The sequence below is a fragment of the Pantoea sp. USMM079 genome, from assembly GCF_037153115.1.
GTDB lineage: Bacteria > Pseudomonadota > Gammaproteobacteria > Enterobacterales > Enterobacteriaceae > Pantoea > Pantoea communis.
Window position 1 is genome coordinate 1 of sequence record NZ_JBBCKX010000017.1, and the last position, 57,671, is coordinate 57,671.

Annotated in this window: 39 protein-coding genes and 2 pseudogenes (1 of these 41 running past the window's edge); 23 read left to right on the forward strand and 18 right to left on the reverse strand. The window is 54.3% G+C overall.

The window, feature by feature from the left end; genetic code table 11:
• The first annotated feature begins 361 nt into the window (after positions 1-361).
• The 4 genes and pseudogenes from WFP70_RS18760 to WFP70_RS18770 all read left to right on the forward strand — a co-directional run bounded on the left by WFP70_RS18760 (position 362) and on the right by WFP70_RS18770 (position 3,264).
• Complete coding sequence (locus tag WFP70_RS18760; RefSeq protein WP_337024036.1) at positions 362-787, forward strand: WapI family immunity protein; 426 nt, start codon at positions 362-364, stop codon at positions 785-787.
• A 503-nt stretch (positions 788-1,290) separates the two neighbouring features.
• Entirely contained in the window at positions 1,291-2,538 is a 1,248-nt protein-coding gene (locus tag WFP70_RS18765) for an OprD family outer membrane porin (protein ID WP_337024037.1), read from the forward strand.
• 234 nt (positions 2,539-2,772) lie between these two features.
• Positions 2,773-2,901: pseudogene (locus WFP70_RS26810) on the forward strand (RNase A-like domain-containing protein); the annotation flags it as partial.
• Between the two features lie 45 nt (positions 2,902-2,946).
• Complete coding sequence (locus WFP70_RS18770; protein ID WP_337024038.1) at positions 2,947-3,264, forward strand: contact-dependent growth inhibition system immunity protein; 318 nt, start codon at positions 2,947-2,949, stop codon at positions 3,262-3,264.
• Positions 3,265-3,399: 135 nt separating this feature from the next.
• Here WFP70_RS18770 and WFP70_RS18775 read toward each other — a convergent pair whose 3' ends face one another.
• Positions 3,400-4,287 (reverse strand): LysR family transcriptional regulator, encoded by an 888-nt coding sequence (locus tag WFP70_RS18775; protein ID WP_337024039.1) that lies wholly within the window; start codon positions 4,285-4,287, stop codon positions 3,400-3,402.
• Between the two features lie 102 nt (positions 4,288-4,389).
• Between WFP70_RS18775 and WFP70_RS18780 the strand changes: the two genes are divergently transcribed.
• Entirely contained in the window at positions 4,390-5,808 is a 1,419-nt protein-coding gene (locus WFP70_RS18780) for an aldehyde dehydrogenase family protein (RefSeq protein ID WP_337024040.1), read from the forward strand.
• Positions 5,809-5,889: 81 nt separating this feature from the next.
• Here the strand turns inward: WFP70_RS18780 and WFP70_RS18785 are convergent, their stop codons facing one another.
• The 6 genes from WFP70_RS18785 to WFP70_RS18810 form a co-directional block, all read right to left on the reverse strand.
• On the reverse strand, positions 5,890-7,080 hold the full coding sequence (locus WFP70_RS18785; RefSeq protein WP_337024041.1) for a cytochrome c biogenesis protein/redoxin: 1,191 nt from the start codon (positions 7,078-7,080) through the stop codon (positions 5,890-5,892).
• Between the two features lie 9 nt (positions 7,081-7,089).
• Positions 7,090-7,842, reverse strand: a complete 753-nt coding sequence (locus WFP70_RS18790) for an alpha/beta fold hydrolase (RefSeq protein WP_337024042.1) — start codon at positions 7,840-7,842, stop codon at positions 7,090-7,092.
• A 137-nt stretch (positions 7,843-7,979) separates the two neighbouring features.
• Positions 7,980-9,290, reverse strand: coding sequence for an ATP-binding protein (locus WFP70_RS18795; protein ID WP_337024043.1), 1,311 nt, complete (start codon positions 9,288-9,290; stop codon positions 7,980-7,982).
• A complete protein-coding gene (locus WFP70_RS18800; protein WP_337024044.1) occupies positions 9,287-10,027 on the reverse strand; it encodes a response regulator in 741 nt (246 codons plus the stop codon). The genes WFP70_RS18795 and WFP70_RS18800 overlap by 4 nt, the downstream gene beginning before the upstream one ends.
• Before the next feature lie 69 nt (positions 10,028-10,096).
• A complete protein-coding gene (locus tag WFP70_RS18805) occupies positions 10,097-11,092 on the reverse strand; it encodes an alpha/beta fold hydrolase (protein WP_337024045.1) in 996 nt (331 codons plus the stop codon).
• 18 nt (positions 11,093-11,110) lie between these two features.
• Entirely contained in the window at positions 11,111-11,572 is a 462-nt protein-coding gene (locus WFP70_RS18810) for a DUF6130 family protein (RefSeq protein WP_058962503.1), read from the reverse strand.
• A gap of 185 nt (positions 11,573-11,757) precedes the next feature.
• On the opposite strand from WFP70_RS18810, the gene WFP70_RS18815 reads away from it, so the two are divergent.
• Positions 11,758-12,135 carry a hypothetical protein gene (locus WFP70_RS18815; protein WP_337024046.1) on the forward strand — a complete coding sequence of 126 codons (378 nt, stop codon included), beginning with the start codon at positions 11,758-11,760 and terminating at the stop codon, positions 12,133-12,135.
• A 93-nt stretch (positions 12,136-12,228) separates the two neighbouring features.
• Here the strand turns inward: WFP70_RS18815 and WFP70_RS18820 are convergent, their stop codons facing one another.
• Together WFP70_RS18820 and WFP70_RS18825 are read right to left on the reverse strand one after the other, a co-directional pair.
• The gene (locus tag WFP70_RS18820) at positions 12,229-12,927 is read right to left on the reverse strand and encodes a hypothetical protein (protein WP_337024047.1); all 699 of its coding nucleotides are present in this window, start codon (positions 12,925-12,927) and stop codon (positions 12,229-12,231) included.
• Positions 12,928-12,991: 64 nt separating this feature from the next.
• Positions 12,992-14,725 carry an ABC transporter ATP-binding protein gene (locus WFP70_RS18825; RefSeq protein WP_337024048.1) on the reverse strand — a complete coding sequence of 578 codons (1,734 nt, stop codon included), beginning with the start codon at positions 14,723-14,725 and terminating at the stop codon, positions 12,992-12,994.
• 268 nt (positions 14,726-14,993) lie between these two features.
• Between WFP70_RS18825 and yncE the strand changes: the two genes are divergently transcribed.
• Together yncE and WFP70_RS18835 are read left to right on the forward strand one after the other, a co-directional pair.
• A complete protein-coding gene (gene yncE / locus WFP70_RS18830) occupies positions 14,994-16,052 on the forward strand; it encodes a 7-bladed beta-propeller protein YncE (RefSeq protein ID WP_337024049.1) in 1,059 nt (352 codons plus the stop codon).
• A gap of 13 nt (positions 16,053-16,065) precedes the next feature.
• Positions 16,066-18,066 (forward strand): TonB-dependent receptor domain-containing protein, encoded by a 2,001-nt coding sequence (locus WFP70_RS18835; RefSeq protein ID WP_337024050.1) that lies wholly within the window; start codon positions 16,066-16,068, stop codon positions 18,064-18,066.
• 51 nt (positions 18,067-18,117) lie between these two features.
• Here the strand turns inward: WFP70_RS18835 and WFP70_RS18840 are convergent, their stop codons facing one another.
• Entirely contained in the window at positions 18,118-19,599 is a 1,482-nt protein-coding gene (locus WFP70_RS18840) for an aminotransferase-like domain-containing protein (RefSeq protein ID WP_337024051.1), read from the reverse strand.
• Between the two features lie 36 nt (positions 19,600-19,635).
• Between WFP70_RS18840 and WFP70_RS18845 the strand changes: the two genes are divergently transcribed.
• Positions 19,636-20,406: an arylamine N-acetyltransferase family protein gene (locus tag WFP70_RS18845; protein WP_337024052.1), complete on the forward strand. Its 771-nt coding sequence runs from the start codon at positions 19,636-19,638 to the stop codon at positions 20,404-20,406.
• 240 nt (positions 20,407-20,646) lie between these two features.
• Here the strand turns inward: WFP70_RS18845 and WFP70_RS18850 are convergent, their stop codons facing one another.
• Positions 20,647-21,762, reverse strand: a complete 1,116-nt coding sequence (locus tag WFP70_RS18850; protein ID WP_337024053.1) for a metallophosphoesterase — start codon at positions 21,760-21,762, stop codon at positions 20,647-20,649.
• 256 nt (positions 21,763-22,018) lie between these two features.
• On the opposite strand from WFP70_RS18850, the gene WFP70_RS18855 reads away from it, so the two are divergent.
• The 3 genes from WFP70_RS18855 to WFP70_RS18865 are packed head-to-tail and all read left to right on the forward strand — an operon-like array spanning position 22,019 to position 25,167.
• A complete protein-coding gene (locus tag WFP70_RS18855) occupies positions 22,019-23,548 on the forward strand; it encodes a Fic family protein (protein ID WP_337024054.1) in 1,530 nt (509 codons plus the stop codon).
• A 54-nt stretch (positions 23,549-23,602) separates the two neighbouring features.
• The gene (locus WFP70_RS18860; protein ID WP_337024055.1) at positions 23,603-24,598 is read left to right on the forward strand and encodes an XdhC family protein; all 996 of its coding nucleotides are present in this window, start codon (positions 23,603-23,605) and stop codon (positions 24,596-24,598) included.
• Entirely contained in the window at positions 24,595-25,167 is a 573-nt protein-coding gene (locus WFP70_RS18865; RefSeq protein ID WP_337024056.1) for a nucleotidyltransferase family protein, read from the forward strand. The genes WFP70_RS18860 and WFP70_RS18865 overlap by 4 nt, the downstream gene beginning before the upstream one ends.
• 77 nt (positions 25,168-25,244) lie before the next feature.
• On the opposite strand, the gene paoC is transcribed toward WFP70_RS18865, so the two are convergent.
• From paoC to paoA, 3 genes are read right to left on the reverse strand one after another with little or no spacing between them, the layout of a single operon-like run.
• Entirely contained in the window at positions 25,245-27,434 is a 2,190-nt protein-coding gene (gene paoC, locus WFP70_RS18870; RefSeq protein WP_337024057.1) for an aldehyde oxidoreductase molybdenum-binding subunit PaoC, read from the reverse strand.
• Positions 27,431-28,387 carry an FAD binding domain-containing protein gene (locus WFP70_RS18875; protein ID WP_337024058.1) on the reverse strand — a complete coding sequence of 319 codons (957 nt, stop codon included), beginning with the start codon at positions 28,385-28,387 and terminating at the stop codon, positions 27,431-27,433. The genes paoC and WFP70_RS18875 overlap by 4 nt, the downstream gene beginning before the upstream one ends.
• Positions 28,384-29,022: an aldehyde dehydrogenase iron-sulfur subunit PaoA gene (gene paoA / locus WFP70_RS18880; RefSeq protein WP_337024059.1), complete on the reverse strand. Its 639-nt coding sequence runs from the start codon at positions 29,020-29,022 to the stop codon at positions 28,384-28,386. Before paoA ends, WFP70_RS18875 begins: the two co-directional genes overlap by 4 nt.
• A gap of 265 nt (positions 29,023-29,287) precedes the next feature.
• Between paoA and WFP70_RS18885 the strand changes: the two genes are divergently transcribed.
• Entirely contained in the window at positions 29,288-29,707 is a 420-nt protein-coding gene (locus WFP70_RS18885) for a thiol-disulfide oxidoreductase DCC family protein (protein WP_337024083.1), read from the forward strand.
• Positions 29,708-30,030: 323 nt separating this feature from the next.
• Here the strand turns inward: WFP70_RS18885 and WFP70_RS18890 are convergent, their stop codons facing one another.
• From WFP70_RS18890 to WFP70_RS18900, 3 genes and pseudogenes are all read right to left on the reverse strand, one after another.
• Positions 30,031-31,344, reverse strand: a complete 1,314-nt coding sequence (locus WFP70_RS18890; RefSeq protein WP_337024084.1) for a salicylate synthase — start codon at positions 31,342-31,344, stop codon at positions 30,031-30,033.
• A 36-nt stretch (positions 31,345-31,380) separates the two neighbouring features.
• Positions 31,381-32,889 (reverse strand): annotated as a pseudogene (locus WFP70_RS18895) ((2,3-dihydroxybenzoyl)adenylate synthase); the annotation flags it as partial.
• 134 nt (positions 32,890-33,023) lie between these two features.
• Positions 33,024-35,204, reverse strand: coding sequence for a TonB-dependent siderophore receptor (locus WFP70_RS18900; RefSeq protein WP_337024060.1), 2,181 nt, complete (start codon positions 35,202-35,204; stop codon positions 33,024-33,026).
• 323 nt (positions 35,205-35,527) lie between these two features.
• On the opposite strand from WFP70_RS18900, the gene WFP70_RS18905 reads away from it, so the two are divergent.
• Genes WFP70_RS18905 through WFP70_RS18920 form a run of 4 tightly spaced genes read left to right on the forward strand, consistent with a single transcriptional unit; the run spans position 35,528 to position 41,017 of the window.
• Positions 35,528-36,904: an ABC transporter substrate-binding protein gene (locus tag WFP70_RS18905; protein ID WP_337024061.1), complete on the forward strand. Its 1,377-nt coding sequence runs from the start codon at positions 35,528-35,530 to the stop codon at positions 36,902-36,904.
• A complete protein-coding gene (locus tag WFP70_RS18910; RefSeq protein ID WP_337024062.1) occupies positions 36,901-37,866 on the forward strand; it encodes an ABC transporter permease in 966 nt (321 codons plus the stop codon). The genes WFP70_RS18905 and WFP70_RS18910 overlap by 4 nt, the downstream gene beginning before the upstream one ends.
• Positions 37,866-40,271, forward strand: a complete 2,406-nt coding sequence (locus WFP70_RS18915) for an ABC transporter ATP-binding protein/permease (protein WP_337024063.1) — start codon at positions 37,866-37,868, stop codon at positions 40,269-40,271. Before WFP70_RS18910 ends, WFP70_RS18915 begins: the two co-directional genes overlap by 1 nt.
• A complete protein-coding gene (locus tag WFP70_RS18920; protein ID WP_337024064.1) occupies positions 40,268-41,017 on the forward strand; it encodes a thioesterase II family protein in 750 nt (249 codons plus the stop codon). The genes WFP70_RS18915 and WFP70_RS18920 overlap by 4 nt, the downstream gene beginning before the upstream one ends.
• Here the strand turns inward: WFP70_RS18920 and WFP70_RS18925 are convergent.
• A complete protein-coding gene (locus WFP70_RS18925; protein WP_337024065.1) occupies positions 41,002-42,534 on the reverse strand; it encodes an MFS transporter in 1,533 nt (510 codons plus the stop codon). The two genes, WFP70_RS18920 and WFP70_RS18925, sit on opposite strands and share 16 nt — an antisense overlap.
• A gap of 190 nt (positions 42,535-42,724) precedes the next feature.
• On the opposite strand from WFP70_RS18925, the gene WFP70_RS18930 reads away from it, so the two are divergent.
• The 6 genes in view from WFP70_RS18930 to WFP70_RS18955 are tightly spaced (each overlapping or abutting the next) and all read left to right on the forward strand, a layout consistent with a single transcriptional unit that may run on beyond the window.
• On the forward strand, positions 42,725-50,182 hold the full coding sequence (locus tag WFP70_RS18930) for an amino acid adenylation domain-containing protein (RefSeq protein ID WP_337024066.1): 7,458 nt from the start codon (positions 42,725-42,727) through the stop codon (positions 50,180-50,182).
• On the forward strand, positions 50,179-51,219 hold the full coding sequence (locus WFP70_RS18935) for a hypothetical protein (RefSeq protein WP_337024067.1): 1,041 nt from the start codon (positions 50,179-50,181) through the stop codon (positions 51,217-51,219). The genes WFP70_RS18930 and WFP70_RS18935 overlap by 4 nt, the downstream gene beginning before the upstream one ends.
• A complete protein-coding gene (locus WFP70_RS18940; protein ID WP_337024068.1) occupies positions 51,216-53,438 on the forward strand; it encodes a bifunctional Gfo/Idh/MocA family oxidoreductase/class I SAM-dependent methyltransferase in 2,223 nt (740 codons plus the stop codon). The genes WFP70_RS18935 and WFP70_RS18940 overlap by 4 nt, the downstream gene beginning before the upstream one ends.
• A complete protein-coding gene (locus WFP70_RS18945; protein WP_337024069.1) occupies positions 53,431-54,141 on the forward strand; it encodes a VOC family protein in 711 nt (236 codons plus the stop codon). Before WFP70_RS18940 ends, WFP70_RS18945 begins: the two co-directional genes overlap by 8 nt.
• Complete coding sequence (locus WFP70_RS18950; RefSeq protein ID WP_337024070.1) at positions 54,141-55,541, forward strand: FAD-binding oxidoreductase; 1,401 nt, start codon at positions 54,141-54,143, stop codon at positions 55,539-55,541. The genes WFP70_RS18945 and WFP70_RS18950 overlap by 1 nt, the downstream gene beginning before the upstream one ends.
• Positions 55,538-57,671 carry the start of a non-ribosomal peptide synthetase gene (locus tag WFP70_RS18955; protein ID WP_337024071.1) on the forward strand. 3,281 nt of this gene lie beyond the right edge of the window, so 2,134 of the gene's 5,415 nt are visible here — the first part of the coding sequence; its start codon is at positions 55,538-55,540; the stop codon falls past the right edge of the window. Before WFP70_RS18950 ends, WFP70_RS18955 begins: the two co-directional genes overlap by 4 nt.

Consider the following 57,671-nt stretch of genomic DNA (forward strand, 5'->3'; position numbering starts at 1 on the left):
TTGAGAAGATGCAGAACGGCCTGTTTTTTAAATTCCGGTGAATGCTTACGACTGCTCATTGTAGTTCCCCCTACTCGTTGGAATGGTGTCCAACTTTCGGGGTTCACTTCACATTCGGAGCCGCTAATCGTCCTTAAGATTGTAGACCTTGGGGACATCATACCTTCCTGCAACGGCTACGAACCTCATTGGCCATCTGATAATCTCCTTGTCTACTTCGTTACAAAACCACAATGTACCGATTGTTAGAAGATAAGTCGCGTAAGGGGTATTATTCCTACAAACGCTATACGCTAGAAGTTATTGTGCGTGAAAAAGATTGGACGATAACGCATTTCCTATATAAGTGATGGGGTTTTAAATGATTGAAATTGTCAGCGGTGCCAGAATTTTGAGGCTTTCACCTTTCGAAAGGGAAAATACGCCTGATACGCCAGAGTACGACTGGATCAACACCTATATTGAATACCAACTCCCTGAGTTAAAAACACAATTTCAAGCATCGTTTACAGCAGGAGAACTGGCGGATTTAAAAAGTGATCTCAGCGTCATGTATCAATGCTTACTCGACGAAACTGACCATCAAGATATTGTGTTCGAGAGCATGGAAAACCAACTGAATATTCATTTTATTAATATTCGCCATGGTTCTGTCGCTTTGGAACTAACTTTGCGACCTGAGAACTCAGCTGAAAGCGTGATAGTTAAAGATTCGTTTGGAATTGACCAAAGTTATTTTCCCGCACTGTTATCCGGTTTGGATGAAATGATTCATTGGGGAAAATAAGGTTATTTGCAAATTGAGTACATATATATCGGTAGTGTGAATGCGCATTGGCGCTGTTAGATTGACGTGCTGCATTATTGTTCACTGAAGCCATCTTCAATCCCTTCGAAACACCCCCCATTCTTACTATCAGTTGTCGTCATTTACCTGTTATGGGAACCGAGATGAAAACCCCATCGCGGATACAGTTAGGGTGTAGACAGCAAAGTCACTAGCTGATCCCAAAATTTGGGAAAGGCGACTTGCTGGTTAAAAACCATTCAACTTAATTCACTGAAAAACAGAATAATTGGCATCATTGAGTTGTGGTTTAACAAGAATGCTAATAATTATCATTTCTATTAATTTTAAGTTACTTGTCGATGAACTCTGCTCATACTTCTCAGCATCGGGGCGCGGCTCAAGCCGTCTTCGCTCAACAGGCTTCTTCTGTATTTACCTCTTTTGTCTCAACGGCCTCAGTACCCCGGCTTAATTCTCACTGGCTAATGGCCTCTGCACTGATGGCGAGCGTTTTCGCGCCTTCACAGGCATTAGCAAACATGGTGGGTGACAGCCAACTCGATCTCACCGCACGCACGCTGTACTACAACAATGACACGCGGGGCGAAGCCAAAAATCAGCCGACCGGCGAGCAGCTGGGGCAGGGATTCATTCTCAATGGCCGCTCAGGCTATACCGATGGCCCTGTTGGGCTGGGTGCGGATGCGATCGGCATGCTCGGACTCAAGCTCTCCGGACGGGATGGATATAACACGGCAACCGGATTGTTTCCGCAGCACAGCGATAACAGTGCACCGGGTAGTTTCGCTTCAGCGCGTTTTGCATTGAAGGCCAAGGTGAGCAAGACCGAGGCAAAAGCGGGCTTTCAGTCATTGAACCTGCCGGTGATAAAAACCAATGATGGCAGGCTGCTGCCGTCGCTTTACCGTGGCTATACGCTGCATTCAACCGATGTTGAAAACCTGGTTCTGGATGCCGGATTTATCGATCGTGTTCAAGGGCGAAACCAAACTCACTACCAGCCGTTAAAGGCCACCGGCAAAGCGAGCGGATTCAGTTCTGGATTAACCTATGCTGGTGGCCGCTACACGCCAGTCAAAGCGCTGGAACTCAGCTATTACTTCGCGCAACTAAATGACTTCTACCAACAGAATTTTGTGGGTGTGACGAAGACGTTACCAATCGGCCCCGGCATGCTGAAAGCAGATCTGCGCTATTTCAGCAGCCGTGGTAATGGAAATGAGTATGGGGGAAGTGTCGATAACAATGCCTACGGAGGGATAGTCTCCTGGTCAGCGTGGGGCAATACTTTGGGGTTAGGTTATCAGCAACTGACGGGGTCGAGCGGTTTTCCTTACCTCGATCCAGGTCAGACGGTGGACGGTGTCTCAACCGATACGTCCGGAGGCTCGACGGGGTTGATCAGTGAGTCACCGCTCTCGAAGTTCAAGACCGCCCATGAGCGTGCACTGGTGGTGCGTTACAGTGCAAAACTCGATGCGCTGGGCTTACCAGGCCTTAGTTTTAACAGTAGCTATGTGTCAGGCAGTCATGCGCGTGCGTCCAGCACCAGCGGTAACCAGAATGAGTGGGTGCGTACGTTGGGTTTAAGTTACCAACTCCCGGAACGCGTGGCGAAAGGGGTCACTGTGGCGTGGAAAAATGTGACTTATCGTACCAACATTACCGGTACGCGTAGCCAGGATCAGAATATGCTGGTCGTGAATTGGAAGTTTGGCTTGCTGTAATTTTTTCGAACCCATACGCAGCCTTTACCTATGAGCGTCGAGTGAATGACAGGCAACTTTTAGGTTGCCTGAGTTTTTAGGTTTCGGTGCAACACTTTTACTCTAATCAGATCTCGCAGATTGCTTCGTCAGCTCTAAAAGAGTAATCCGTCGATTATTATCGGACGATTTATTTAATACTCCGCCTCTCACTTTGGTACTCTTCATTGCTGAAATTGAGCCATGGAGCGAATGATGAGTAACGATTCCGGAGTCATTATAGCGGTGTCACCTGTGCAGATGGCCGCAGTGATGTCTGGCAAGACCGTCAGCGAGGGCGAGACGCTCAGTAACCGGATATATGGAGGCCTTGGCTTACTTGGTGCCGGTGACTTAATAACATTCTGACCGCATTTCTGGAGCCATGACATGGACAGAATCAATATCAGTGCACTTGATGATCTTATTGCTATCTATTTCGGTCAGGATTATGACCTGTTCGACGACAGTGAAGAGATTGAGCCAAAAATCGATGCTTTCCTGGCTGCATCACATAAAGGTATGCAACATGCAGTCATCGATGACATCGATCTGTTCCTGCATGAGTGTGACGACGTCGAGGAAGATTTTCGGGCACACTATCATCGCTCGTTCGTGCCGGAAAATTGGGGCACAACGCCGGCTAAATTTCTGAGTATTGTTAAAACCCGAATTCAAATCGCCTTGCAAGAGATGGATAATCGCTGAGCTTAGCGAGTCGTACTACTATCACAAGGGAGTGTTTATATGTTTGGTAAATATCAATGCCAGACAAAAGTATGTGTAAAGTGTCCAAAGTTTTAGAGCAAAAAATTTAGTCAAAATCTCCCCTCATAAAAACCGTCACCCCCTGCGAATAAACTCTGTCAGCGCTCTCAGCGCGGGTGGCACCAGCCGATGGCCTGGATAATAGAGACAGAGCGCCCCCAGATTGACATGCCAGTCCGGCAGCAATCGCACCAGCCTTCCAGCCTGCACATCCTCCGCAATATGTCGTTCCGACAAACAGGCAATCCCTAATCCGGCTAGCGCCGCTTTGTGCATTGACGCTAAATCGCTGGCGGCAAAACGGGGTTCACCCTGCAATTTGTAGGATTGCTGCTGATGGCTCAACTCCCAGCGATAAAGACTGCCGTCGGACATGCGCATACACAAGGTTGCGTGTTCGCTGAGTTGCTCTGGCTGCGTGGGTGCCTGGACACGATCAAGATAATCCGGCGCAGCGACCACAATCATCCGCAAATCTGGCGTCAGCTTGACCGCAATCATATCGGCGGGAATGTCTTCCGCCAGACGAATTCCGGCATCAAATCCCTCGGCCACAACATCCACCCGTTCTCTCTGGCTGCAGATATCGACACGGATACGCGGATAGCGCTGCAAAAAGGGGATGAGCACCGACTCGTACCAGAGTGAACAGCTCTCCGGGGGCACATTAAGACGCAGAATACCGGCCGGATCGTGATGCTCGCTGCTGACCTCCTCCGATGCGCTACGAATAATTTCCAATGCTGGTGCGATCTTCTGCATAAAGCGGCGCCCCGCATCCGTCAGCGCCACGCTGCGCGTGGTGCGGTTGAACAGGCGCACGCTTAAACGTTTCTCTAACGCGGCTATGGCGTTGGTGACAGCAGATGGGGACATTTCCAGCTCGCTGGCAGCGGCTTTAAAGGTGCCACGCCGCGCGACAGCCAGCATGACTTCCAGTTCAGTGATACCTGTTCGGCTCATTGATTATTCCGTTTAACGTAATACCCCTTGCAGGGTTTCGCGGATTATTCTCGCGCAAAGGACATGATAATTTTCCTGCTAATTTATCTCAGGAGCAGCGTCATGCACATTATCGAACACATCTACATTAATGGCCGTTTTGTTACCCCTGTCGGCGACGAGTGGCTGGACATTATCAAGCCTGCCGATGGCAGCGTTATTGGCAAAGCGCGTCTGGCAAACGAACAGGATGCCGAACGCGCCATTGCTGCTGCGCATGCAGCGTTTCCCGCTTTTTCCCGCACTTCGGTGACGGAGCGTATCACGCTGCTGGAGCAGATGTATGACGCCGTAAAAAGTTGTGAAGCGGATCTGCACGCCGCCATCCTGGAGGAGTATGGCGCACCCTCATCACGATCGCAGTGGATGGCAAGCTATCCCGCGGATGTCATTCTCCAGGTGATGGAAGAACTGAAAACCTATCCATTTATACAGCAAGCCGGGCGCGCACGTGTTCAGATGCTGCCACTCGGTGTCGCCGGACTCATTACCCCCTGGAATAGCAACGCGGGCTTTATCTGCCATAAGCTGGCGACTGCGCTGGCAGCAGGTTGCACGACAGTGATTAAGCCCAGTGAGTTTAGCCTGTTACAAACCGAGGTGATCACTCAAGTGCTACATCGCGCCGGATTGCCTGATGGCCTGTTCAACATCGTCACCGGACGTGGCGCTCAGGTCGGTGATGCCATCAGCCGCAGTGAAAAGGTGGCAAAAATTTCCTTCACCGGTTCAACCGCCACAGGCAAAGCCATTTTGCGCACGGCCGCCGACACATTCAAACGCGTCACGCTCGAGTTGGGCGGTAAATCACCGACGCTGATCCTGCCGGATGCCGATGCCTCCACCGCAGCAAGACTTGCCGTTCAGGCCGGATTTATCAATAGCGGACAAGCCTGTATTGCCGGCACGCGAATTCTGGTGCCTGAAGCCCGCAAAGCCGAGTTCGAACGTGCATTGGCGGCAGAAGTTGAGGCACAGCATTCTGGCGATCCCGCCGATGCCAGCACCACCATCGGCCCGATGATCAATGAAAAGCAGTGGCAGCGGGTACAGCACTATATTGGGCTCGGCGAGCAGGAAGGGGCGCGCCTGTTGAGCGGGGGCGCGGGACGACCGGATGGGTTAACTCACGGTTGGTATATCAAGCCCACGCTGTTCAGCGACGTAAACCCGCAGATGCGCATTGCCCGAGAAGAGATCTTTGGGCCGGTGCTCAGCCTCATCAGCTATCGCGATGAAGCTGAAGCGATTGCGATCGCTAACGATACGGAATATGGCCTGTCCGCGCTGGTGATCGGCGCAGATGAGCAGCATGCGCGTGACGTGGGCGAGCAGATTATGGCGGGTCGGGTGATGATCAATACGCTGGCGCACGAACCCCGCGCGCCTTTTGGTGGCTTTGGCCATTCCGGAATCGGTCGGGAAATGGGGCAATGGGGTATCAGTGCCTTTCTGGAACCGCGCGCGGTGACGATTGCTTAAACCGATCAGGATGCGCAGAAATGCGCACCCTGCGATCATCGCGACGGTACAAGCAAGGTCGCCAGCAATGGCGACCTGCATTTACGTCCTTGCCTCTTTGAGCAACTGCTGAATCACGCGTTCCTGCTCCGCATAATTACCTTCACCAAAGGCGGTGTACCGCAACTGACCATGCGCATCGAAAATATAATGTGCGGGCCAGTATTGATTACCAAAGCGATTCCAGATGCTGTAGTTATTGTCCGCTACCACGGTATACGGCAGTTGCCACTGTTTGATCGCGCGGTTCACCGCTTTCTCATCCCGTTCCCACGGATATTCCGGGGTGTGAACGCCGATGACCGCTAATCCCTGAGACTGATACTCGTTGGCCCAGTCACGTACGTGCGGCAAGGTGTGTTGGCAGTTAATACAGTCGTAGGTCCAGAAATCCACCAACACCACTTTGCCTTTTAGCGTCTCAGGGGTAACAGGTGTACCGTTCAGCCATGCAGTGCCGCCTTCCAGCGAGGGCAGCGTACTGCGGGTTTGTGGCATCGCGACGGGTTCGAGGCGAGGTGTCGTTGCGGGCCGAGGTGTCCACTCACTGAGACGCTGCTCCAGATGCTGTGCAAACGCAGGGCCACTCTGTAACTGACCTTGTGTTCCGCTAGCGATCAGCGCGACCGCTGCCAGCATGAATATCCCCGCCACCTGGCGCAAACGTGTAGTGAATGCCAAACCCGGCCGCAATCGTGTGACTAATCCCCGTCCTGCCACGTAAAGCAGTGCCAGCATCAGTGCCGCACCGCTGCCATAGGCTGCCAGCAAAAGGCCAACCGAGACAGGATCCTTCCCCACCACGGCCAGGCTGAGAATCGCACCCAACACCGGCCCGGCGCAGGGTGACCACAACATACCGGTTGCCAACCCCGCTAAAAATGCTGCCGTTAAACCGCGACGGCGATGACTGGCATCATTCATGCGATTACCCAACGCCACAAAGGGTTGGGCAACATGCTGAGCAATGCGCGGTGACAGTAAGGTCAGTGCGGTTACCGCCAGAAAGGCCAGCGCGAACCAACGTCCAGCCGCCGTGACACTGGCAACCCAATCACTGGCTACTGTCACCAGCAATGCCACGGCGGTAAACATCACCACCATACCGCTCAACAGTGCCAGCAACTGCCCTTTTTGACCGCGCACGCTGGCAAACACAAACGGAATCACAGGCAAGGTACAAGGGCTGAGTAACGTCAACATGCCTGCAAAGAAAGCAATAATGAAAGACATACGGCCTCCTTAATGGGCGTTAACTGCAGCGGTGATTACACGCACCACGCTATCCGGCTGGCTCAACATCGACACATGGCTTGCCGCGACGACACTCACGTGCGCGTGAATTTTTTTCGCCATCGCTCGCTCAAGATCGGGGTTGATCATGCGATCCTGGCTGCTGACCAAATACCAGCTCGGTTTTTCCCCCCAGGCGGCTTGCGTCACTTTGTCGCCAAAGGCAGCGGCACGGATGGGGCCTTGCGTCACGGCGAGCAGCCGTTGCTGTGTGGGTTTCACATCTGGCGCGAAGTCCTGCGCTACCACATTGGCTGGGAGCGTGAGAAATCCCTGTGCCGTATTGCTGATCCCGGCGCTGCCTGGGGGAGCCGGATAGCTGTCGGCCAGTTCAGCCGTGGATTCCCCCTTATCCGGCGCAAAGGCCGCAACATATACCAGCGCTTTGACTTTATCGTTATTACCGGCTTCGGTGATCACCGTACCGCCCCAGGAGTGACCGACCAGCACCACGTCGCCATGCGCCTGCGCAATGGCGCGTTGCGTGGCGGCAACATCATCTTGCAGGGAGGTGAGCGGCAGCTGTACGGCAATCACTTCATCATGTTTGGCCTGCAGTTGTTCAATGACGCGATTCCAGCTACTTCCATCAGCGAAGGCGCCGTGGACAAGTACCACCGAGTGCAGATTATCGGCCTGCGCGAAGGGGGTAACTGAAAGTGCCAGCAGGGTAGTGGCGAAGAGTTGAGACAATGCTTTCATAGGAACCTCGTGACAGTGGTTAAAAGGCTGCGTGCTTTAGCAGTGCGCTCATTTAACCAGGCTGATGTGTTCACGAAGTGTCTGATACCGCCCGTATTGTCAGTCTGTATGTGTACGGGCGGCGCAGATACAAAAGGCTACAAATCGGTTTGTTGCAGAGTGATGTGTGCGTCGAGCCCGCCTTCAGATCGATTGGATAGATGCAGCGTGCCGGACATCTGACCCACCAACTGCGTGGCAATAGCCAAACCCAATCCAGTGCCGCCGGTGTGTCGATTGCGCGAACTCTCAACGCGATAGAAGGGTTCCAGCACCGCCTGCAGTTCCGCTTCAGGAATGCCCGGTCCGTTATCCAGTACGTGAATCTCTACCCGATCCCCTTGCGGCGCGCTCAGCAGCATGCAAGCCTCGCTACCAAACTTCAACGCGTTATCAATCAGGTTGGTCATGATGCGGCGCAGCGCCTGAGGCCTGACGGCAAAATTATCTCTGCCATGACAGGGCGCGAAACTGACCGCTTTGCCGATGTCCTGATAGTCGCAGGCGATACTGTCGAGGAAGGCGTTGAGACTGACGACCTGCCGCGCTTCCTCCAGCACTTCCGAAGAGCGCGCATAGGCAATGCCTTCCCGCACTAAGCGGCTCATGTTATCGAGATCGCCGAGTAATTTATCGCGCAATTCCGGCTGTTCCGACATCTCCACGCGCAGCTTCATGCGGGTAATTGGCGTTTGCAGATCGTGGGAGATCGCCGCCAGAATCTGGGCTCGCTCTTTTAGATGATCCTGAATGCGCGTCTGCATGGCGTTAAACGCACGCGCCGCCTGTTGCACTTCTTCCGGACCACTCTCTGGCATCAGTTGCGCGCTGTTTGACGCGGGTTTCAGCCCTTCGACGGCCTGGGTGAATCGCATGAAGGGTCGCACCACCTGACGTACCGCCAGCCAGGCACAACACAGCAACAGCAACAGTTCGCCGATTAATACCGCTGGCAGCCAGCGCGCGATGGCGGGCATGCGCGGCCAGAGATCCAGCGTCAGCGGCGCGCCATCGTGGAGTGTCAGATGCACCTGAATATGCTCTCGCGGGCCGGGAATGGCGTGAATGCTCATCTGATAACGTCCGCCGAGACTCTCCTGCAGGGAACGGACCGCATCACGCGCACGCCAGCTGCTGGGATAGGGACCTGGCAAACCCTTCGTTAACTCATAGCGATAGTTACCGCGCTCCAGTTTTGCCAGCCAGCCTGGCCGCTCTGCCGCAGGCAGACGGTCGAGAATGGCGACGCTGGTTGCCACATCATATTCAAGATTGCCGAGCATTACCGTTTTGGCACTGCTCATGCGCTCGATCATCAAGCTCACTAAGGTGGTGGCATTCGCCAGCAACAAGCCACCCAGCACGATAATCAGCAGGCGCGCCAGCAACGATCGCGGCCACAGCTTCATTCATGCGCCTCTTTGATGATCACCGGTGCAGCCAGCACATAACCTTCGCTGCGCACTGTTTTGAGGTAGGCGGGCTCACGCGCATCATCACGCAGGCGCTGACGTAAGCGGCTGACCAGCAGGTCAATGGATCGTTCGAACAGCTCCGCATCGCGGCCCTGGGTCAGATTCAGCAACTGATCGCGGTTTAATACACGCTGCGGATGATCGAGAAACACGCGCAGCAGGCGATATTCGGCCCCACTCAATGCCACGATCACACCTTCTTGATCGATGAGATGTCGCGCAGAGGTATCTAATTGCCAGTCGCCAAACGCGATAATGCGACCGACCTCGGTGATTTGCAGATTAGGCGGCAAGGCGCGGGTGCGGCGCAGAATGGCTTTGATGCGCGCCAGCAGCTCGCGGGCGACAAAGGGTTTGATCAGATAATCATCCGCACCCATCTCCAGGCCAAGAATACGGTCGGTATCCTCGCTGCGCGCGGTGAGCATCAGAATCGGCAAGTTTCGCTGGGGATCGCTGCGCAGCTGACGGCACAGTGTCAGGCCGTCATCGCCTGGCATCATGATATCGAGCACCACCAGGTCGATAGCATTCGCCGATAACATCGCGCGCATCTCCCGTCCATTGGCTGCGCCCATCGCACGATAGCCGGACTTGATGAGGTAATCGGTAATCAGTTCACGGATATCCCGGTCATCATCGACAACCAGGATATGATCAATGTGCTCCAAAACAACCTCCTGTTTTCAACCTACGCAAAAAAGACCGGCATCATGGATACCGGCCCTGAAAAATCATCGTTACAGCGCAGCGGCATCAATCACCGCTTTGACAAAGTCCTGCGGATCTTCCGCTGGTGGATTATGTCCGATGTTGCCGGTGAACGTCCGATGCTCATATTTTCCACTGAATTTGGCGCGATACGCCTGCGGTGCCGGATGTGGCGCACCGTTGTTGTCTCCTTCAATGGTAATCGTTGGCACGCTAATCACCGGCAAGGTGGCTAACTTTTTCTCATAAGCATCATACTTTTGCTCGCCTTTTTCCAGGCCAAGGCGCCAGCGGTAGTTGCTGAGGGTCACCGCTACCTGATCGGGATTATCCAGTGCTTTAGCGCTCACGTTGAAGGTGGTATCACTGAATTTCCAGCCCGGCGAGGCTTGTTGCCAAATCAGTTTGGCAAAATCATGGGTGTTCTTCGCATAGCCTTGCGCGCCGCGTTCAGTGGCGAAATAGAACTGATACCACCACTGCAGTTCCGCCTGCGGTGGTAAAGCCTTTCTGCCAACGTCCTGGCTGCTGATCAGATAACCGCTCACCGAGACCAATGCTTTCACGCGTTCAGGCCAGAGGGCCGCCACAATATCCGCCGTGCGTGCGCCCCAGTCGAAGCCGCTAAACACCGCCTGTTTGATGCCCAGCGCATCCATCAATGCCACCGTGTCGGCAGCCAGCGCCGAAGGCTGGCCATTGCGCGGGGTTTTATCGGAGAGGAAACGCGTACTGCCGTATCCGCGCAGATAAGGCACGATGACGCGATAACCCTTTGCCGCCAGTTGTGGCGCAACGCTGGCATAGCTTTGTATGTCATAAGGCCAGCCATGCAGCAGAATCACGGCCTGTCCATCGCGTGGACCGATATCGACGTAACCGACGTTCAGCACGCCTGCTTTCACCTGATGAATAGTATTGAAAGCGGCAGCGTAATCCGTTTCCGTTGAGGTGGCGGCAAAGGCAGAGGTCGTTGCGGTTAACACCAGTGCAGCCAGCAGCGATTGACGGAAGATTTTTTTCATTATGTTTTCCTCGAATAATCAATGATGTGCAGCTTGCGCAGGCACGATGAAGTGAATGGTTTTGCTATCGATAGGTTTATGTGTGGGATCGGCGAGAATAATCTTCACCTTATGTGGCCCAGCGGGCAGTCCAACCAAAATGATCGGTTCGCCGCTGGTATCCGCCCAGTGCCACGGGTTGCTATCAACGATCACGTGGATATGGCCAATGCGTGGAGTCACCTTTAGCGCTTCGGGACCGAAAACCGGCTCGATGCGCAGGTTTTCAGCGCGATATTGGATGAACACCGCGCCCTTGCGCAGCGGTCCCGCTAACGGCGCGTCCACGATCAATTTCGCCGGAGGCTGTGGATTATCGAGTGGTGCCACGGCGGCAGCGCCCAGCACATCTGCGGCGCCGAGGTCGTTGAGTTTTTCGGCCCAGGCACAGGTCGCCGAAGCGGCCATCAGGAAAGATGAAATCAGGAGTCGGGTTAACATCGGGTTATCTCTACGCAGTTGTTGAGTGCGTACAGAAGAACACGGCAATGTACGTGGGATATGTTCAGAACGGTGGGTTGTGCAACGCGGTGTATAAGTTCGGCAGACAGATACACTGCGATACAAAACGACTATAATTTTTTTGAATTTCTGCTTTTCTTAAAACTCACAAGGATTTCGTGAACATGAAGAAGTTGCTTTACCCCCTATCCATGATCTTAACCGGTGTGGTACTCACACTGGTATCACTTTTCATACTCCTGGCATTTAACAAAGCTATTCCGGCAAGTAAAGAGTATCAACAAGAATGTACAAAGCTGACTGACTCACAGATCAAAACCAGTTTCATCAAGTCATGGTTCAGAACGGCCGCTGAGGGTGAAGGAATGGATTCGATTGGATTGTCCAGCATTCGGTTTGAGACAAACCCAACGTTTTCCGACAACAGTTGGTCTGGTGAACTGAAGGTATTTGGCGAGAAAGGGCATTACTCTGCGCATGTTTATTTAGATTGTTATAACGGTTACTTCGATTATACCGGGCCGTTCGAAATTGAACCCTGATCCTTGTTCGTTTCGCCATCAGGCGAAATCCACTCGGATAACCGTGATTATCGTGAGGTGCGCATAAATGCGCACCGATTATCCTGATTAGCTTTATTGCGGGTGCCGTGCGTCCGTTAAGTGACGGAAGGGCGGTTGCGCATGGTCGCGGTAAGCATCGTCATCACTTATTTTATCCTGCACTACAGCGGGTCGCGTCGACCATATGTAGTTGGCAGATGCCAGGAAGCAAATGCTGTAACCCAATAGCTCTGTACCTTCTTCCGCCATGTTTTTTACCACGCGGTTATAGCCGTCCAGCATAAGATTTTGCCACAGCTGATGCATACCAAATAACCGGGAAAATACCAGCACGATTAATAATCCTGTAGCTGTCATCAGCCAGGTTTTGTGCCCGGTAAATCTGACCAATCCTGAAAGAATGCTTTCTGGCGCTTTCATTGCAGTTGCCAGGCTTGCCAATGCTGTCAGCAGCGCAAAAATGACCCAGCTGCCATGAAATATCATATCGAAGATAAAATCGAGTTCCCTGATTAACATACATGTATAAAAACCGCCGATGAGAATAAGCGCACCGCGTAGTTCAGGACGGCGTGACGCCGAAAAGAAAAATCCACCTGCAATTAAAGCCAGCATCACTTCCTGAGCAAGTTCAGTTATTGATGATTCATGCAAAGCGTTATGCATCCAGTTTACGTCTATATAGATCGACGACATCATCAGGGTTATAAAAATGGCAAAAAATAAAATAGCCGCACATTGGCGGCTCAAAAGTTTAATATGTTCGCGCATGGAAATCTCATCATGATAGTTAGCGCGCTTATTATATTGATTCCTGTGTTATTTCCTTCTCATTTTATGCGTTAGCCGACAGAGATTTTCCCGCCAGATGTGCCTGATAAAGCGTGGCGTAGACACCTTGCTTAGCCATTAACGCGACGTGGCTACCTTCCTCAAGGATCTGCTGATCACCCACCACTACGATGCGGTCAGCATGTTGAATGGTAGAGAGACGGTGAGCGATGATCAGTGAAGTGCGGCCTTGCGAAAGCTCATTCAGTGATTGCTGTATGGATTGCTCGGTGGCCGTGTCCAGCGCCGAGGTGGCCTCATCAAGGATCAAAATAGGGGGATTACGCAGGAACACTCGGGCAATTGATAGTCGCTGCTTTTGACCTCCTGAAAGTTTCACCCCACGTTCACCCACGACAGTATCTAATCCGTCAGGCAGGCTTTGTATCAGACTATCGAGATGGGCACGCTTCGCGGCTTGCCAGATTTCATCTTCACTGGCGTCCAGTTTGCCATACGCAATATTTTCGCGGATGGTGCCGCCAAACAGAAAGACATCCTGTTGCACTATGCCTATTTGATTCCTCAATGCGCGTTGCTGGTAATCACGCACATCAATCCCATCAATACGAATGGCGCCATCCTGTACATCGTAGAATCGTGGGATCAGTGCACAAAGTGTTGTTTTGCCTGCTCCACTTGGCCCTACGAATGCCACGGTCTCCCCGGGTTTGATCGTCAGCGTGATGTCTTTCAGTACTGGTGTGTCGCTATAACCGAAAGTGACATGATCAAAAATGATGTCTCCCTTGAGGGCCGTAACGGCCTGGGCATCGGGTCGATCAACAATATCAGGCAGGGTATCGATCAGATTGGTGAAACGGCGAAACCCCGCGATCCCTTTTGGATAGCTTTCCAGCACCGCAGAGATTTTTTCAACCGGGCGGAAGAAGACCTCGGTGAGCAAAAGAAAACCGACAAAACCGCCATAGCTCAACTCTCCTCGCAGCACATAAGCCGTTCCAGCCACCATGATGACCAACTGGGTTAAGCGCGTTGAGAGGTAGCTTAAGGTCATGCTGGTGGTCATAATCCGGTAAGCGCGCAGTTTGGTCTTTTTGTAGAGCGCGTTGTCTTTGGCGAACAGCCTGGTTTCCTGCTGCTCGTTGGCAAAAGCTTTGACGACGCGAATCCCCCCGATGCTTTCCTCAATGCGGGTATTAAAATTTCCCACCTGATGAAAAAGATTTTGCCATGTTTGCGTCATCTGCCGGCCGTAACGACTCACCAGCCAGACCATGCCGGGCACGAGAACCAGCGTGATCAATGCAAGATTAAGATGCACATTGGCCATCAGAATAAATGCGCCGATAAAGGTCATCACGGCAAGAAACAGATCTTCCGGACCGTGATGGGCTATCTCGCCGACTTCTTCAAGGTCCTTGGTCACATGCGTAATGATATGACCGGTTTTCGTATTATCGTAATAACGCAGCGAAAGGGTTTGCAGGTGTTCAAAAGCTTCCCGACGCATATCCGTTTCAATACCGACGCCTAATGCATGCCCCCAGTAATTCACGATGGCCATAAGGCCAGTGTTAATCAGATAGATGGCTAATAATGCCAATGAGGCAAGAAGGATGAGTTCCCAGTTTTGCGCAGGGAGTAATTTATCAATAAACATCCTGACTGCCATGGGAAAGGAGAGTTCCAGCAACCCGGCGACAATGGCGCAACCAAAGTCCAACAAAAATAGACGTTTGTAGGGAAGGTAGTAATTAAAAAATCGGCGCAACATAGCGTCTTCCTTGTTATTTCAAAGCCAGAAGTTTCATTAAATTTTGGTACTAAATAGTTTCCGGTATACAACCCTTGTCCATCAATTTCCCATCCCAGGTGCTTGAAACAGACCTTAACCATACGCTAGCCATGCCTTCCGTGCCGTGTTCAATTGCCAGACAACAGCAGTTAAGCAGATTCAGCGATCGGTTAATATTCTTTATTGATAACGATACTGATAGTGATTATCATTCCGTTTCGTGTAATTAACTGTAAATAAATATCTCATGCTTATCAAAAAAATTACAAAGCGTACTCTACTCTCCCTCGCAGTTTCGCAACTGCTGTTATCTTCCTCCGGGATGGCTAAGGCTATGAATAAAATGGATTTTAATACGCAGCCTTTAGGCCATGGTGTTTATGAAATGGCCTATGTGAAGGAGCGTAACGCCCTCTTCGCCGCTTCATCGCCCTCGTTTGACGAGGATAAAAGGGCAGGAGTGGTATTTGAACTGGCTGCCGATACGTTGCGGATTGATAAGAAAATCCCCACAAATCGTCGTGGCTTTTCCGTGGCACTCGATGAAGGGAGCCATATTCTGTATCTCGGTAACGCGCTGGATGGTTCCGTCACCCTGCTGGATAGTCGTACCGGAAAAGAACTCCGCACGCTGCAGTTAAGCGATGATGCCGTTGCGGAAAAAAAAGCCCATGTGCGTGAAGTCGTTTTGGATAAAAAACATCATCGCCTTTATGTCTCGGGTATCGGTGGTAAAGACAAAGGGTTGCTGTGGGTTGTCGATACGCAAAAACAACAGGTAATTAAAACGCTCGATAACATGGAGCCGGTTGGCTTTGCAGTCGATGAAGCGGGTAATAAAGTTTATGCCGTGACCGGAAAAGGTGAGATCATGACATTGGATGGCATATCCTCCAGTCTCATTTCCACGGTGAAAGTCGACCCTGCAGAAACCAATCATTACTTCCTGAACATCGCCCTCAATACACGTGAGGGGCTGGGCTATATCGCGGACACCAATACGCGTGACGTGCTGGTGGTTCAGCTTGATTCCGGTAAGCTCCTGCACCGTATACCCACACCCAACTCTATTGCGGTGGTCTACAATGCCGCCCGCAGTGAAATCTATGTCACCCATCGCAACGCGCGTCAAATCAGCATCATTGACGCCGGCACTTATCGCGTGAAGCACACCATTGATACCTCTGCCATGCCCAACAGCATGGTGCTTTCACCCGATGCCAGCACGCTTTACGTCAGTGTGAAGCAGGACGAAAAAACCAATAAAGATGATTACGTCCTTAAGATCGATTTAAACCAATTTTAAAAGGGATTTTGTTGTGAAAAATCAAACACGCCTGGCCGTGGCAATTGCGATCGCCCTGAGCCATCTCCCCGTTGTCGGCTATGCCCAGGACAACACCTCGAATAATGAGAACGATCTTGTCGTGACCGCTTCTGGCTTCAGTCAGGAACGACGGGACGCACCAGCGAGTATTTCAGTGGTCGGTGAGAAGGAGTTAAACACCCGATCTAATCAGAATGTCACCGAAGCGCTACGCGGAATCCCGGGTGTGCTGGTCGGCAATGGACACGGCAGCCTGGCAACCGGCGATATTCAGATGCGCGGGATGGACTCGACCTATACCTCTTACATGGTGAATGGCATTAAACAGGCCACCCGTGAGTCACGCCCTTACGGCCATCACATCGGAACCGAAGCTGCATTTATGCCACCGCTGGCGGCGATTGAGCGCATTGAGGTGATTCGCGGACCGATGTCCTCACTCTATGGCTCCGACTCGATTGGTGGTGTTGTCAACGTCATTACCAAGAAAGCCTATAACCTCGATAAATGGACAGGGGTACTGGAGGATAATTACTTCCTGCAGGAAAAGAGCGAGTACGGTAATACCAATCAGACCAATGCATTCGTTATGGGGCCGATTATTCCAGGCAAACTGGGTGTGAGTGTGGGTGCTGACTACCTTGATCGCCGTGATGATGACAGCCAAAGCGATGAACGCTTCGTAAAGCATCAGTCTGGGAATCTTGATGCCACGGTTTCAATGTCTCCGACCGACACCCAACTCTGGGATCTGAGTGCCTCTCGTGGGCATCAGGAAAAAACCCACAGAGCAGCCAGTCCGTGGTATTGGGGCTTTGATCGCGATGCAGCTTCGCTCTCGCAGCATGCCTGGTATGCCAACGACATGATCGAGGCGAAAAACTTCATCAGTTATGAAAAGGCCCGCACGGAGTATCGTGTTCCTGAGATGTCACCTCAGTTTATCGAACAGCGTAACTTTGAAGCGAACAGCGCGAATACCTTCTCGCTGGGCGATCACAAACTCACGCTGGGGGCTAACTTCACCCGTAATGAGCTGAATGACACCTTTGATGTCGAGGATAAGGTGGCGCCCGGCGTCACACCGGTCAGCAAAATATCCCGTAATGGCTGGGCATTATTCGCGGAAGACGCATGGATGATCGTCCCGGACTTTACGCTGACCACCTCTGCTCGTCTGGATCATGACAGTTACTTCGGTTACCACGTCACGCCAAAACTCTATGGCAACTGGACGCTGAATGAAAACTGGTCGCTTAAAGGGGGCGTTTCAGCGGGTTATAAGAAGCCGGATCTGCGTGAAAACAATGCAGGCTTTACCAGCGTTTATGGTGCTTACCCATACTCTTCCATTGGCATCGGCAATGATGAACTCAAACCCGAGAAAAGTATCAATACTGAGTTAGGGCTTTACTGGCAGCAGGATGCCCTGGCGTTGGATGCCACCGTCTTCCATACAAAATTCAAAGATAAGATCAGCGATTACACCATCTGTACCCAGTCGGCTACGCAGCAGTGTGTTTACAATGGCTATGTTGCAGAAAGCGTCTCGCAATATTTCAACGTCAGCGACGCTGAAATCTACGGGTTAGAGCTGAACGGTGACTGGCAGGCCACATCAAACCTGAAGGTTAACGCCAACTACACCTATACCCACAGCGAGCAGAAAAGCGGTGAGTACAAGGGGTATGCGTTAAGTGACTTCCCAACCAGCATGGCCAATCTCTCGGTAAACTGGATGGCAATGAGCGATCTGGAGTTGTGGACGCAGACAAGCTGGCGCAGTAACTCTCCGGACATTGGCAAGTCCAGCTCTACCGAAGCTTATGCATTGGTTGATCTGGGTGCGCGCTATCATCTGAATAAAAATATTACGCTGATGGCGGGTATTTATAACCTGTTCGATGCAAACCCGATTTATAAAACGTCCTACAACCAGTCGGCGATGCTGGAAGGTAGACGTTATAACCTAGGGGCTCGCGTCGAGTTCTGATATGAGCCGGGCCAAAAGGCCCGGCATTTTTTCTGATGCGCCATATAAAACTCAGGCCATCAATGCGTGACAAATCGCCCCAATCTGGTCCACAGCACTCAGCAGCTGTGCCGTTGGCTGATTCGCGCAATTTAAGCGCAGGAAATTCTGTAACGCTGCTCCCGGTGAAAACAGCGGCCCCGGGCTAACCCCAATACCCAGCGCCAGTGCGCGACGGTGCACTTCCAGCGCATTGATCTGTGGCGGAAGTTCAACCCACAGCAAAAAGCCGGCTTCCGGTGCAGTAACGCGTGTGCCCGGCGGGAAACTCGCTTCAACCCGTGCGATGACGGCTCGCACACCTTTCTCAACGCGAACCTTCAAACGCCGCAGGTGCCGATCGTAGTCCCCACTGGCCAGTACGTCGCTGGCGGCGGCTTCAAGCAGCGGTGCGCCCGCCCAGTCGCCCGCCATGCGCGCCTGCAAAACCTGGGTGTGATAGCGGCCGGCGGCAATCCAGCCAATGCGCCAGCCCGGTGCCAGAGTCTTGGATAACGAACTGCAGTAAATCACATTGCCACGCTGATCAAAGGCCTTGCAGGCAAGAGGTCGCTGCCCATCGCCAGCCAGATCGCCATACACATCGTCCTCAATTAACGGGATGCCTGCACGTTCAAGCAATGCGACAAGCTCCTGCTTGCGCGCGACCGGCATACTGGCACCCAGCGGGTTTTGCACGGTAGGCGAGGCCAGTACGGCAGCGGGTCGATGCTGTTTAATGGCGTCAGCGAGCGGTGCCAGCAGCAATCCTTCAATGGGATCGGTGGGGATTTGCAGTGCCTTCAGGCCCAAATCCTCCAGCAGCAGGAGCGTGCCGAAGTAGGCGGGTTGCTCAATCGCGACGGCATCGCCCGGCTGGCACACGGCGCGCAGTGCCAGACGCAGCGCCTGGGTCGCCCCAGCGGTAATAACAAGGTCGTCTGCGCTAAAGCGCGCGCCCCATTGCGCGGCACGTGTGGCTATCTTATTGCGCAGGTCGGCCCGGCCCGGTGGCAGGCTATAGCTTTGGCCATGCGCATCCAGACGGCGACCTGCCGATTGCAGCGCCCGCTGGAGTGTCTCCGTCGGCAACCAGTGGGGATCGGGCAGCGCCGCGCCGAGCGGTATCAAACGGCTTTCTGCGCTACTGAACAGTGAACGCGCAATAGCTGACAGGGTCACGGGCACAGGGCCCGACAGAGCCGGCTGTATTTGCCGTTCGGTGTTTCGCGGGCTGACGAAATAGCCCGAGCGCGGACGCGCAATAATCAATCCTTCCGCTTCCAGACAACGCAGGGCTTCCAGAGCAGTTGGCAGACTTACCTGTTCGCGTTCGGCCAGTTTGCGTGCGGAGATCATACGATCGCCGGGTCGCAGCGCACCGGAGGCGAGGGTGTGTCGCAGACTCTCAGCAATGCGGCGGTAATGTGGGGACGATAATGACGAGGCGGGCATGTCGATCTGTGCAGTCTGATTTTCAATGAATCTGACTATACAGACGATGATGAGTGCCATCTATAGTGTCGGGCATGAACCAGACAAGGAGGCACTATGCATTGCGATAACTTCGACCTTTCCCGCTATTTCCGCCGCATCAATTACACCGGCCCTGCAGCCGCCGATTCCGCCACGCTGCACGCCATTATGCGTCATCAACTTTTCTCCGTGCCGTTTGAGAATCTCGACGTTCAGGCTGGAAAAGTTGTTTCATTGGTGCCTGAAGAGATCAGCGACAAGATTTTGCATCAAGGGCGAGGGGGCTACTGTTATGAGGTCAACGGACTGTTTGCCATGGCGTTGGAAGCGTTAGGTATTCCCTACCGTTTTGTGGCAGCAAGGCCGATGTTCTACCCGGTGCGCCGTCCCAAAACCCACATGGCAATCATTGCTGAGGTCGATGGACGTCAGTGGCTGTGCGATCTCGGATTTGGCAGCTATGGCATCCGCGCACCCATAGCCTTAGATCAGCTCAATAGCGATATCAAACAGGATTTCGATACGTTCAAACTCACCTGTGACGCGCATGGCGAGTATCTGCTTCAGGCGAAGGTAGAAGGGGAGTGGTGTAACCAATACGGCTTTGACCTGTCACCGCAAGAGTGGATTGATTTTGCCCCGGCGAATTACCTCAACTCGACCCATCCTGATGCGATTTTTGTGCAGAAACGACTCATTGTGCAGCATCGTCCGGAGGGGCGGATGATCCTGCTAGGGGATATGTTGAAAACGGTGACGGCGGAGGGTGTGGAAAAGCAGCAGCTGGCGGAAGATGAAATTGATGATGTGCTGCTAAGCCGCTTTGGGTTAGTTAGCCTTACATAGGAACGTCAAAAGAACGAGGCAGGAAATTTTTGGGGATAAATATCCTTGTAAGCCAGAACCTTTGTGCGGCCTTAACTGAGCATATTTTGACGATGGTTATGGCTCCAACGAAATTTTTATTATCCATATGATTGAACGCTTTTGCGCGTGTTGGTTTGATGCAAGCCATGAGCCTCACATAATAGGCTCATGGCTATGCACATTCTTCTCAACGTTTTTTAGAAGATATGACTCAAAACTTCACTCTTTCCGCTGCAACGTAATCCGCGTCAGTTCAGAAGGGCGTCCCAGTCGTATTGCCATGCCTGGCCAGAGCGCGGTGCCGTTATTCACATAGAGTTGCATGCCATCCACATCATAAAGTCCTGAGACAAAGCCCGCGTTGGGTTTCGCAAACAAGCGGTCAAAACCGACGATCAGTCCGCCGTGGGTGTGACCAGATAGCTGCAAATCGACTTTGTGCGTTGCGTTCTGGCGCGCATTGCGCGGTTGATGATCCATCAAGATTACCGGAGCGTCAGCAGGAACACCCTCCAGCGCCAGCTCAAGGTTAGGGCCAGTGGCATCTCTGCGGGAGGCTGAAACATCGGGCAGACCGGCGATCGCTAGCTCCGCGTTGCCGCGTTTAATGAGGGTATGGCTGTTGAGCAAAGGTAGCAGGCCTAACGTCGCAAGATGATCGGTCCAGCGCTGCTGTTCAAAGAAATACTCATGATTACCGGTGATGGCATAAACGCCGTCAGGCGCATGTAAACCTCTCAACGGCTCCACGTCTTTTCTGCGATTTTCCAGGGTGCCATCAATTACATCGCCCGTTACCAGGATCAAGTCAGCATCCATCGTCATGGCCTTTTTCACCATGGCTGTGGTCCATGCTGCGTTGAACACTTTGGTGATATGCAGGTCCGTGAGCTGAAGCAGCTGGTAGCCTTCGAACTCGCGCGGCAGGTTGTGGATTTTAACCGTCACTTCTTTTACGGGTGGCACACGTATGGCCTGATTGACGCCCACCGCCGACATCACCATGGCAAAGAGTGCAGCAACATAACGTACGCCAGGCGCCATCTGCAGTGGGTGCCGTAGCAGCAGGGAAATGATTGTGACTACATCAAGCAGTATTTGGGTGAACGCGAGGAGTAACACTGCGCCAAAGGCCCAGCTGAACAGGATGGTGACGGCGCGCGGCATTTCAGGTGAGAAGATACCGCCCGGCGTAAATCGGCTAATTAACAGATATTGAGAAGCCAGCAAAACCACCAAAGATAGGATGATTTTCAATACTAATGGCATGGCTAATGGAAAAACGAATCGCGCAATAACATACCAACTCGGTATGCTGAATATCAGATGAAACATCACTCTCTTCCCTGGTTTTAAACGCTGAATCAGCGCGAAAATCAAACTTATCATCGTAAGTGATGACTATAGCAAAAGTTTTTTTAGAGACAGTCCTGTTGATGTTCTTGCGTTGGCATTATCATTTTCATCAGAAATGGCGATTATATTAGTGTTTTTGGTCTTGAATTACTGGGTCTGCATCGCTTAATTATTATTTTCGCGCTATAGTGCGAATAAATTATCGTTTTCACCTGGATGTTAAAGGATTCAGTCGATGCTGGTGGGATTTAAGGCGCTCTGCAAGCGCTATCACATTGAACTGGTTCAGCCACTTCGCGTGGAATCGGCTATTGGCACGGTTCGCGCCACCCATGAGAACCAGGGACGTATCGAAAAGCGCTACCCTCCAAGCTATCAACCTGACGATAGCTTCTCAGGTCATTTTGCGTTTGGCCTCAAATATGAAGAGATCCATCTGGAGTTTTTTGCCCGGCTCTTCGCTGCCATCGGCCCAGAACCGATCGAAAGCTGGTGCCTGCGCGAGCCCTTTGGCCAATACGCCCGCCGTACCGGTTTTCTCTATGAATGGCTAACAGGTAACACGCTCACCAACGTGCCAGATGTCGCTAACGGCGGGTATGTTGCGGCGATCTCCGCGAAGGACTATCTGACGCGAACTTTAGCAATCAAGAACAAACGCTGGCGTATCAACGATAACTTACCCGGCTCGCCTGACTTTTGTCCTGTGATTCGCCGCACGCCTGAGATTGAGAATACCATTGCCTTTGATGTCACGGCAGCACTGCATGAACTGGGTGATACCTTTGGTGCCGATGTTCTGCTGCGAACCGCCAGCTGGCTGACCTTCAAGGAATCCCGGGCCAGCTTTTTAATTGAGAAAGAGGCTGAACAGGCCGATCGTATTCAGCGTTTCGCCCATGTTATTGCGCAATATTGCGGCCAGATCGATGACCCGCTCAGTGATGAAAGCCTGCATATTCTGCAAAGAGGCATTCTCGGTCACGATGCGTTGGGACTGGGGCTGCGTCGCTCACCGGTGTTTGTCGGACAGGCCACGATGCGTGAGGACATCGTGCATTACGTGGCGCCACAATTTGAAGACCTGCCGCTGTTTATGCGTGGATTGCAAGAGTTTGAGCTAGCCACCCGTGGCGCCGAACCTCTGGCCAGAGCGGGCGTGATTGCCTTCGGCTTTGTCTATATTCATCCGATGCGCGACGGGAATGGCCGTATTCACCGCTTCCTGATTAATGACTCATTAATCCGCGACTGCGCCATTCCTGAGGGTGTTATTCTGCCGGTCTCCGCCAGCATCACCAGCTCACTGGATTTCCGTGTTGGCTATGACCGCACGCTGGAAGTATTCTCGAAACGCCTGATGCGCCGCTATCCGACCTCCTGCCATTTTGGTGAGATCGTGACGTATGACGACGGTACACCCAGCAACTTCACCTTCTCCGACTACGAAGATGCGCGTTACGCCTGGCGCTACCCGGATTTAACTTCTCACGTGCTGTATACCGCTAAAGTGATTGAGCACACCGTGCGCGTGGAAATGGCCGATGAAGCCAGAGTGCTGACGATATTCCAGAAGGCACAGGAGCGGCTGAAGGAAGTGCTGGAGATGCCGGATCAGGATGCGAATCGGATAATCCGATCATTGAAAGAGAATGGCTGGCAGGTGTCAGGAAAGCTGAGGAAGGAGTATCCGCCGCTAGAGGATACGGCAAGGGCGGAGAAGATCGTTGAGGCGGTCAAGTCGGCGTTTGACGAGGGGAGTTAAGAACAGTTGGGTTGGACGCAATTCTGAACATAAACGCCCTTACAGGAGAACTGCATGCATCATCTTGATGTGCAAGTGTTGAACGCAGCACTGGCATGGGCTGAGGAGCATCCGGTGTGGCTATGTACGGTGCTCAGTACCTTTGGCTCGTCCCCGCGCCCGCCAGGCGCAATGATGGTGATCAGAAGCGATGGTCGCTATTGCGGCTCGCTGTCGGGCGGGTGCGTGGAAGAAAGCTTTATCGCCCGAATTGGCGACGATATTTTTTCCTTGCCCAGCCAGATTGTGCGTTATGGAGACGGTGGCTTTGAGCCGGACCAGGCGCTGCCCTGCGGAGGCGCGCTGGACATCCTGGTGGAAAAGTTGATGCCGGTTAAAGCGTCGATCGGCTACCTGCGACAGATGATGTCAGCGTTGACGGGGCCGCATTCTGTGGTAAAAGCGCTGACAATACCCGAACCGTGCCGTTCGCTGCTACCTGGGGGGTATCTGAGCCGGACGCATACTCAGGTACAGGGCGCGAACATCGTGCTGACGTTGTGCGCCCCTCCCAGGGTGGTCATTGCGGGCCTCTCCAGCGTCGCACTCTACTGCGCTAACTTTGCTCAGGCTTTAGGGTTTGAAACACTGGTGTGTGAGCACCGCGAGGATGTACTGCTGAATCTGGCCGATCAACTTGATAACACTGTGAAGTTAATCAAGCAGTTTCCCGCCAGCTACCTTGAACGTGAAGGGTGTCACTCAGGCACCGCGATTCTTTCCCTTACCCATGACCCTCGCATCGACGATCTCACGATGATGGAGGCTGTAAATCTGCCTGCTTTCTATATCGGCGCCATGGGATCGCAGAACAACAGTCTGAGGCGAAAAGAGCGGTTAGTCAGGATTGGCGAACTGAATCCCGAAGAAATTAACCGGATTCATGCCCCGATTGGGATGGATATTGGCAGCAAAACACCCGCGGAGATCGCGCTATCCATTATGGCCGATGTCGTTAGCCACAAAAATGGTTTGATGGGCTCACCGCAGGACAAGGATGGCGCATCGTGAATATTGCCATTCTGGTCATGGCCGCTGGGCACAGCCGTCGCTTCAGGCAATCCGGTCAGGGAAATAAACTCGCTGCGTTAATACAGGGTAAGCCAGTGCTTCAGCATACGCTGGATAATGTGCGGGATTCCGGTCTTGACTGCTATGTAGTGGCTCGGCCTGAGGACAGGCAACTGCATGAGTTAATGTCTGAGGAGCGTATCGTCCGCTGTTCAAGTGAGGGGCTGGGGGAATCTATCGCGGCGGGCGTTAACGCCACAGCAGATTATGACGGATGGTTAATTACCCTCGGGGATATGCCTTTTATCCAGCCCTCCAGCTATCGGGCAGTCAGTGAAGCGCTGCGCAACTCCCGAACGGTACGCGCACAAGTCGATGGAATACAAGGTCATCCCGTCGGTTTTCAGCAATCTTTTTACTCTCAGCTTTGTGCATTACAGGGAGACAAAGGGGCGAGGGAATTGCTAAACGCTGATGCTGTCACGTTTGTTGACTTAACCGATCGCGGCTGCATCACGGATATTGATACTATTGAGGATATTACGCGGGCTAATCAGGCTGAATATTGATGTGGCTAAGAGACTGACCCGCTGCACGGACTTGCAGACCGCACAGCGGGTAAATTTATTTGGCGAGCGTTAAGCGGTCAGGGTAAAGCTGCTAAGAGTTTATCCAGCGTAACCGGATAATCTCTGACCCTGACACCCGTCGCGTTGTAAATCGCGTTCACAATGGCTGCACCGACACCGCATAATCCCAGTTCACCCACGCCTTTGGCTTTCATCGGTGAAGAGACCGGATCGGTATCATCAAGGAAGATGACTTCCTGCTCGGGAACATCCGCATGAACGGGCACCTCATAGCTTGCCATATCGTGATTCACAAACAATCCCAATCGGGTATCCACCGCCAGTTCTTCCATCAGCGCGCCACCTAATCCCATTGTCATCGCGCCAATGACCTGACTTCGCGCGGTTTTGGGATTGAGTATTCGACCTGCCGCACAGACGGCCAACATGCGGCGTACCCGCACTTCCCCTGTGTAAACATCTACGGCCACCTCAGCAAAATGCCCGGCAAACGTGGATTGCTGATACTGCTGATCGAGGTCGCCAAACTCAATCGTGTCTTCTGCCGTCAGAGTGCCATTAGCCGCTGCCGCAGAAAGCGGGACGCTGCGATGACTTGAGCGAACTTCGCCCTCCACGAACTCGGCATCATCAGGGTTGATGCCGAGTGCTGTTGCTACCTGTTCTCGAAGCTTGACGCAGGCGGCATAAACGCCTGCCGTCGACGTGTTCGCACCCCACTGACCACCGGACCCCGCTGAGACCGGGAAAGCGGAATCTCCCAGTTTCACTACTACTTGTTCAAGGGGCACGCCCATCATTTCTGCCGCCGTCTGGGCGATGATGGTGTAGCTACCAGTGCCAATATCTGTCATGTCGGTTTCGACGGTGACGATGCCATGCGCATCCAGGTGCACCCGTGCGCCAGAGGGGGCGAGGAGATTGTTGCGGAATCCAGTGGCTACGCCTAAGCCCACCAGCCAGCGCCCGTCTATTACCTGGGCAGGTAACGGATTACGCTTTTGCCAGCCGAATTTTTCTGAACCGGTGCGCAGACACTCAATCAGCTGGCGGCGCGAGAAGGGGCGTTTGGCATCAGCGGGATCAACCTGAGTATCATTCAGGATGCGGAATTCCACCGGATCGATGCCGGCTTTCTCCGCTATCTCATCCATCGCCATTTCCAGCGCCATTAACCCCGGCGCTTCACCCGGCGCGCGCATCGCATTGCCTTCCGGCAGATCAAGCGTTGCCAGACGCAGGCCGGTCAGACGGTTAGCGCCGGCATAGAGGAGTTCCGTCTGTTGCACGGCGGTCTCTGGCGTGCCGTTCGGCAAGTTACCCGACCAGCTAATATGCGAGATGCCCGTGATATGCCCGGATTTGTCGGTACCGATGCGAATATGCTGGTGCGTCGCGGGACGATGAGTGGTGTTATTAGGGATCATTGGCCGGGGGAGCATCACTTTCACCGGACGTTTCACAACGCGAGCACCCAACGCTGCCAGCAGGGCATCACTGCGCAGAAACAACTTCCCGCCAAAACCACCGCCAATATAAGGCGACAGCACCCGCACTTTTTCCAGCGGCAGGTTCAGCGTCTTCGCAAGATCGGATCGGCACCAGTTTATCATCTGGTTCGACGTCCACACCGTTACCTTGTCCTTGTCCCACATGGCCATAGAAGCATGAGGTTCCATAGCCATGTGACTCTGATCCGGCGTGCTATAGGTTTCATCAAGCACAAACGCCGCTTCGCTCAGGGCACGCTCTGCATCACCCACCGTTTTATCCGGCGTATCTTCCGGTGGCGTTGTCACGGTGGGTATTTCATGAGCAAGGCTGTAAGCGCCTTCTTCTTGCTGATAGCTGACCTCCACCAGCTGGGCCGCCGCACGTGCCTGTTCAAACGTTTCAGCGACAACCAATGCAACGGCCTGATGGTAATGTTCAATACGATATTCAGCCAGCAACGTTGCCGTGTTCATCTCCCCCTTGCTGAGTTTGCCCGCATTTTTGGCAGTAACAACGCCTAACACGCCCGGTGCGCTTTCAGCGGCTTCGGTATTAAGCGAGGTAATTTTGCCTTTGGCAATCGGGCTGCCCACCACATACCCATACGTGACGTCAGGCGCCTCATCATGCCATTCATAGGCGTAAGGCGCGCTGCCGGTTGTTTTTAAAGGCCCATCAATGCGATCAAGCGGACGGCCAACGTATCTGAGTTGATCGATGGGATTCAAACCGGCGGGTTTCTCAAATTTCATGCTTTTGCCCTCGCTTCTGCCAGCACTGAAGCCAGAGTGCGCTTCGCCAGTACCAGCTTAAATTGGTTATCCGCCGTAGGTTGTGCATCCTCAAACAACTTATCGAAAACCGGCTGAGTACCATTGGGCAGTTCGCTGTCTGCCAACGACCGTCGCCAGGGTTGATGCGCCACACCCCCGACGGCGATCCTTCCTGTGCGATCACGCTGTACGATGGCCGCTACGGAAACCAGTGCAAATGCATAAGAGGCGCGATCGCGAACCTTACGGTAGATATGCGTGCCTCCCACTGGCGGCGGCAGGACCACCGCAGTGATAAATTCGCCCGCATTAAGCACCGTCTCAAGATGAGGCGTCTGACCCGGCGCGCGGTAGAAATCATTAATAGGAATCGCGCGCTCGCTGCCATCCGGGCTGACCGTTTCGATAGTTGCATCCAGCAGACGCATTGCCACGGCCATGTCGCTGGGATGTGTTGCAATACAATCTTGACTGGCTCCGATAACAGCAAGCTGGCGGCTGTAACCCCCAAGCGCCGCACAGCCGCTGCCGGGCAGACGCTTATTACAGGGCTGGTTGGTGTCATAGAAATAAGGACAGCGCGTGCGTTGAAGCAGGTTTCCTGCCGTCGTCGCCTGATTGCGTAACTGACCAGACGCACCAGCCAGTAACGCACGTGAGAGCACCGCATAGCCCGTCCGCACACGCATGTCTGCGGCAAGGTCGGTATTTCGCACCAGTGCACCAATACGCAGTCCGCCTTCGTCGGTGGGTTCAATCTTATCCAGCGCCAAACCGTTCACATCAATGAGATGAGCGGGGGTTTCGATCTCCAGCTTCATCAGATCGAGCAAATTGGTGCCTCCGGCAATAAACCTGGCACCGGGATTTTGCAGCGCGCGCGTGGCGGCTTCCAGGGAAGAGGTGACTTTTTCATAGCTGAAGGCTTTCACGATGTCTGACCCTCCGCGTATTCATCAATGGCGGCGAGGATGTTGGCATAGGCCCCGCAGCGGCAGATATTACCGCTCATGCGCTCGCGAATTTCATCTGCATGTCGTGTCGGCTGTGCCAGCAGGTCCGGGGAAACGTGACTGGGTATGCCGTCTGCAATTTCCTTCAGAACCGCCACGGAAGAGCATATTTGTCCCGGCGTGCAGTATCCGCACTGATAGCCATCATGTTTGATGAAAGCAGCCTGAAGCGGGTGCAGATTGTCAGGCGTACCCAGGCCTTCAATGGTGGTGACCTCAGCGTTTTGCTGCATTACCGCCAGTGTGAGGCACGCATTAATGCGTCGCCCATCTACGATAACGGTACAGGCACCGCACTGACCGTGGTCGCAGCCCTTTTTGGTTCCGGTGAGGTGCAGATGTTCGCGTAGAGCATCCAGCAGAGTGGTGCGGGTATCCAGATGGAGCGAACGTTCTTTACCATTCACTTTTAAACTTACCGGCATCATGGCGGGTGGGGGTGTGGTAGCTAGCGCGTGCTGACTTAATTTGGTCGCAACTGAAGCGCTATTGGCTGTTGCGGCGTTTTCTCGATCACGATCCTGCTGGTGGTTGACATCATGTGGGGTGCTCATACCCGGCCTCCAGTGACAAAATTAGGGTGCCTAAGGCACCTCAGTTTATAAGGTTTTTGTAAGCACTAAGCATAGACGTCAATTGGACATTGCGGGTGTGGCGGGCTATTTCTTCGCAGAAAGTAAGCGGAGCGAGAAAAAAACAACTTTTTATATGACCGATTTTAGAAATATACCGTATCGCTTATAAATTTGATTTCCCCGCATTGCTTGACGTAGCACTAGAATGTGCCGTAATGATGATTTGATGAATGGGGAAATCGTTATGTCGTTGCCACCCTTTCTCAGAGCAGAGGAACAAGTCATCATATACGATGGTATTTGTAAGCTGTGTAACGCTTGGGTTATTTTTTTGATCACTCATCGTATCGATCGGAAAATTCGCTTTGTCGCCATCCAAAGTGAGAAGGGGAAAATGTTACTTAGATACGCAGGTTTGCCTGATGAAAACATTCGAACAATTGTTCTGATTAATAAGAACCAACATTGGCTCAGGTCACAGGGCATATGCAGGGCAATGGCATTTATGCCGTGGCCCTGGAAGGCGCTGTCTGCTATTCGATTTCTGCCCAGTTTTATATCTGACTTCTTTTATAATCGTATTGCACTCAATCGCTATCGGTTATTCGGCCATTACGATGATGTTCATGAGATAGAAGGGGATTATCCTGGCAGGTTTTTATGAGCATAAATGATTGATGGTGATACTAATTTGTCGGTTCTAAACTCAAATATCGATGGCTAGACAGGGGCATGCTTCTGGCAATTTAGCCATAAAAAAAATCATTGCCAGAATTTAAAGGCAATATTAATGGGCAGTTCCGTCGTAAAAGGAAGGATAAAACTCTGTGCTATTTGAATATTATGCGCCAAGTAGTTTTTCACTAAATCAGTACTTCAATAAAAGTACTATAATAAATGTACACAACGGATGTTATGTTGAATTGTTAAAATAATTCCTTAAATTATTACTTCAGAGCCATGGCGGCCCTGAAGTAAAGTGGTTAATTACATTGAAATAATGAAACGACTAACCGATTGTAATTTTTCAATTGTTTCTTCCAGCTCCCTTTCAGGCAGTGATTGATCAATTATTCCCGCACCGGCTTGTAACGCCACTCCACAATCATGTTGATAAAGCGATCGCAGCACTAAAGCAGCATCCATTTCACCCTGGCTATTGACCATAAACACACTGCCGCTATATGCGCCGCGTGTAACGGGCTCCAGTCTCTGAATGGCCTCTATGGCTGGGCGCTTTGGTATACCTGAGGCGGTCACTGCGGGGAAAAGCGCGCCAAAGGCATCCCAGGCATTGAAATCAGTGCGGAGCTGTCCTTTTACCCGAGAGGCCAGATGTTGCACACTGCCTCTTAAAGAAACGTTCATAAAATTGCTGACATGAGCGGAATCGCTCTCGCAAAGGGGGAGTATCTCCTCAATCGCGAGCTTCACGGAAACGGCATGTTCAGCAATCTCTTTAGTATCGTTAATGAGCACTTCACGCAATCGTAAATTCTCTGCCTCGTCCGAGGTCAATGCTCGGGTGCCCGCCAGCGGTTGTGTACTTACCACGCCAGAATCAGAAACCTCAACGACCGTCTCGGGACTGAATCCTACAAAGTAATCACCCTTCAAACGTGCGACATACGATCGTGCAGGGTTATTAAACCGGCGCCCATAATGATAACTGGCCAGTAAGTCGACGGATTCGTTGAGTGTAATTTGACGCGAAAGGATGACCTTCTGATATTCACCGCGTTGAATGTCTTTAATTGCATGGGCCACCCGTTGACAGTAATCGTGGGCATCCTGCTCGCGGATGCATTTTTCAACCCTGGCTTTCCAGTGAGCCTCTGGCGGAGTGATCTCCGCCACTCGATCGCTTTCTTTCAGCCTGCCGATCAGCTGCTGCAATTCCTGTTCAGAAGTCGCGATGAGCTCTGCACTGTTCTCGCCTAATTTCAGGCGAAGGCGAGGAACAAACAGTGTCAGCAGCGGTGTAACGGTAGCCAGAAGAGGTGAAGAAACCTCATGAATGAGATGTGAAAGCTCGAAGTGACTTACACCGTATGCATGCCACTTCTTATAGGGCAGGGCATCCAGAGCTCGCTGCAAATTTATCTTCCAGTTGGCGCCCTGCCAGGTTTGCAGCGCGGCATCGGGCAACTGAAGTTCCGCTCGATCAGAGTAGAGGGCCACTTGCGCCAGGCTGCCTATCCCAATATCCCAAACCTCATTATGCTCATAAGCAATATGACAATCCGTTTCGTTTTTCAGCAGGTGATAGATGACGTCGAGTGGCGATGTTTGTAATGGCAGATGATGCGAAAACTCACAGCTATCCCCTTCGGGCTGTGCGAGGCTGGCAAGCTGGCGTTTATCAATTTTGCCGACCGCCGTTAAAGGCCAGCGTGTGACGGGCAGCAGTTGATCGGGGAGTTTGTGTTCGCTTAAGCCGGCTTGCAGCAGAAAACCGCGTAATTTGGTCAGTGCCAGTGAGGCATCGCCCTGGAAGCAAGCACAGATCCGTTCACCTAAACGTGCATCTGCCACACCAATCACTACGCAACTGGTCACGGCAGGATGGCTATCGATTAATGACTCAATCTCAGCACAGCTAATCTTCTCACCCGCGCGATTAACCAGCTCTTTCAGTCTGCCTTCAACCACAAAATTACCGGCAGCAGTCAAACGAACGATGTCGCCCGACCGGTAAAAATGGTCCGATGTAAACGCCTGAAGATTTTGCGTTTCAGCGCGATAATAGCCGCCAATGGTATAGGGGCCGTGAGTGAGAAGCTCGCCAGGGCATCCCGCTTCAACGGGCAATCCTTCATGGTTAACCACCCGAATTTGATCGGCGTCTGAAATGGGCCTGCCCTGGGTATTCAGAATCACGTCCTCAGAATCATCAAGTCGGGTACAGCAAATCAAACCTTCAGCCATGCCGAAAACCTGCTGTAGTTGACAATCGAAAGCGGGTTTGACTTTAGCTGCCAGCGTGCTTTCCAGTCTTGCTCCACCCACTTGTATCAGCTGCAAACTGGAAAGATCGCTTTCATCCCACTCGCGGCACTCCAGCCAGAGTGTGACAAGCGGCGGTACCAGGGCAGTGAACGTCACCTTTTCCTGTTCGATAAGCGGAAATACCTCGTCGCAACCCGATGTTTGAGCCAGCACCACTTTGCCGCCTGATAACAATGTCCCCAGGACGCCAGGGCAGGAAAGGGTGAAGTTATGCGCCACTGCCAGCGTAGCCAGATAGACACTCTGACTGGAGATCTGACAGATCTCAGCCATGCGGCGAGCATTGTAGAAATAATCAGTATGCGTACGCGGGATCAGCTTGGGCGTGCCGGTGCTGCCTCCGGACAGAAGCAGTAGCGCTATCTCTTCGGCATGAGGGGGTGGGAAATACAGCGGGTCGGCCTGAAAGGCCTTCATGGGGGGATTATTAGTGATGTCATCCGTATTCACCTGCCAGCATTGCATGCCTGGGTGGTTAACCGCGATCTCCTGTGCCATCGCCTGATAATCGTTCCCTAAATAGCGCTCTGGAAAAAGCCACGCTTTGGGTTCGGCCACCCTACATAACGCATCAATATCCGCTGATTTTTGTCCTGGCATGGCCAGAATGGGACGCGCCCCCAGGCGGAATAAAGCAAAAAGCGTCGCAACCAGGCCAATACTGTTGGGGAGTTGCAACAGCATATTATCCCCTGAGCGAATCCCCCTGGAGGCAAAACCCGCCGCCAGTCTGTCAGCCAGATGATCCAATTCTCGGTAACTCAGCCGCTGCTTTCCAGACACTAACGCAATGCTCTCAGGTTGCTGACTTGCCCAATTGCGGAGTTGCTCGCCCAGCGGTTGGTCAACCCAATAACCATTCTGGCGGAAATAGGCACGTTCACTTTCGCTCCAGGCGCTAAGTGGGTGAGGTTCGTTCATGATTTTCTCCTTGCCGAAAAGGTATTGCCGGCACCAGGCCGGCAATCTCATCAAAAGTCCCAGCTAAATTTGGCAATGACCTGACGGCCTGCACCCCAGAAGCAGCCAGTGTCGGTCGAATAGCACCCTGCAACGACTTTGCGATCCAGCAAGTTCTGTGCGGTGAGCTGTACTTTGCCGCCGCGTAATGAAGGGTCAAGTTTGCCGAGTTCATAACGAACTGAAGCATCCATCAGACCATAACCGCCGGTGTTAAATTGGTTATCCATGGTGCCGCCTTTAGTACCGCCACTAAAGCGTCCGCCCACTGCCATGCCTAATCCTTCCACGGGGGTGCCGGCTGGCGCCTGCCAGTCGAGCCACAATGCACCAAAGGTGCGCGGTACACGCAAAGGAGTTTTGCCTTCACGACCTTGTGTATCCTGGGTGTATTTAACCTGTTGAAGGGTATAACTGCCGATGAGGCTAAATTGATCGGTTAAGGCCCCTCTGGCTTCCAGTTCGAGTCCACGCGCGCGTATCTTGCCGCCCTGGGTCTGGAAGGCGGTATCTACAGGATCGCTGCTCAGGCTCTTATCCTGCGTCAGGTTATAAATCGCTGCGGACAGAAGCGTGCTCGTGCCTGGTGGCTGATACTTCACACCAAACTCATACAGCTCACCGCGACTCGGTTTGAAAGGTTGTTGATCGCGTGAGAGACCGGCAACGGGCTGGAACGATTGCGACCAGGTGAAGTAAGGGGAAATGCCATTATTGAACAGATAGTTCAGGCCAATTCGTCCGGTTGTCGCCTGATCATGTTGTTCGTAGTTCTGACCGTAAAGAAAATCTTTGTTGATGATTTTGCTCCAGTCGTGACGAATACCTAATGTGGTTCGCCACTGTTGCCAGCTAATCTGATCCTGCAAGTACACGCCGGTTTGGGTAGACGAGACACGGCTATCCTGCCACCAGGCGGTAGGACCATACTCGGCCACACCATAAGTGGGATGATAGATATCCAGTGATGAGACGCTTCCACTGCCGTAATTAGCGTGGCCACGCATGTGATCAACACTGACTCCCGTCAGCAGTTCATGGCTTACTGAACCCGTATCGAAGAAACCGTGGATCTGATTGTCGAAGTTAAGCGTGTTGTAATGCTCATCGGATACAGCTGTGTTACGGCTGATGGTATGCATATCGTCATTGAGACCCGACATCACCACGGCATCGTAATTGGAGGTTTCGCCAAAATAGCGGCCTTTTAACACCGTCGACCAGTCTTCGCTAAAGCTATGGGTATAGCTGTAACCAACCGTCGATTGTTTGCGGCTGAAGGTATTATGGTTTGGCTCACCGGGGTAAGCATCCAGCGGCAGTTTGCCATTCGGATTGGAAAATACCGTGCCGTAAGCCGGCAGGGAAGTGATGGCACCAAGATTAGGATCGTACTGGAAACGTGAGTAGAGCGTCAGGCTGTTATTGTCATCCGGATTGAATGTGATGGAGGGAGCCACCGCGTAACCCTTTAGTTTGGTACCTTGCTGCATACCATCTGCCAGATGACCGGTTGCAACCAAACGATAAAGTACACTGCCGCTGTCATTCAGCGCGCCACCGAAATCCAGGCCAACTCTACCGTAATTATCGGTACCGCCCTCTACTTCGACATGACGAATGGTCTCGCGCGTTGGCAGCTTGCTGGTTAAGGCGATGACGCCGCCAGGATTAGAAAGACCATAGATAACCGAAGCGGGACCGCGCATCACATCGACTTGCTCCAGCAGGAAAGGATCGACCTGTTGTACCCCAAACAGCAGGCCATTGGTGTTGCGCAGACCATCCTGAAACACATCAGAATACCCCGTATCACTGTAGTTAAACCCACGAATAGTGAACTGATCAAAGGCGGTTACGCCTCCCCACTGCTCCGCAGCCACACCCGGCGTGTAGCGAAGTGCTTCGTTCAGGCTTCGCGCATTTTGATCATCCATCTGCTGGCGGGTAATGACGGAAACAGATTGCGGTGTTTCCACCAGCGGCGTGTCCGTTTTGGTTGCGCTGCTACTTTCCTTTGCAGACAGCTTACTGCCATGTGATTCCTGGCTTTGTGCTGTCACGGTCAACGTCGGATTATTTTGCTGTGCCCAGGCACTTTGCAGCGCAAGGGTAAGTAGTGAAAGGGAAAGGCCCGTTACGGCGCGTTGTGTGATTTTTTTTCCTGCCGAATATGTCGTGATGCGTTCCATAGCAATCCTCTGCACGATAACAATCAAAAGGTTTTCTTAATGTTAATTTTGAGAATGATTATCAATAGCACTGATAACGGTGTAATGATATAACATATGATATGATCGATAATGAAGCAGAAATTTAAGGATTTCGTTAAGGGAGAGGCGAGCGAATGAGCCAGGGTTTAACCAGAAGAACACTGATAAAAACAATGGGAATTGGCGCGGGTATCGCGTTAAGTAGCGGTTTTGTCATGCCATCCTGGGCTGAGGAACCTCGGCCTAAAAGAGGCGGAATATTGCGAGCAGCCTTTGCAGGGTCCAGTAGTGATTCCACCCATGTGCTGCGTTCTACCAACAGTAATATCGACTATGTACGCGCACGCTTAGTGTGGGATTCATTAGCGGAAATAGACAATCAGCGCATCGTCTGGCGCCTGATGGAGTCTGCCGATACCAACAGTGATGCCACGCGTTGGACAATAAAACTGCGGCAGGGTGTCACCTTTAGTGATGGACGAAAGCTCACCGCAAAAGATGTGATGTTCAGTCTGCGTACCTGGATGAGTCAGCCCGGCAGCCAAAGCGGCTGGCTTAAACCGCTGGATCTCGCTTCGTCCCGGATCGAGGATGATTACACCCTGACGTTGCAGTTGCATAAACCAGTAGGAGCGTTTGATTTATTACTGGCTCAGTCTGTGTTTATTTTTCCAGATAATACGCAAGATTTTACGTCAGCCATTGGTAGCGGCCCCTACACACTAAAATCCTGGACACAGGATAAAAGTATCTTGCAGGCACGTACCGATTATTGGGACGCAGAACATGGCGGGCCCTGGCTGGATGAAATTCAGCTCTACTCCGTTAGCTATACTGCCGCACGCCTGAATGGTCTGAAGGCGGGGCAGTTCGACTATGCTGGCGGCATGGCGCTATTAACGGCCAGAGCAGAACAGGGCAATTCGTCCATCAAACTCTGGCAGTCTGCGAAAGCGGAAATGAGTAATCTGGCGTTGAGTATGAATCTCAGCAAAGCCCCGTTTAATCAACCTGAGGTGGTGGAAGCGCTGAAATACGGCATTGACCGCGACATGATGGTGCGGGCTGTGACCATGGGATTAGGCGAAGTGGCTAATGATGCACTGGGTGCTGGTCAACCCTGGTTCGCGGCCGACCTGCCTGTACGTGAATATGATCCTGAGCGTGCCCACTCGCTGTTGCAGAAAGCGGGTCTGAGGTCGGTTAACACGGCGATTCGCACCAGCGATTATGAATACGGCACTGCGGAAAGCGCCACGCTGCTATTACGCCAGGCAAAAGCAGCGGGCTTTGATCTTAAACTGGATCGCGTGCCTGCCGCGGACTATTACAGTGATTTCAACCTGCTGCTCAACACGCCGTTACAAACCAATCTCTATCGTCCGATGCCTTTGCCCGTTGCGCTACCGTTCTACTATGGCTCATCAGCTCCCTGGTCATTTACCGGTCCCGCTACACCGCAGCTTGATGCTCTGATGAACGCCATGCAGGCTGCACGCGGCGATGCGTTACGCCAGCGTGTGGCGGACGTTCAGCACTACTTATGGCAGCAGGGAGGGGATGCCATTTTTGCGCGCATTCCCTCCATCGCCGCGTCTTCGCCGCAGGTGTTTGGTATCAGAGCTGCTGGATTCTTTGATTATCCGCTGCTACGAGATGCGTGGTTGCGTCCAGCATGATGCACAGGGGGACCGCGACACGGATGCTGTTGCGCGCTGCACAAGCGCTGTTCACGCTGTGGCTGCTCTCGGCCATTATCTTCAGCGCGATGTCACTGGTTAAGGGCGATGCTGCGACTCAGCGCCTTGCTGGCAGCGGCAGCCCTGAGCAGGTGGCGGCGTTACGTACACAACTGGGGCTGGACAAACCTCTCACCACGCGTTACCTGCTCTGGGTAAAGGGTGTCCTGCGTGGCGACTGGGGAAACAGTTTCATAAATGGTCGCCCGGTCAGCCATGTGCTTTGGGAACGCGGGCGATTCTCTCTGGTTTTGGGCGCGACTGCCAGCGTATTGCTGGTGGTCATAGGGGTGACAGCAGGCGTGTATTGCGGGCTTCACCCCGGCAGTGTCGCAGACAGGTTGATTAGCCTGCTGTCACTGGGGTTGGTAACACTTCCGGAGTTCGTCACCGGCACGTTGCTGGTCATGGTCTTTGCGTTGATGCTGCACTGGTTGCCCGCGTTATCACTCGTTGTACCAACCCAATCGCTTTGGTCTCAGTGGCCGCTGTTTATTTTGCCCGTTCTGACCCTGCTTAGCGTTTCGCTGGCGCAAAACATCAAGCTCATCCGTCTCGGGGTGCTCCGAGCCTCACAGTCTGTTGCCTGCGAATGCGCCCGCCTGAATGGTGTGGCTGAGGCGCGAGTGGTATTGCACTGGGTCCTGCCGGATGCGCTAGGGCACTGTTTGCCTGTCCTGGCACGCTACATCGCCTATCTGTTTGGCGGCGCCTTAATTGCCGAGACGCTGTTTGGCTGGCCTGGGTTGGCGGCAGCATTGCTTAATGCCACCTTGTCACGCGATACACCAGTGGTGATGGGCATTGCAATGGTGATTTGTACGCTGACGGTGCTCCTGAACCTACTGGCTGATAGTCTGACGGCGCTGCTCAACCCAGCGGCCGGGCAAGGAAAGCAATAATGAGCAAAAAACAATACGTCGGTATTGGCTTGTTTCTGCTCATGGCACTCTTCAGCGTTGTGGGACCTTGGCTTGCGCCGTATGCAATCGACGAAATCCGCGATATGCCTTTTGCACCGCCCAACCCAACCGACTGGATGGGTACAGATTATCTCGGGGCAGATGTTTTCAGTCGCTTAATGAGCGGGGGCCAGCAACTGATGGTGCTGGCCTGTTTAAGCGTACTCCTGGCGTGGTTAGCCGGCGGTTTGCTGGGAATGATAGCCGCACTTCAGGGACGTTGGCTTGATAGCGTGCTGATCGTTATCGCGGATGTCTTACTGAGTGTTCCGGGATTGTTGTTGCTAACGCTGGTGGTGACAGTCAGTGGGCGAGGTTATCTGGCGGCGGTGATAGCCGCAATATTGGTAATGTTTCCCGATATCTTTCGTTTAGTTCGCGCGGCGACACTGCAGCAGTTGCAACAGGATTACGTCGATATGGCGCGCTGTCGCGGTGAATCATTAATATCGATTCTCCTCCGGGAGATCGCGCCGAATCTGTTGCCCTTATTCAGTGCCGATATTGGCATTCGTCTGTTGGCCGCCCTCTTTATATTGGCGACGGCCAGTTTTCTCGGGCTGGCCGCACCACAGCCCGAGGCAGACTGGGGCCTGATGATCATGGAAAACCGTCAGGGATTGTCGTTTCAACCTTGGGCAACGCTGGCGCCCATCGCCGCAATATTGTTACTCCTTATTCCACTCAACCTGAGTCTGGATGGGCTTTTTACCCCTTCGCGCAAGCAAAACAGGCAGAAATTGCTGTCAGTGTTGTCGCACTCTGACACCACTGGCGATGTCAGTATGGCGCTGGACATCAAACATTTTAGTTTGATGTTGCCCACGCAGACGTTGATTAACTCACTTTCACTTCAGGTTAAAACCGGTGAAATCGTTGCACTGGTGGGGGCTTCAGGCAGCGGCAAGAGCACTTTACTACGTGCCGCACTGGGACATTTTCCCGCGACAGTGGCAGGCATAGAAGGCGAGGTCTGGCTCGCAGGCCGGGCAGTGTTTTCATTGCACGACCGCGCGCTGAGACAGTTGAGGGCACATCAAACAGGGTTCGTGCCGCAGGATCCGCGTCTGAGCATGATGCCTTCACAAACGATCGAGACTTACCTGCGCATCATGGCGGCTCGACGCGGGCTACCCGCGCAACAGCGTAAACAACAGGTGGCCGCTCATTTTAAAGAGCTGGGATTACCTGATGGTGTGGAATTTTTACAGCGCTATCCTCATCAGATCTCAGGTGGGCAGCGCCAGCGCGTCATGGTGGTGGCCGCGATGCTCGGCTACCCAGCGTTATTGCTGATGGATGAACCCACCAGCGCACTGGATAGCGTCAGCACACAAGCGCTGCTGCGCTGGATTGCCTCCACGGCGCGGGCGCATAGCATGAGCGTGCTGTTTATCGCCCATGATTTACCCGAGGCATGCCAGATAGCGGATCGCATTGTGGTTATGTCGCAGGGGAAGGTGACGGAACAGCAACAGACTCAGGCATTTTTACGTGCTCCCAGCAGCCTGGCGGGTCTACAACTGCTTGAAGCCTGCAAGCCTGAATTGCTTGCTTTAACAGAAGAATATGTTTTCTTCCCCCTGTTGTCTGGCTCCAGAATAAAGGCCAGTTATGCTGACAGAACGGCGCTTGAATCGCTTGAGTTTTCAATCGGAGTGGGTGAGGCACTGACTGTTGCTGGCCGTTCCGGCGGAGGAAAAACCACCTTATTGCGCGCTATAGCAGGTTTACAACCTGCCGCCAGCGGCGTGTTAACCCTGCATGACGCCATATTGCCTTTGAACATTCACCAGCGCAGCCGCGTGCAGAAATCAAAGATGCAATATGTTGCGCAAAATCCCGCCAGTGCGTTAAATCCTTTTTATCGTGTACGCGCGTTGCTGCTCAGACCGCTACGTCTTTATGCCCCGACACTAACTGTAGAACAGCGAGAGCAACGGCTTCATGAAGTACTACGGCAGGTCGGTCTTGAAACGCATCTTCTCTCGCGCACCATCAGCACGCTCTCTGGTGGGCAACAGCAACGAGTCGCATTGGCACGCGCGCTGATCGTTCGCCCTGATATTTTGTTATGCGATGAAGTTACCAGCGCGGTGGATGGACCCACGCGTCTCGAATTGGTCAAACTCTTACAACGTTTGCAACGCGAACAGGGCATTGCCTTACTGATCGTCACTCATGACCTGACTCTTCCTGCACAGTTAGGCGGCGAGTTGATGGTGCTTGACCATGGCAAAGTGATTGAAAGCGGCCACGCATCTCAACTGCTCAAGTGTCCCGCACACAAGGTCACGCGACAGTTAGTGGCAGCAGCAAAACTCACAACGGACATATCTCAATGACCTCCCCCTGGATTAGAACCTTAGCCGGGTCCACGACACCCGCATTAAAGTTATTTTGTTTACCTCACGCCGGGGGTAATGCCGGGCTTTACCGCGGCTGGCGCGAACATCTCTCACAAGACATCGAATTGAATTTGATTTGCTACCCGGGACGACTTGAACGTTGGCAGCAGCCAATCCCCGCTTCGATGCCTGACCTGGTGCGTGAAGTGGCGCAAGCCATCGCTCCCTGCCTGAATAAGCCCTGGGCAATTTTTGGACACAGTATGGGCGCGGTGGTGGCCCATGAAACCGTGCTCGCACTCCAGAAAGAGGGTCTCCCTTCACCGCAGCTGCTGGCGGTTTCGGCGCGTGAGGCGCCACAATTTCACCAACCGGGCACCTTGCATCATCAGGATGATAAAGCCCTGTGTGATGAATTGCTGCGTCTGGACGGTACTGATCCTGAGCTGTTGGCTGTAACGGAAATGCGCGAACTGATCTTACCCACAATGCGAGCCGATTATGCGTTGATTGAGCAGTGGCAGCTCAGTTCAACGCAGCCGCTTTCATGCCCTATCGCCGCCTTTGTGGGCAATGAAGATCCCGAGTTTGAATCGCAACAAGCTGAAGGCTGGGCCAGATGGACCACGTCCCATTTCACGCTTGACCGATTTCGTGGGGGACACTTTTACTTCAGTGGCGAGCCGCAACCGCTGATCAGGCAGTTACAGGCTCGCTTACGCAAGACTCACGCGCTTTCCTGAGCCTGCTCTGGCTGCGCACGTGCAGGACGGATTAACCACAGGGCAGCCAGGCCAGCTAACACACTGGCCACCGCTGCCACACGGAACAGCAAATTCAGCGCATCAACCCACGCCTGTTGGGCTTGCAATTGCAGCACGGGGAGGGAGTGAAGACTTGCAAACTGAGCGCTATTGATGGCTTGAAGAGTAGATGCAGGATCACTGATACCCGAAGCACTCAACAGAGACAAGGGTAACGCCTGCTGAATCACATGGCTAAGTATCAGACCAAACAGGGCAATACCCACCGCGGTACCCAGTGGGAAGAAGGTATTGGCGGTTCCTGACGCAGCGCCTGCCTGATGTGCCGGAACCACGCTGACGGCGAGATCCATCAGGTGTGGCAGGGTCAGACCCGCACCGATGCCCAGCATCAGCAGAAGCGGCAAAATCGCCAGCCAGTCGCTGTTGATGTGCACATGACTGCTGATGGTAAGGCCTAGTGCCACGATGAACATGCCAATCGCCAGTAAGATGCGCACGGGAATTCGGCGTGACAGCGGACCGCTTAATCCGGCGGCAATCACCATGGCGATTGACTGGCTGAGCAGGATTAAACCGATATGCCATGCCGAATAATGCAGCAGGCCACTGAGCCAGAGCGTCAGGAAGGGCAGCAAGCCAAAACTGAAAATTCGACCCGCAAAACTGATCATGATGGCACCAAGAAAGGTGGGGATGCGAAACAGACGTAAATGCAGCAGAGCTCGTTCCCCGCGCTGGCGCTCAATCATCAAAAATATGACGGCAGTGGCCAGACCTGACAGCAGTGCCTGGCGAACGTAGGGAGCGGAAGGCGAGGAGAAATTTAACGCCGCGTAGTTCAGGCTGAACAAGCTCAGGGTGACAAAAACTGCACCAGCCAAATCCAGAGGATGACGAGGAGCGGGCAATGGTTTTTCATCAACGTGACGCAGGGTGAAGAAGATGATCAGCAATCCAATCGGGATGTTTATTGCAAACAACCACGGCCAGCTTGCCCACTGGATCAGGACGCCGCCCACCAGCGGTCCGGTTGCCGCTGACACTGCCCCCCCTGCCGCAAATAGGCCGACTGCGCTGGTGCGAACCTGCGCGGGTTCACCCTCACAGGCACTGGCAATGAGAGCCAGCGCCGTGCCCAACACCATGGCTCCCCCGGCGCCCTGGATAACACGTGCGATAATTAACACGTCGATCGAAGTGGCCAGCGCGCAGCCCAGTGACGCCAATACAAAAAGCCCATTGCCACAGAGAAAAATGGCGCGTCTGCCCATTCGATCAGACAAGGCACCCGCCAGTAACAACAAAGCGGCAAAGCTGAGGGTATATCCGTTAATTACCCACTGTAATTGTGCAAGATTAGTTAGTAAATCTTTAGCTATTTTTGGCAGTGCAATATTGACCACTGTAATATCCAGCGTCATCAGAGCCGCACTCAAGGCGGCGACCAACGTCGTCCATTTTCGGTTTTTAGCCCGTTCTTTAGCCATTAACATCGCATTTTCCCTCATCTTTAGGCCATTCATAGCTATCTGTGCTGAAGATTAATTTTGATAATGATTATCATTTATGCTTGAAATGAGTAACGTTATAACATACAAATCTTTACGGTAAAACGTTAAGCCAGCGCTGCGATATAAATTTTCTTAATGGCTCTATGATGTAATTGAGGGAAGGAAACGGAATATGGTCAGTACCCTTCAGTACAAGATATGTACAGATATAGCCCCCTTTTTGCCCGGCGGCATACCGGCTCAACTCGCTGATGATTGCGATCTCATCGGCCTGGGAATCGACTCTCTGGCAATGATGAAACTCGCGGCAATGTGGCGCCGGCAGGGTTATGACGTTAGTTTTGCCCGGCTGATCGAACAACCGCGCTTTGGCGCATGGCAGACACTGCTTGCGTCAAATTCACATCCGCACGAGCAGGAAAAACGTGCGCCGTCAGAAGATGACATACACCAGCATGATCCCTTCCCGCTGGCGTTGATGCAGCACGCTTATTGGGTGGGGCGTGATAGCAGCCAGCACATGGGAGGCGTGGCGGCGCATTTTTATCACGAGTTCGATGTGCCACAGATGGATGCTGCCCGTCTGGAAAACGCTGTGCTGCAACTGCTGTCGCGCCACGGTATGTTACGGGTGGCGATTCTGGCTGAGGGGCAACAGCAGGTACTGGCAAAATCGCCCTGGCCGGGGCTGAAGACTTACGATTTACGTGCGGGAAATGCAGCGACTGCCAACCTGCGTTTAGAAGCCCTGCGTACGGCGCTGTCACATCGCCAGCTCAACATTGAACAGGCTGAGGTGTTTGATGTGCGTCTGACGCACAAACCTGAATGTCTTGGCGGGGGCTGCCGACTGCACTTTAATCTCGATATGATCGCTGCGGACGCCATGAGTCTGCGCGTGTTGCTGGACGACCTGGCATCGCTCTATCTTGAACCTCAGCAGCCGCTACCTGCACCAACACTCTCTTATCGTCAGTATCAACAGTTACGTCAAATCTGGCTGCAGGAACCGCCGCAGCAAGCCCACTATGCTAAGGACAAGCAGTGGTGGCTGGCACGTATAGCCGATCTGCCTGGCGCACCGGTATTGCCTGCTGCTGTTCGACAGGATATCGACTCACAGCAGAAAGTTGTACGCCGTCATCGCTGGTTTGACCCATTTACCCGTCAGCAGCTGGAAGCCAGCGCGCGAGAGCATCAGCTGACGTTACCGATGATGATTGCAGCCGTTTTTTCGGAGGTCATAAGCCAGTTTAGTGACGAAGAAGATTTCATCCTCAATATGCCGTTGTTTAACCGCGAGCAACTGCATCCTGAGGTATCCGCGCTGGTAGGGGATTTCACCTCGTCAGTATTGCTGGCGTGGCAGGGCAGTCAGGCGGGTAGCTTCCTTGAGCGGGCACAGCGCCTGCAGGAACAGTTTCATCAGGATGCAGCACATGCGCACTTCTCTGGTGTAGAAGTGCTGCGCGAAGCATCGCGCATACGCGGTCAGCAGCAGTTTGCGCCCGTGGTGTTCACCAGCGCGCTGGGTCTGGGGGAGCTGTTCAGCGAACGGGTTCAACAGGCATTTGGTCAGCCGGGCTGGATAGTTTCGCAGGGACCCCAGGTGTGGCTGGATGCGCAAATTACCGAACTCAATCAGGGCATTCTGGTGAACTGGGATGCGCGTGAATCCAGCTTCCCCGCAGGGATGCTGGATTTGATGTTCGATCAATTCATTGCCCTGCTTGAAACATTGATAAAGCATACTCAGAACTGGCTACAGCCCGTTGAATCCATTTTACCCCCGACGCAGCGGGCAATACGCCAGCAGGCTAATGCCACTGAGGCCGAATTACCCAGCGAATGCCTGCATAGTGCTTTCTTCCGACTGGCGCAAAAGCACCCTGAGGCGCCCGCACTCTTTGGGACTCAGCAGACGCTAAGCTATGGCACCGTTGCTGAACATGCCCGACGGCTGGCCGCCCATCTGCTTGATCAGGGTGTGCAGCCTGGCGAACCGGTTGCCATCGCGTTACCTAAAGGGCCGGAACAGATCGTCGCAGTGCTAGGCGTACTGGCCAGTGGTGCCGTCTGGTTACCGCTGAATCACCAGCAGCCGGAGCAGCGAATCAATGCCATTCTGCACAATGCCGGGGTGAAGCATGTGATTAACCAACTGCCCGATCCTGAGCAATTACCGCCGCCAGCGGAAGTCATCTGCGGTGATCACCACCAGCTGGCGTATATCATTTACACCTCTGGCTCAACCGGCACGCCGAAAGGGGTAGAAATCAGCCACCTTGCGGCGAAAAACACCATTGACGATCTCAACCGTCGCTATCCGCTCGGTAAGCGCATGCGCACGCTTGCAGTATCGGCGTTAAGCTTCGATCTGGCCGTTTACGATATCTTCGCACCGCTATCCGTGGGCGGTGCTGTGGTGTGTATCGATGATGAAAGCTGGCGGGATGCCCAACGCTGGGTCGCACTGATTCGCCAGCATCAGGTGAGCGTGCTGAACTGCGTCCCCGCTATTGCTGAGATGACCTTCACCAGCGCAGCTGCGGATAACCTGACGTTGCCGCTCAAGATTGTACTGCTGGGTGGTGACTGGGTTCCGCTTGACCTGCCGAAAAAGCTACATGCTGTGGCCGCGATGTGCCGCTGCATCGCCTTAGGCGGTACTACAGAAACCGCGATTCACTCCACGGTACAGGAAATTACCGAGATCCCCGCCCACTGGCACTCAGTGCCATACGGATATCCACTCGATAACGTTCGCTGCCGCGTCGTGGACAGTCTTGGCCGTGACCGTTGTGACTGGGTCAGCGGCGAACTGTGGATCGGTGGCGCTGGGGTGGCGCAGGGTTATCGGCATGACGCCGAACGTACTGCCGACCGTTTTGTGATGCAGAATGGCGAACGCTGGTATCGAACAGGAGATCTGGCGCGTTATCACCCCGATGGTTCGCTGGAATTTCTTGGCCGTCGCGATCATCAGGTCAAAGTACGCGGCTATCGCATTGAACTGGGTGAGATTGAGTCGGCCCTGATTGCGCATCCCGGGGTAGTGCGCGGTATCGTTTTGCTGGATGAACATCATCATCTGGTGGCCGCTTATACCACCCATCAACCTGCGGTGGACACTGTCTCATTACGCCAACATCTTCAGCGCTATCTGCCGCAGGAAATGGTACCGGAACGGCTGGTGGCGTTGACGCAACTCCCCCTCAGCAGCAATGGAAAAATTGACCGTAGCGTATTGCGTCAGTTACTGGCAGATCAGTCGCCTCAGACAGAGAATGCAAATGAACCCGCGCGTCCAGGTTTAGAGCAGCAGGTGGCAGAGATCTGGCAGCAAGTGCTGGGCAAGCTGCCAGGCCGTCAGGATAACTTCTTTGCGCTGGGCGGCGATTCACTGCTGGCAACTAGTGCGGTGGCCGAACTACGTCGTCAGGGGCACAGTGAGGTCACGCTGTCCCAACTCTTCACACAACCTGAACTAAGCGCCTTCTGCCAGACTTTGCACGGCAGGACAGCGGCACCTGAGATTGTCGCCATCAACCACGATGAGGTCGGACGCTACGATGCTTTCCCGCTAACAGATGTGCAGCAGGCTTATCTTTTTGGCCGCGAGAGTGAATTTGCCCTCGGGGGCATTGGCTGTACTTTCTACCGCGAATTTGAGGTTGAGAATCTTGACGTACCACGACTGGAGAGCGCCGTTAATCAACTGATAGCCCGTCATGACATGCTACGTGCTGTCTTCCATAACGGTCAGCAGCAGGTGTTGAAACAGGTCGATCACTATCGGTTACCCCTGTTCCGGCAACCGGACGAAAATAATGTTGCGCAGCAGCGTAAGGAATATGCCTCGCGCACTTTTGAGCCACAGCATTGGCCGCTGTTTAGCGTCAGCGTGGCGCAGCAGAAAGCGGGCAGCAGAGTAGCGATTGCTATCGACAACCTGATTCTGGATGCACTCAGTATTCTGTTGTTCTATCAGGAACTGGACGCGCTCTATCATCAGCGACCGTTGCCAGATGCGCCGGCTATTCAGTTCCGTGACGCGCTGCTGGCACGCTTGCCGCAGCAGGCTAAGCGCGATGATGCCATGACATGGTGGCATTCCCGACTGGCCCAACTGCCGCTGGCCCCGCAATTACCGCTGGCAGTGTCCCCGGATGCCATCAATGCACCGCAGTTTACCCGGCGTGAACACTGGCTGGATGCTGCGTGCTGGAAGCAGTTGACGCAAAAAGCGCGTCAGTATGGTGTGACCCCGTCCGCGGTGATGCTCAACGCCTTCGCCACAATATTGCGCCGCTGGAGCCACCAGCCTGATTTCACGCTTAATCTGACGCTGTTTGATCGTCCAGAAGGCCATGAAGATATTGCCAGAGTGATGGGTGATTTTACCTCACTGGTGCTGGTGCCATGTCGCTATACCCGCAGCGGTTGGCTGGATGAAGTGCGTCAGGTGCAAGGCGAAATGTGGGGCGCACTGGATCACCGTGCTTTGTCGGCGGTTGACGTGCTCCGCGAACTGGCGCGTCTGCATCAGGAGCCAGAACTGGTGATGCCCGTGGTATTTACCAGCGCCTTGGGACTGAGTTCGGTATCTGAACCAGGCCTGTTCAGCCATCCAGTTTATGGCCTGTCACAAACGCCACAGGTCTGGCTTGATCACCAACTTACCGAACAAGCGGGTGGCGTCTCGCTGGTGTGGGATGCGGTCGAAGCCCTGTTTCCTGCGGGATTACTGGATGCGATGTTCAGCGCGTACCAGCAACTGATTGATCATCTCTGTCAGACTGACTGGCGCAACCCCCTGCCGGAATTACTGCCAGCGGTACAGCAGCAAGTGCGTGACGCTATTGCTCAGGACGCACAACAGCCCTGTAAGGAAGAAACCCTGCATCACGCCTTTTTCCAGCAGGCGAGGCAGACCCCACATAAGGTGGCGCTGATTTGGCAGCAGGAGCAGCAGAGTTGCCAACTCTCCTATGCAGAGCTGGCTGAACAGGCGTTAAAACTGGCGCACTGGCTACAGTTGCAGGGCACGTTGCCAGGCGATCGGGTGGGCATCTCCTTGCCCAAAGGCCCGCAGCAGGTGATCGCTGTGCTAGGCGTGCTGGCTGCCGGCGCCAGTTGGGTACCGGTGGGTATCGACCAACCCGAAGCACGAAGAGAAGCCATCCTGGCGCGAGCTCAAACCCGGTTATTGCTGGACGAACAGACGCCATTGATGGGAGCCGACGCAGTTCAGGCCAGGCTAATCGCGCTGCCACAGCCCGTCAGCATTGATCCGCAGCAGCTGGCGTACATCATCTTTACTTCGGGTTCTACGGGTGAGCCTAAGGGCGTGGAGATGTGCCATGCTGCCACGCATAACACTTTGCAGGATCTGCAACAGCGAATCGCGCTGCAGTCGCAGGATCGCGTACTGGCGCTGTCAGCACTGGATTTTGACCTCTCGGTGTTTGACCTGTTTGCCCCGCTGGGTTGTGGTGCCGCGCTGGTGATGGTGGATGAAGCCTTCCGTCGTGACGCCACGCATTGGCTAAGTCTGATGCAGCAACATCAAGTCAGCGTGTGGAACTCGGTACCGGCACTGCTGGAAATGCTACTTACTGCTGCACGTGATATCAGTATGCCGGCACTGCGTGCTGCGCTGGTTTCCGGTGACTGGATTGCGCTCTCTCTACCGGAACGGCTTCATCGTGCTGCACCAAAGTGTCTTATGCTGGCGCTTGGCGGGGCGACGGAAGCCGCGATCTGGTCCAATGTTTTCCCCCTGACAACCGTTGATCCTGAATGGCGTTCCATACCCTATGGCTATCCGCTGCGCAACCAATGTTGGCGTGTCGTCAATCACGCCGATGAGGACTGCCCGGACTGGGTAGAAGGTGAGCTTCTGATTGGGGGGGCCGGACTGGCTCGCGGCTATCTGGGCGATACAGCGCTGACAGCCGCACGCTTCCCACAGCTTGCAGGCAGACGCTGGTATCGCACCGGCGATCGGGGTCGTTACTGGCCTGATGGCACGCTGGAGTTTCTGGGGCGCATTGACACGCAAATGAAACTGCGTGGTCATCGCATTGAAGCGGGTGAAGTCGAGCAGGCATTACAGACGTTAAATGGTGTTGAACAGGCCACCGTCTCGCTATGGCACGACGGCGTAGCACTGCGCTTGATGGCTGCGGTTGCCCCTCTGACCCCGGCAGAGGCAGATGTTGACGACAGATTTATTCCCGGCGATGTTCAGCGTGGATCGCTGGAATATGAAGCTGAGATTGCCGAACACATTCTGATAGAGCTACTGCAACTACCAGTAGAACCGGGCGTCTTTTGGCAGACGCAAACCCTGAAGCCTGATGATCGGGGCCGAAATATTCTGCAACTGTGGCTGAAATGGCTCCAGTCGCGTGGCTTATTGCAGTCGCAGGGTTCTGATTACCTCACCACCGAAAAACTGGCGGCCGTGAAAGCGCGTCCCACTTCGGCGATGGTGCTGGAAGCGCGTGCACGTTATACCAGCTGGCGCGGCATGTTGAGCGGTGAACAGGACAACGCGGAGTTGCTCACCGATCCTGTTTTCAGCCCGGCTAGCTTATCGGCAGCAGATGACGAGACGCGGCAATGGCTGTCGCAACTGGCGCTGCATATCCAGAGTTTGAGCCATCAACGCGGCGCGACGATAAATATCGTGGAGATCAATGGTGCAGGGGGTCAACACAGCGCCGCGCTGCTGGCGCGTTTGCCACAGGGCTCCATTCATTACACGCTGCTGGAATCATCACCGCTGGCCCTGGAACAGGCGCGATCGCGTCTGGCAGACTGCGGGCACCACATTGACTTTGCCTTACTCAATGAACTGCATCTGCCCGAAGCGCTGCAACATTCCGGTGACATTGTGCTGGCGGTCAATGCACTGCACCGTTATGAGCAGCCGATGCATGGTGTGATTGCCGCACGGCAGTTGCTTAGCACGCAGGGCGAGCTGTGGATGATGGAGCGACAGTGCCTCACGCCTCTGGCAATGCTCAGCGCAGGACTACTGGCGGGGGGCTATGGTGCGAAGGGTAAAGCGCCGTTATGCACGGGACCGGTGTGGCAGCAACGTGCGCAAAACGCCGGTTTTAAATCGCTCCGGTTTAACGATGCTGGACTGGCAGCTTCTCTGAGCCTGAATGTGCCACACAACCGCGCTTTACCAGAAAATACGGGCCAGTTACTGGCAGAACGGTTACCCAAGGCGATGATACCGGAACGGCTGGTGTTGTTGACCCATTTGCCGCTTACGGCGAATGGCAAGGTTGATCGAAAACGTCTGCAGGCCCTGTATGAACATCTTCCCAGACAGCAACCGCAGCGGGAAACTTTAAGCGGGACGGAAGCGAAGCTCGCCAGCTTATGGTGCACTTTGCTCGGGATGGCGCCAGGAATCAGTCGTCAGCAAGGCTTTTTTGAGCTTGGCGGTGACAGCCTGTTAGCCACGCGATTGATCAATGCGATTCGTGATGAATTTGCCGTTGAGATGGCGCTGCGAAAAATCTTTAGCGCCCCCAGCCTTGAAGCCATGGCCGCAGAGATCGATACGCAACTGGCAGAAGCCGCCACGCTGGAAGGAGGTGCGCTGTGATTGGCATTCTGGGAGGATTTGGCGCCGTAGGCAGTGAAGTGGCGCGCCTGCTGCATCTATGGGGAGAAAACTCATTACGCGTCGGGGGCCGCCATCCACAGCCGGTGGCCTGGGCACAAAGTTGTTATGTGGATGTCAGTGATGAAGAGAGCCTGATGGCGTTTGCCACCGGCTGTCGTCTTATCATCAACTGTGCTGCGCCCTCGGTTCGGCTGTCACAACAGGTGGCAAACAGGCTGCATGCCGCCGGTATTCCGCTGGTGGATGCGGGCGGCCTGGACTGCCCGGCACGGTTAACGCCGCCAGCGGGCATGCGTCCGCGCAGCGCACTTTTTGCCGCCGGGGCGCTACCTGGCTTGTCCGGGATTTTGCCAGTGTGGCTGGCGCGTTCTCTGGATCGTGTCGACACGCTGCAATGCTGGTTTGGCGTGTTTGATCGCTTCACGGCCAGTGGGGCGGAAGACTATCTTGATGGTGTGCTGCGCGCTCCGATGGCGCACCCTACGATGGCGCGGCGACAGTCCGATGTCAGCCTGCCGTTCTTCCCACGTCCGGTGCAACTGCAACCTTTCGCAGACAATGAGTCACGCGGCGTCAATGCCCGCTTAGGGCTACATCACAGCCGCTGGTATCTGGCGCTGGATGGGGAACATCTAACGCGTGCGCTGGAAACGGCACGCAGCTTACCGCGAAAAGACGCCATTGAGGCGGTGGTCGCAGGATCGGTGCTGGATGTCGCAGGGCGTCAGCCGTGGGTCAACTTTTTGATTCAGGTAGAGGGGGTCAGGCAGGGCAGTAAAACCACCTTAACCCTGTTACTCAAAGCGCCGGCCATTGCACAGCTCACGGCAGCCTGTACGGCTGCCTGCGCCAAATGGATGCTTAAAAGCGCCACGCCTGTGGTGGGGCTAGCCGCTGACTGCGTCGACAGTGAAGCTTTTATGCTACTGTTCTGCCGCGAGCAAACCGGCATTGACATCGAGCTGTTTGATAGCAGTGTCGAACAGTTGGGCGAAATGAGTGGAGGCGCGCTATGAGTGTCTCTCCACTGAAAGTGCTGGTATGCGGTACTACTTTTGGCCAGTTCTGGCTGGCGGCACTGCAACGCTACCCACAGCGATTTAAAGTCGTGGGGTTACTGGCGAGTGGCAGTGAGCGCAGTCGCGACTGCGCAGCACGGCATCAGATTCCACTGTATACCGACGTGGCCGCTCTGCCAGACGGCATCGATATCGCCTGCGTGGTGCTACGTGCCTCTGTAATGGGCGGTGCCGGTAGCGAACTGGCGCAACGGCTGATGGCGCACGGCATGCACGTGATTCAGGAACAGCCGGTTCACCATGATGAGGTGGTGGCCAATTTGCGTCGGGCGCGGGAAGCGGGCGTACAGTATCGGGTCGGTAATCTCTATCCCCATTTACCCGCTGTGCAGCAGTTCAGCCTCGCGGCGCAGCGTTTACTGCGGCGGCAAAAGCCACAGTTTATTGATGCAGCCTGTGCCAGCCAGGTGGCTTTCCCGCTGGTCACTATGCTGTCGCAGGCGCTGGGTGCCCCACGGCCGTGGCATTTCAGCGCGCAGCCACAGCCAGCCGATTCTCCCTTCCAGGCGGTTCAGGGTAGTATCGCGGGCATTCCTCTGACACTCAGGGTACACAACGAGGTTGATCCGCAGGATCCTGACAATCACTTCCAGCTGTTGCAGCAAATCACGCTGGGTTTCCCTGCCGGACGGCTGGCACTGGCGGACACCCATGGGCCGTTGTTGTGGCATCCGCGGTTGCATATCCCGGAGGCAGTGAAACGCGATCGCGACTTCTCCAGCCCGCAGTCGGCGCATTTGATGGAAGACACCAGTGCCGTCATTGGTGAGCTTCATTGTGAAAGTTGGCGCACCAGCCTGGCTGAGCGCTGGCCAGAGGCCATTGCGGCAGATCTGCTGGCGCTGGCAGACAGCCTGCAAAATCCCGGGGCCGTGCGCTGGAGCCCGCAGTCATTGCTCACGCAATGTCAGATGTGGCAAGCGCTGACTAAAGAGCTGGGCTATCCACGGCTGAATCCCAATCAACAGTATCAACCGCTGGCACGAACGTTGCTGCCTGCAACCCGGGGATTGAAGCGAGAAGCCAGCGGGCCACTGGCGTTCACTCACAGAGCAGAGTCGCTGATCAGTGATATCACTGCGCGCGAAGTGACAGATTTTGTCACCTGCATGGATGAAGCCTGCCTTAATGCCATGCTATTTAGCCTCCAACAGGGTGGTGCGTTGACGCACGCTGAACAGGGCAGCGACCTGGCAGCGATTCTGCAACAGCTGCGTGTGGCGGAGGATCATCACGCTCTGATTGGACGCTGGCTGATGTTGCTGACGGATGCCGGCCTGGTGATAAAGCGCGGGGCGCATTTCTTCACTGGCAGCATCATCTCAGAAACTAAGCTGCAACAGAGCTGGCAGACGGTGCATGCGATTTGGGATGATCGGCTCGGTTCTAAAACCTTTATTGATTACCTGTGGCAAAACGCAGAGAAACTGGGTGAGCTGATGCGCGGCGAGCAACAGGCGGCGCTGCTGCTGTTCCAGGAGGGGCGCAGCGACATCGCGGATGCAGTTTATCGTCACACCATCACAGCGCGCTATCTCAACACGCTGATCGCCGACGTGATTCTGGCTGACCTGGCCCAGCGGGACACGCCGCTGAATGTGCTGGAGATTGGTGCGGGCACCGGAGCGACCACCGAGCGGGTGCGCGAACTGCTACATGACGTCTATGGCGAAACACCCCCGCTCAACTGGCTGTTCAGCGATGTATCACGATATTTCCTCGTGAACGCACAACAGCGCTACGGGCACTTATCCTGGCTTTCCACGGCGCTGATTGATATTGATCGCCCGCTCACCGAACAGGGTGTCGCGGCTGAGTCACAGCATCTGCTGGTAATGGCGGGCGTGTTGAACAACGCGCAAAACAGCGAACAAACCATTCGCTGGCTGGCGGAGGTGTTGATGCCCGGCGGTACCATGCTAATCACCGAACCGACGCGCGAACATCTGGAAATCCTGACTTCACAGGCTTTTATGATGCCGCCGCCGCAGGATGACCGTCAGCGCAGCGAACAGCGTTTCCTTTCGCCGGAACAGTGGCGCGATCTGTTTGAACGGGCCGGGCTGATTTGTGATGTCTGCCTGCCGGGTGAGGATCATCGCCTTGCTCCACTCGGGCAGCGTCTGTTTATGGTAAGGAGGCCCGCTGATGCTTAAGTGCAGCCATATCCTGTGCAAGGTGGATAACCTGCGCGACTGTGTCGCACAGCTGGAGCAGGCCGGATTTAGCGTGCAGTGGGGCAGCGATCCGGCACGGGCGCATAACGCGCTGGTGTGGTTTGAAGACGGGCCTTTTCTGGAATTCTTTGAGCTGCCGCGTGGCTTCCGCTGGCTGAGCTATCCGTTTGGCTGGCGTTTTGGCGCGAGTGCCGGGCAGCGCCTGCGCAGCTGGGCACTGGCTCCGGCGGGCTGGTGCGATGTGGCGCTGGAGCCTGAGCGCTATCAGCCCGACGATCCTCTGAATCTGGCAAACGTTACTCAGTCTCTGCATCAGCTGGCGCTAAGGGGTTCGCGAGTCATTAAAGGTCACCGCGTTGCCGCGCACGGTGAAAAAGTGCACTACCGCTTTATGACGCCGCGCGATGCACATCTGCCGTTTATCGTTTCCCACTATCACCCGCTACAGCGTCCCGAGCACGTGCGACACGCCAACGGCGCACAGGCTGTGAGTCGGGTGGATTTTCATTTGCCTGCCGCCAGCCACAGCCAGCTACAGCAGCTGATCCCGGCCGATCGCTGGATCAACGGTCAGCACAGCACGCGGCGTTACGTCAGTGGCGTGAATTTACTGGGCTGCCAGGCGTTGCCGCAGGCCTCCGGCTTCATCCAGTCACTATTTAATTTGTCGCAGGAGGCGTGATGAACGAGCTATTTACCGCCTTACAGCAATCGCTGCAGGGGGAGTTGCTGCTGCCGCAGGATACTGGATATGAAGCGGCGCGGCGGGTGCGCAATGCACGTATTGATTTACATCCGCTGGCTATCGTGCGCTGTCTTAGCGTCCGTGATATTCAGCAGGCGCTGCAACTGGCAACCCGGCAGGATCTGCCGGTGGCGCTGCGCGGCGGCGGTGCACATGTCGCTGGGTTTGGCACCTGCCAGGACGGGCTGCTGCTGGATTTGTCATGCATGAAGGACATCACGATTGACCCGGTCAGGCGTCTGGCGCAGGTTGCGCCAGGCGTCACCTGGGGCGAACTGGATGCAGCTACCCAGGCTCATGGGCTGGCGGTTCCCGGCCCGCGTAATCCCACTATTGGTATCGCCGGGCACACCCTTGGCGGCGGCGTGGGGGATTTGTCGCGCCAGTTTGGCCTGACCAGCGATAACCTCGTGAGTGCGGAACTGGTCACGATAGACGGAGAAGTGCGCGAAATTGACCAGGAGAGCGATGCCGAACTGCTGTGGGGCCTGCGCGGCGCAGGTGGCAATTTTGGCGTAGTGTCACGTTTTACCTTTCAATTGCATCCGGTGAACGGCGTCGTAGCTGGCGTGCTCGCCTGGCCCGCGCGTGACATTGCGCCAGTGCTAAGCCGCGCGCGCGACTGGCTGGCGCAGGCACCGGATCAGGCCTCACTGATTGCGCTGGTATGGACCGCACCGCCGTTGCCGTTTCTGCCAGAGTGCCTGCATTTTGAACGCAGCATCATGCTGATTCCCACCTGGTTCGGCGCACCAGAACAGGCCGACCAGGTGCTGGCACCGCTCAGGAGCGGGGCGCTGTGCGACACGCTTCAGCCGATGCGCTACGCCGATTATCAGCGACTGCTACCGTCCGCGCCTAACTATCAACAGCAGCATGTCTATAACCGTGGCGAACTACTGCGCGATCTGGATGACAACACGCTCGATCAATTGCTGGCGTTATTTGATCGTTCCGGCCCGAACTTCTCCCTGGTGTTTGGTGCTTTAGGTGGTGCTATTGCCCGGGCACCAGCAGGTGGCACTGCGTTTGCTCACCGTGATGCCAACTGGTTTGTCGAAGTCTGCGCCCAGTGGTACGGCGAGGCGAATAATCCAGTGATGCTGGCTCCGGCGGTTGAAGCGTGGCAGCTGCTGCAAACCGTCAGCAGCGGACCGTACGCCAACTTACTGCCTGACCTGGAACCGTGCTGGGCGCGGGCCACCTACGGCAGCGGCTGGGAACGGCTGCAAGCTTTGAAACAACGCCTCGACCCCAATAATCGCCTGCGTTTTAACGTCAATATTTCGCCCCTGCTGTCAGTTGTGACGGCATCGGGCAAGGAGGATGTACGATGAGTGACCATTCAACCGCCCTTGAACTGCTGCAACGCCTGCGTAGCCGGGGTGCGCAACTGTGGGAAGAGCAGGGCAAACTGAACTACCGCGCGCCACAGGGGGTCGTATCGCCCGCTGATTTACAGGCGCTGAAGGCGAACAAAGCCGACGTGCTGGCGATTCTCGCTGATGAGCAGCGTGCCACAGTCCTGGTGGCGGATGACGCCACGCGCTTTGATCCTTTCCCATTGAGTCAGGTGCAGTCGGCTTATCTGGTTGGGCGCAACGAGGCTTTTGGTTATGGCGGCGTTGCCTGCCACGTCTATCTCGAAGTGAATTATCCAACGCTGGAACACGCCCGCGTCAGCGCCATCTGGAATGAGCTGGTGGCGCGCCACGATATGCTGCGTGCGGTGTTTGATCGCAGCGGTAGCCAGCATGTTTTGCCCGAGGTGCCTGAGCTGATTATTGACAGCGCCAGTGCTGACGAATCACAAGCCGAAGCGCTGCTGGATGGCGTAAAGCAGCGCATGGGCCATCATCTGTATCAACCCGAGCAGTGGCCGCTGTTTAGCCTGCATCTGTCGCAGTTACCCGAACGCAGCGTGTTGCACCTGTCGATGGATTTCCTGATTGCTGACTGGGCGAGTATCTGGCTGCTGCTGGGTGAGTTTGAGGCACGCTATCAACGCCCTGAACAATCGCTGCCTGCCCTGGAGATTCAGTTCCGCGACTACCTGCTGGCCGAACGTGGACTGGATGCCTCACCGGCGGCGCAACGCGATCGCGCCTGGTGGCAACAGCGCATCGCTCAGCTGCCGGCAGCTCCGCAGTTGCCAGTGCTTGACGCTCAGCCTGAGCAGGGGGCACGCTTTAGTCGTCATTTCCTGCAACTGTCCTCCGAACGCTGGCAGGCACTGAAACAGCGGGCAGCTCAGTACGGTATTACACCGACTGCTGCTGTATTAACCGCCTATGCCAGCGTGTTGCAACGTTGGTCTGCCAGCGACCACTTCTGCCTGAATCTCACGGTGTTAAATCGTCAGCCATTACATCAGCAGGTGGATCGGCTGGTGGGCGATTTCACCTCTGTCAGCCTGCTGGAAGTTGACCAGCGCCAGCCAGCCAGCTGGGCTGAGCGGGCTATGGCCATTAGCCAGCAATTGTATGATGACCTCGACCATCGCCTCTGTTCCGGGGTGGAAGTCATTCGTGAACTGGCGCGTGCGAAAGGGCGCGACTACGCGCTGATGCCCTATGTCTTTACCAGCGCCATTGGCCTGGTCCCAACTGATCAAGAAAGCGCGTTGCTCGGTAAACTGGATGGGCGCGGCATTACCCAGACGCCACAGGTCTTTATCGACTGCCAGGCGATGGACAGCGCCGCCGGATTGCAGGTTAACTGGGATGTGCGTGACGGCGTCTTCCCACCGGGCATGATTGACGATCTGTTCAACAGTTTTGCATCGCTGCTGAATGCCATGGCACAGCACGCTGCGCTTTGGCAGCAAGTGGCGCAGATTGCGTTGCCGCAATGGCAGGCTGACCTGCGTCAGCAGATCAATAACACGCAAGCGCCATTGCCGGAAGGCGGTTTACATCTGCCATTCTTTATCCAGGCGCAGCAAACACCGGATGCGCTGGCGGTGATGGATATGCAACAGCAACTGAGCTACCGCCAACTGGCTGATTCCGCATTACAGATTGCCGGACATTTGCAGCAGCATGGGGTTAGCGCGGGCGACCGTGTCGCAATTACGCTGGAAAAAGGCGTGATGCAGGCGCAGGCGGTGCTGGGGGCGATGGCGGCCGGGGCTGTGTGGGTGCCGGTTGACGTTTCTCAGCCGGCAGATCGTCGTCAGCAGATCCTGACTGATGGCGGCATTCGCTGGGTACTCACCAGCCAGCAGATTAATCAGTGTGGTGTCAGTGGCGAACAGCGTATCAATATTGATAAGTTACCGTGTCATGAATCACTGCCTGCCCCACACTATCCGAACAGTGCCGACGCGGCCTATATCATCTACACCTCTGGCTCCACCGGACAGCCAAAAGGCGTCGTAATAGGACATCAGGCGGCCCGCAACACCGTTGAAGATATTAATCAGCGTTTTGCGGTTCAGCCTTCGGACCGTGTACTGGCTCTGGCGC

What these genes read in the sequence shown, in the direction of transcription:
- WFP70_RS18940 (WP_337024068.1), top strand. Translation starts at nt 51,216, where the DNA reads ATGAGTGTCTCTCCACTGAAAGTGCTGGTATGCGGTACTACTTTTGGC.
- WFP70_RS18915 (WP_337024063.1), top strand. Translation starts at nt 37,866, where the DNA reads ATGAGCAAAAAACAATACGTCGGTATTGGCTTGTTTCTGCTCATGGCA.
- WFP70_RS18825 (WP_337024048.1), bottom strand. Translation starts at nt 14,725, where the DNA reads ATGTTGCGCCGATTTTTTAATTACTACCTTCCCTACAAACGTCTATTT.
- WFP70_RS18950 (WP_337024070.1), top strand. Translation starts at nt 54,141, where the DNA reads ATGAACGAGCTATTTACCGCCTTACAGCAATCGCTGCAGGGGGAGTTG.
- WFP70_RS18795 (WP_337024043.1), bottom strand. Translation starts at nt 9,290, where the DNA reads ATGAAGCTGTGGCCGCGATCGTTGCTGGCGCGCCTGCTGATTATCGTG.
- WFP70_RS18810 (WP_058962503.1), bottom strand. Translation starts at nt 11,572, where the DNA reads ATGTTAACCCGACTCCTGATTTCATCTTTCCTGATGGCCGCTTCGGCG.
- WFP70_RS18860 (WP_337024055.1), top strand. Translation starts at nt 23,603, where the DNA reads ATGCATCATCTTGATGTGCAAGTGTTGAACGCAGCACTGGCATGGGCT.
- WFP70_RS18855 (WP_337024054.1), top strand. Translation starts at nt 22,019, where the DNA reads ATGCTGGTGGGATTTAAGGCGCTCTGCAAGCGCTATCACATTGAACTG.
- WFP70_RS18900 (WP_337024060.1), bottom strand. Translation starts at nt 35,204, where the DNA reads ATGGAACGCATCACGACATATTCGGCAGGAAAAAAAATCACACAACGC.
- WFP70_RS18845 (WP_337024052.1), top strand. Translation starts at nt 19,636, where the DNA reads ATGCATTGCGATAACTTCGACCTTTCCCGCTATTTCCGCCGCATCAAT.
- yncE (WP_337024049.1), top strand. Translation starts at nt 14,994, where the DNA reads ATGCTTATCAAAAAAATTACAAAGCGTACTCTACTCTCCCTCGCAGTT.
- WFP70_RS18910 (WP_337024062.1), top strand. Translation starts at nt 36,901, where the DNA reads ATGATGCACAGGGGGACCGCGACACGGATGCTGTTGCGCGCTGCACAA.
- WFP70_RS18930 (WP_337024066.1), top strand. Translation starts at nt 42,725, where the DNA reads ATGGTCAGTACCCTTCAGTACAAGATATGTACAGATATAGCCCCCTTT.
- WFP70_RS18945 (WP_337024069.1), top strand. Translation starts at nt 53,431, where the DNA reads ATGCTTAAGTGCAGCCATATCCTGTGCAAGGTGGATAACCTGCGCGAC.
- WFP70_RS18885 (WP_337024083.1), top strand. Translation starts at nt 29,288, where the DNA reads ATGTCGTTGCCACCCTTTCTCAGAGCAGAGGAACAAGTCATCATATAC.
- WFP70_RS18765 (WP_337024037.1), top strand. Translation starts at nt 1,291, where the DNA reads ATGGCGAGCGTTTTCGCGCCTTCACAGGCATTAGCAAACATGGTGGGT.
- WFP70_RS18775 (WP_337024039.1), bottom strand. Translation starts at nt 4,287, where the DNA reads ATGAGCCGAACAGGTATCACTGAACTGGAAGTCATGCTGGCTGTCGCG.
- paoC (WP_337024057.1), bottom strand. Translation starts at nt 27,434, where the DNA reads ATGAAATTTGAGAAACCCGCCGGTTTGAATCCCATCGATCAACTCAGA.
- WFP70_RS18760 (WP_337024036.1), top strand. Translation starts at nt 362, where the DNA reads ATGATTGAAATTGTCAGCGGTGCCAGAATTTTGAGGCTTTCACCTTTC.
- WFP70_RS18785 (WP_337024041.1), bottom strand. Translation starts at nt 7,080, where the DNA reads ATGTCTTTCATTATTGCTTTCTTTGCAGGCATGTTGACGTTACTCAGC.
- paoA (WP_337024059.1), bottom strand. Translation starts at nt 29,022, where the DNA reads ATGAGCACCCCACATGATGTCAACCACCAGCAGGATCGTGATCGAGAA.
- WFP70_RS18920 (WP_337024064.1), top strand. Translation starts at nt 40,268, where the DNA reads ATGACCTCCCCCTGGATTAGAACCTTAGCCGGGTCCACGACACCCGCA.
- WFP70_RS18770 (WP_337024038.1), top strand. Translation starts at nt 2,947, where the DNA reads ATGGACAGAATCAATATCAGTGCACTTGATGATCTTATTGCTATCTAT.
- WFP70_RS18790 (WP_337024042.1), bottom strand. Translation starts at nt 7,842, where the DNA reads ATGAAAGCATTGTCTCAACTCTTCGCCACTACCCTGCTGGCACTTTCA.
- WFP70_RS18820 (WP_337024047.1), bottom strand. Translation starts at nt 12,927, where the DNA reads ATGCGCGAACATATTAAACTTTTGAGCCGCCAATGTGCGGCTATTTTA.
- WFP70_RS18815 (WP_337024046.1), top strand. Translation starts at nt 11,758, where the DNA reads ATGAAGAAGTTGCTTTACCCCCTATCCATGATCTTAACCGGTGTGGTA.
- WFP70_RS18780 (WP_337024040.1), top strand. Translation starts at nt 4,390, where the DNA reads ATGCACATTATCGAACACATCTACATTAATGGCCGTTTTGTTACCCCT.
- WFP70_RS18805 (WP_337024045.1), bottom strand. Translation starts at nt 11,092, where the DNA reads ATGAAAAAAATCTTCCGTCAATCGCTGCTGGCTGCACTGGTGTTAACC.
- WFP70_RS18850 (WP_337024053.1), bottom strand. Translation starts at nt 21,762, where the DNA reads ATGTTTCATCTGATATTCAGCATACCGAGTTGGTATGTTATTGCGCGA.
- WFP70_RS18840 (WP_337024051.1), bottom strand. Translation starts at nt 19,599, where the DNA reads ATGGCACTCATCATCGTCTGTATAGTCAGATTCATTGAAAATCAGACT.
- WFP70_RS18925 (WP_337024065.1), bottom strand. Translation starts at nt 42,534, where the DNA reads ATGTTAATGGCTAAAGAACGGGCTAAAAACCGAAAATGGACGACGTTG.